Source organism: Rhodococcus sp. GQ147, from assembly GCF_059759155.1.
This window is the reverse complement of record NZ_JCAXDU010000001.1, coordinates 342,780-400,450: the sequence shown is the minus strand read 5'-3', so window position 1 is coordinate 400,450 and position 57,671 is coordinate 342,780. Positions and strand designations below refer to the sequence as shown.

Genomic DNA, 57,671 nt, shown 5'->3' with positions numbered 1-57,671 from the left:
ACCATCATCGAACACCTGCCGGCCGGAGTGCGCCTGTTCGACAGCGCCGAGGCCGTCGCACGGCAGACGCTGCGCCGGATCGATGCGCTCGGGCGACCCGCCTCGGGTTCGGGCCGTGTCGAAGTCTTCCGCAGCGGTGTGCCCGGAGAGTTGCCGCTGGCAGCGACGGTCTTCGCTGCCGGTCGCGCCCTGCTCGCGGCGCCCGGCGACATGCGGGACGAGGACGTCGAGGACGCCACCTCCCTCTGAGTGTCCGAGCCGTCGGGTGGATGGCCGGAGGAATACTTCGTCGAGCGAAGTATGTTGGTGAAGGGGTGTTCACCAATTCGCGCGGAGGCGCTCGTTCGTTTCCGCGTGGGACACGCCGTTCGTCTCTCGCGTGGAACGCGCCGATCACCTTCTGGAGGTTCGATGACTGCTCCCGTCCAGCCCCGCGGCCGTATCCGCTCGTTCGGTTTCGCCGTGGTCGGCCTGGGAGCGTTCACCCTCACCGCGTCGTCGTCGGCACCGTCACCGCTGTATCCCGTCTACCAGCAGATGTGGGGGTTCTCCGCGGCGATGCTCACGGTGGTGTTCGCGGTCTACGTGCTCGCACTGCTCGCGGCGCTCGTGACGGTGGGGTCGCTGTCCGACCACGTCGGGCGCAGACCCGTGATCGTGACGGCCCTGCTGTTGCTCGCGGCGAGCATGGTGGTCTTCATCGCCTCCCCGGGGGTGGGGTGGCTGATCGTCGCGCGGATCCTGCAGGGTCTGGCGGTGGGCGCGGCGACGAGCGCGCTGGCGGCGGCCGTGATCGAGATGCAGCCGAACAGGCACATCGGTCCGCTGATCAACACCGCGGCGCCGTCGCTCGGCCTCGCGCTCGGCGCGGCGGGAGCCGGCGTACTCGTACAGTTCGCGCCGCTCCCCACGGTCCTGAGTTATGCGGTCGTCGGCGTTCTCGCCGTCGTGCTGGCGATCGCGCTGATCTTCGTGCCGGAGACCTCGCCGTCGGTGGGTTTCCCGTCGCGACGCGACGCTCTGCGGAGCCTGGTGCCGAGCGCGTCGGTGCCCCGTGAGGTCCGGGGCCGCTATCTGCTCATCCTGCCCAGTCTGATGTCGGCGTGGGCACTCGGCGGGCTGTACATGTCGCTGGGGCCCTCGATCGTCGACTCGGTGTTCGGTATCGACAACCGCCTCGCCGCGGGTCTGGCGATCGGCACGCTGTTCACGGCGGGCACGGTCGCGGCGACCACCACGGCCCGCCGCGACCCCCATCGCATCGTGATCCTCGGGGCCGTGTTGCTCGCGACGGGACTGGCCGCGGTGATCACCGCGCTCCTCACGGGATGGGTCGCGGCGTACTACGCGGGTACCGCGGTCGCCGGCTTCGGCTGGGGTTCGACCTTCGTCGCGGCCATGGGCGTGGTCGGCTCGCTCGGCCGACCCCACGAGCGCGGCCGGATATTCGCAACGACCTTCGTCGTCTGCTACTTCGCGTTCTCGGTGCCCGCGATGGCCGCCGGGGCGGCGGCCGGATCGTTCGGCCTGATGTCCACCGCCGTCGGCTACGGCGTGGTCGTCGCCGTGCTGGCGCTCGTGGCCGGGGTCGGCGTGCTCGTGCGAAAGCCGAAGCCCGACTCCGCCGGGATGCGGGAAGTGCCCGTCCCCGCCCGTTCGTAGGGGCCGGGCACTTCCGCAGAGAGCGGGATCAGCGGGGCGTGAACCCGCCGGCTCAGAACTCGATCTTGAGGTGGTCGGTCACCGGCCGGGCCTGGCAACCGAGGATGTAGCCCGCCTCGATGTCCTCGGGGTCGAGCACGTCGCAGTTCTCCATCTCGACCTTGCCCTCGAGCACGGTGCACGCGCACGATCCGCATTCGCCCTCCTGACACGAATACGGCACGTCGATGCCCTTCGCGAGCATGATGTCGACGAGGGTCTGCGTACGCGGCCACGAGAGCTTGTGGACCTCGCCGTCGAGTTCGACCTCGACGGTCGCGGCGTCGGCGGCGTCCTCGTCGCTGACCTCGACCGGCGCCTGGTCGGCGAACGGGTCGCCCGACAGCGAGTTGAAGACCTCGGCGTGCACGCGGGCGCGGGGCATGCCCACGGTGTTCAGTGCCTGGTGGACCGTGTCCATGAACGGTCCGGGGCCGCACATGAACGCCTCGTACGACTCGTAGGGCGTTGCGATCGCCGCGAGCTGGTCGGCGGTGGGCAGACCCTGGACGGACTCGAGCCAGTGCACGACGGTCAGGCGCGTCGGGTACTTCTCCGCGAGAGCCCGCAGCTCCTCGGCGAAGATGACGGACTTCTCGTCGCGGTTGGCGTAGACCAGCACCACCGTGCCGCCGCCCTGGGTGAGCGCGGACTTGAGGATCGAGATCACCGGGGTGATGCCGCTGCCGGCGCCGAACAGCAGGAAGTCGTGGTCGAGCGACTTCGGGGTGAAGACGCCCGCGGGAGGGAGCACCTCGAGGGTCTGTCCGGCCGCGAGGTTGTCGCACAGCCAGTTGGATCCGTAGCCGTCGGAGGTGCGCTTGACGGTGACCTTGGGGGCGTCGTCGGTGAACGGCGAGCTCGCGAGCGAGTAGCAGCGGGCCACCGAGCCCGTCCGGTCGCTCGGGATGCGCAGGGTGAGGAACTGGCCGGGCCGGTAGGCGAATTTGTCGCGCAGCTCGTCCGGGACGGCGAACACGATCGACCGCGTGTCGGCGGTCTCCTCGACGACGGCGGACACGGTGAGGATCACCGAGCGTGAGCCGTGGGGCACCTCGACAGTCGTCATGGGTGGGTCTCGTCCTCTCCTGCAAAGATGGCCGCGCACGACCGAATCTAGAACGTGTTCTAATTCAGGTTACCAGCGCACATGGGATGAGGAAAACGGTACCGGCACTGCTCGGGCGGGTGCGGCGCCCACCCGGTCAGCGGGAGGTGCCCTACCCGAACGGGTGGTGCCCCCGCGGCGACCGGACGGTTTCGGCCGCTGCGTCTTTCACGCCTCGCAGCTCTGGTCGATGGTGAATCGCGGATGAGGTCCACATCACACTCCCGATCCGGTACACCCCCTCTGCGAGGAGATACACCATGGCAATCGAGCTCAATCAGATCTGGGACTTCCCGATCAAGGAATTCCACCCCTTCCCCCGCGCGCTGATGGGTGTCGGCGCCCACGACATCCTCGGCGTCGAGGCGAAGAACCTCGGCTTCAAGCGCGCCCTGCTGATGACCACCGGCCTGCGCGGATCGGGGATCATCGAGGAGCTCATCGGCAAGATCGAGTACCAGGGCGTCGAGGTCGTCCTCTACGACAAGGTCGAGTCCAACCCCAAGGACTACAACGTCATGGAGGCCGCGGCGCTCTACCAGAAGGAGAAGTGCGACTCGATCATCTCCGTCGGGGGCGGATCGAGCCACGACGCCGCGAAGGGCGCCCGCGTCGTGATCGCCCACGACGGCCGCAACATCAACGAGTTCGAGGGCTTCGCGAAGTCCACCAACAAGGAGAACCCGCCGCACATCGCCGTCTCCACGACCGCCGGTACCGGCTCCGAGACGTCTTGGGCCTACGTCATCACCGACACCTCCGACATGGACCACCCACACAAGTGGGTCGGCTTCGACGAGGCCACGATCGTCACCCTCGCGATCGACGACCCGCTGCTCTACTACAGCTGCCCCCAGCACTTCACCGCCTACTGCGGTTTCGACGTCCTCGCCCACGGCTCCGAGCCGTACGTCTCCCGGCTGGACTTCGCCCCGTCGCTCGGCAACGCCCTGTACTCGATCGAGCTCGTCGCGAAGCACCTGCGTGAAGCGGTCTTCGAGCCGCGCAACCTCAAGGCCCGCGAAGGCATGATGAACGCCCAGTACATCGCCGCGCAGGCCTTCAACTCCGGCGGCCTCGGCATCGTGCACTCCATCTCGCACGCCGTCTCGGCCTTCTTCGACAGCCACCACGGCCTCAACAACGCCATCGCCCTACCGCGCGTGTGGGAGTACAACCTGCCCTCCCGCTACGAGCATTACGCCCGCATCGCCACCGCGATGGGCGTGGACACCCGCAACATGACCACCGTCCAGGCCGCCGACGCGGCCGTCGAAGCGGCGATCCGGCTCGCGAAGGACGTCGGCATCCCCGACAACTTCGGGCAGGTGCGCACCGACTCGTACGAGAAGAACCAGATGAACACCAAGAAGTATGCGGGTCGCGGAGACGCGATCCGCGGCGACGAGAAGACCGTCCGGGCGATCTCCGAGCACATCCAGGACGACTGGTGCACCCCGGGCAACCCCCGCGAGGTCACCGTCGACTCGATGATCCCGGTCGTCGACCACTGCATCAACCGGTCCTACTGAGAACCCGCGCTCCCGGGGCGTCCCCTGCGCCCCGGGAGCGCCCTGCTCCGCTGCGACCACGCCACAGAAGGAGACCCCGGATGACCCCGTTCGCCTCGGGCGCCGAGTTGAAGGATGCGCTGCGCCGGCACGACTACATCGCCGACGACGAGTTCGCGACCGTCGTGCACCTCGCCACCGCACTCGAGCGGCCCCTACTGCTCGAAGGCCCCGCCGGGGTCGGCAAGACCGAACTGGCCAAGGCGCTCGCCGCGGTCGGCGGCCGGAAACTGGTTCGACTGCAGTGCTACGAAGGGCTCGACGACAGCCGCGCCCTCTACGAGTGGGACTACGCCAAACAGCTGCTGCACGTGCAGATGCTGCGCGACCGCATCGGCGAACTGCTCGCCGGTCGCGCCGACCTCGCGGACGCGTCGAAGTTCCTCGCGCAGCAGGACTTCGGACTGTACTCGGAGACCTTCCTGTCGGTCCGTCCGCTGCTCGAGGCCGTGCTCTCGGAGGAGCCGGTGGTCCTGCTCGTCGACGAGGTGGACCGCACCGAGGAATCCATGGAGGCACTGTTGCTCGAGGTGCTCGCCGAACGGCAGGTGACGATCCCCGAGGTCGGCACGTTCACGGCCCGGTCCACACCGTGGGTGATCCTGACCTCCAACGACACTCGCGAGTTGTCACCCGCGCTCAAGCGTCGCTGCCTGCACTACCACGTCGGATACCCGACACACGAGCGTGAACGCGAGATCGTCACCGCGCGGGTGCCGGACGTGCGCCCGGGAACGGCTCACCAGATCGTCGACCTGTCCCGGACCCTGCGCGATCTGCCGCTGCGCAAGAGTCCCTCGATCTCGGAGGTCATCGACGCCGCACGTGCGGCGACGGTGATGGGACACGACGCCGACGACCCGGATTCGCTGGGCGGCATGCGCGACGTGCTGCTGGCGACGCTGCTCAAGTACACCGGCGACGTCGACCTCGCGAAGACCCGGCTCGGCGGTGCGGCACCGGCAGCCGCGGTGTCCGAACCGATCGCACCCGAAGCGAGTGCGCCCGAAGCTGTTGTGACCGAATCTGTTTCGTCGCGTGAACGCGTGACGGTCGCATCGCGCCCGGCGAACACCACGACGGCCGTCTTCCGGGGGCGCGGTGGTGGCGGTCGCGACGCCGCGGGCAGCGGACTGCGGGGGTGACCCCGCAATGCACGCATCCCGGGTCACACAGGTGACCGCGCTCGACGAGCGTCGCCCCCGCTACGTGCTCGACGTGGTAGCGGCGGTGTTCGGCCTGCTCCTGCGACGCCACGGTGTCGCGGCGTCACCGGCCGAGAGCATCGAGGTGCGCCGGGTGCTCGACCTGGTCTCCGTCCGCGAGCGGGATTCACTGCGCTCGTGCCTGCGGGCGGTGTGCGCCAAGTACCCGCACGAGCGGGCCGGTTTCGAGCGCGCTTTCGACGAGTTGTTCGGTGCGGTCGACGCCGCCGTCGCCGCGAGCGGCGGCGGTCCCGCCCGGGCGCAGTTCGCCGAATCCCTGCCGGCAGCGCTCGAGATCGGCGACGACCCGAGCATCGCGCGCTACGCCGAGTACAACGACCGCGCAGCCGAGGTCGGCGACCACTTCGACACCCCGGAGGCCCGCAAGGGGTTCAACCCGCACAAGGACGACGACGATGTGTCGATGACGTCGTCCGATGCCGATCTGTCGGTGGACACGGGTGCGGACTCGGGCCGTCGCGGCGTCACCTACACCGTCGACGTCGAGAATGCGGCGACCACGACGGTGGGTGATCTGTCCGGTGAACCGGGTGCCGCGGTCGTCGGATCGCTGTCGTGGGACGACCCGGCGTCGATCCTCGCGTGGCTCGACGCCTACGACCCGCACCGCACCTACGGGGGAGAGGTCCTCGACGAACCCCTCTCCGCATCGCAACTCGCGCGACTCGTGGACGCGGTCGAGGCGTTCGTCGCCTCACTCGCCGCCGCGGTGCCGGGCGCCGAGGGTGTCGAGGCGCCCGAATCGCACGACGCCGCCGGCATCGATCGCGCCGAGATCGAGCTCGCGTGCCACGAGGTGCTGCGCCGCATGCGCGGACCGGTCCGGCCCCATCCGCGTGAGCGGACCCGCGGACGGCTCGACATGCGCAGGACCGCCCGGGCGGGGATGCGGACCGACGGTGTGCCGTTCCGGCTCGTCGTCCGCGCACCCCGCCCCGACCGGGTGCGGCTGCTCGTCCTCGCCGACGTCTCGCTGTCGGTCCGCCCGATCACATCGTTCACGCTCCGGCTCGCCCAGGCGATGCACGGGCGGGCGCACCGGTGCCGGGTGGTCGCCTTCGTCGATCGTCCGGTGGACGTGACGACACAGTTGCTCGCCGCCGGCGGTGACGGTGCCCTGGCCGCCGTACTCGCCCATCCTGCCGTCGATCTCGAGGCGAGCAGCGACTACGGAAGGATGTTCGACGAACTGCTCACCGAGCACTCCGGATCGATCGACGGCCGGACGTCGGTGCTTGTCGTGGGGGACGGGCGCTGCAACGGCCTGCCCCCGCGCACCGATCGGCTCGAGGAACTCCGTCGCCGCGTGCACCGCCTCGCGTGGATCACGCCCGAACCCGAGCGGTACTGGACGCAGGCGACCTGCGCGATGCCCGGCTACGCCGAACTGTGCGACGAGGTGGTCGTCGCCCGCGACGGCGCGCAACTGCTCGCGCGCGCCGCCGAACTCGGCCACGCCCTGCGGTGAACGGCGCTCACCGCGTCGCGGACCCGGCAAGCAGTTCCTCGAGTCGTTCGAAGCCCTCGGTCAGGCCGGTCTCCATACCCGCTTCCGCCATGCCGTCGCGGGCCTCCTGTCTCGGGTACACGGAATGGCCGACCAGCTTGCAGGGACGTTCCCGAGGTCGACGAAGGTGAGCGTCTCGAGGCTCACCACATCAGGGAACCCGAGATATTCGAAGGTCTGGACGATGAACTCGTTCTCGCGGACGGTGTGGAAGACACCCGCGAAGCGGTAGCTGCCGCTGTCGTCGGAGTGTTCGTAGCGGTACGAACCGCCGGTGCGGAGGTCGTACTCCTCGATCTTCATCTCCAGGCCGCGCGGGCCGAGCCACTGCGCGACGGCGTCGAGACCGCGGAACTGCTGTTCCTTCACCAACCGGTAGCGGTCGATCCAGGAGGTCAGCATCTCCAGCCGTGCGGGCTTCAGGTGGACGGGCCGGCGCTGGGCGTCGCGCGTGCGCAAACGGATCGCGGTCGAATTCCCTACGGGCACTCACGTGCCCGGCTACGGTCAGTGAATGGTCCTGCCCTCGAGAGCCCGGTCCGGTGTCCGCGCGGCCTTCGCCGCGGCCGTCTCGATCACCCTCCTCGGCGCGTGTACGTCCGCGTCGGACGATATGGAGTCGGGCGGTACGGCTGACGTGCAGGAGACCGCGGCAGCCGCGACCTGCACCGCCGAACCCAACGGCACCCCGATCGCCGAGACGCAGCCGGCGACGGAGACCGGGGATCGCGACATCTCCACGAACCCCGAGATCGCGACCGGTTACCGCGCCGGCATGACCGCGGTGACCACCTCCTCCTTCGCCGTGTCGACGGCCAATCCCGCATCCACCGAAGCGGCATGCGAGGTCCTGCGCGACGGCGGGACCGCGGCCGACGCACTCGTCGCCGCCCAGATGGTCCTCGGTCTGGTCGAACCCCAGTCGTCGGGTATCGGCGGCGGAGCGTTCCTGGTGTACTACGACGCCGAGTCCGGTGAGGTGAAGGCATACGACGGCCGCGAGACGGCACCGATGTCCGCGACCGAGAACTATCTGCGCTGGACCAGCGACACCGATCGCACCGAACCCCGCCCCGACGCGCGTGCGAGCGGCCGCTCGATCGGCGTGCCCGGCGTCGTGCGGATGCTCGAAACCGTCCACGCGAAGCACGGGAGTGCCGCGTGGGGCGAATTGTTCCGCCCCGCGATCGATCTCGCCGATCAGGGCATCGTGATCAGCGACCGTCTGGCGCAGTCGATCGCCGATTCCGCCGAACAGCTCGCCGTCGACGACGAGGCCCGCGCCTACTTCCTGCAGGCCGACGGCTCGCCCAAGCCCGAAGGTGAGATCCTCACGAATCCGGCGATGTCCAAGACGCTCTCGGCGATCGCCACCGACGGCGCCGACGCCTTCTACACCGGTGACATCGCGGCCGGCATCGTCGAGTCCACCGGCACCGATTCGGGCGGGCGTACACCCGGAACGATGACCCTCGACGATCTCGCCGTCTACGAGGCGAAGGAACGGCAACCGCTGTGCACCCGCTACCGCGAGTACGAGATCTGCGGGATGCCCAACCCGTCCTCGGGTGGCATGGCGGTCGCGGCGACGCTCGGCATCCTCGAGAACTTCGACCTCGCGTCGCTGCCGCCGGGTGATGTCGATGCCGACGGTGGCGTCCCCGACGCGGATGCGGTGCACCTGATCTCCGAAGCCGAACGACTCGCCTACGCCGATCGCGACAAGTACGTCGCCGACGCCGATTTCGTGCCCCTGCCGGGTGGCTCGCTCGAGACCCTGGTGAACCCGGACTACCTGTCCGAACGCGCAGGGCTGATCGACCCCGGCAAGAGCATGGGCGAGGCGCAGCCCGGCGACTTCGGTCCGGTCCCGCTCGGCATGCCGCCGCAGAGCCCCGAACACGGCACCAGCCACATCTCGGTCGCGGACAGCTACGGCAACGTCGCATCCATGACGACCACCATCGAGTCGGCCTTCGGCTCGTTCCACATGACCGACGGCGTCCTCCTCAACAATCAGCTCACGGACTTCTCGGCCGAACCGGTCGACGAGGAGGGGCTGCCCGTCGCCAACCGCGTCGAACCCGGCAAGCGGCCGCGCAGCTCGATGGCCCCGACGCTCGTCTTCGATCGCACCTCCGACGGCGGTCGCGGCGACATCCGGATGGTGGTCGGGTCGCCGGGCGGCTCGGTGATCATCCAGTTCGTCGTCAAGACACTCGTGAACACTCTCGACTGGGGACTCGACCCGCAGCAGGCCGTCTCGGCCGTGTCGTTCGGCGCTGCGAACACCCCCGTCACAGGGGTCGGCGGCGAGCATCCGGCGATCGACGGTGCCGACGACGGAGCGACCGATCCACTCGTGCAGCAGCTCCGCGACAGGGGCCACGAGGTGTCCGTCGCCCCGCAGTCCAGTGGACTGAGCGCGCTGCTGCGTCAGGGGGAGGGATGGATCGGTGGCGCCGACCCCCGACGCGAGGGCGCCGTGATGGGTGATACCGGCGGGCAGTGACGATCGGCGCCCTATATCCGTCGAGCGCGGATCGACGCCCGTGACCTACCCTGTCGAATAGGTGCCGACCTCACCATCGGTCCGGTGCGTCCCGTGCCCGCTGCGCCCGACAACCCGCGCACCGTAAGCTGGATCACACAGGTGCGCGGATCGTGCGGATCGTCAGGAGTGAACAGTGGCCGTCGTCATGCCGGGACACCAGAACACGACCCATCCCCGTGCTTCCGCGCCCCCTCGGGACGGCCACCCCGCTTCGGGGCCCGCCCTGGTCAAGTTCCACGCCCCCGAGATCGTCTTCGGGGAGGGCTCGCTCGTCGAAGCGGCCCACGCCGCCGTCCGGCTCGGCGGTGTCCGCCCCATGCTCGTCACCGACCCGGGACTGATCGAAGCCGGCTGGGTCGACGAACTCCTGCAGCACCTGCGTGATCAGGGGGTCGACGCCACCGTGTGGGCCGGTCTCACCCCCAATCCGAAGGACCACGAGGTCGCGACCGGCCACGAGGTGTACCGGTCGCGGGGCTGCGACGTCCTCGTCGCGCTGGGCGGTGGCTCGGTGATCGACGCCGCGAAGGGCGTCGCGATCCTCGCCGCCAACGGCGGCAACATCCTCGACTACGAGGGCGTCGACCGAGCGCCGTTGCCCATCCCGCCGATGGTCATGGTGCCGTCGACGTCCGGGACGGGAGCCGACGTCTCCCAGTTCTGCGTGGTCACCGACACCGCGCGCGGCAGCAAGATCACCATCATCGGCCGGTCGCTCGTCCCCGACCTCACGGTGATCGATCCGCGACTGCTCACCACCATGCCCGACGACCTCAACGCCGCCACCGGACTCGACGCCCTCACCCACGGCATCGAGGCGTTCGTCTCCCGCGCCCACAACCCCCTCACCGACCATCACGCACTGCGGGCGGTCGGCATGGTCACCGGCACGCTCGTGCGCACGATCGACGACCCGACCTACATGCCCGCTCGCGCCACCATGGCCCAGGCCAGTCTCGAGGCCGGACTCGCGTTCACCAACGCGATCCTCGGTGCAGCCCACGCGATGAGCCATCAGGTCGGCGGTCTGCTCGACCTGCCGCACGGGGTCATCAACGGTGTGCTGCTGCCGCACGTCATCCGGTTCAACGGTGCCGACGATCCCGAGCCGTTCGTCCAGGTCGCCGCGACCCTCGGTCTGGAGGAGGCGCGCGGTGCCGCGCCCGAGGCCGTCGATGCCGTCGCGTCGCGCATCGACGCCCTCGCCCGTCAGGTGGGTGTGCCGCGCGGACTGCGCCAACTCGGCGTGCGGGAGGAAGACCTGCCGCGACTCGCCGAGGGAGCACTGCGCGACGCGTGCATGTCGACGAATCCGCGCACCGCGACCCGCGACCAGATGATCGAGTTGTTCCGGACGGCGCTGTGAGTGCTCCCGACCTGTCGGCACTGACCGGACTCCGCTCCGGGAAGTCGACCTTCTATCCGCAGTACCGCGGCGCCGCCGAACGGCTCGAACGCGTCGTCCACGCACTCGAACTGATCTCCCGGGCATTGGTGCGCACGGTCGAGGGGCCCGAGACGCTTATCTGCGCCGTCGCCGAAGCCGCTCGCGCGCACCTGAGCGCGACGTGGGTTGCCTTCGCCCTCGCCGACGGTGTCCTTCCCGATGCCGGGCCGCGCAGGCTCGTGCTCGGCCCCGACGCCACTCCCTTCCTCGTCGACAACGTCGAGGGACCGCCCCTGCCCGACGAGGTCGTGGCCCTGCTCGACGCCGTGCGTACCGGTGCCGTCGAACGTCGCGAGCTGGTCGAGAACCACCACGCGTTCGTGCCCATCGTCCTGGACGGGGGAGTCGCCGGTGCCATCGCCGCGTGGACGCCGGACCGCCGCGTCCTCGACACCACCGACCGCGCCGTTCTGTCGATCCTCGCCAGCCAGACCGCGGTCGCGCTGCAGAACTCCGCGCTCTACCAACGCGGACAACTCCTGCTCGAACGCGCCGAGCAGGCCTACCGCGACGCGAACCGCTCCGCCGCCGATCTGCAGGCACGCAACGAGGAACTCGAAGCGACCCTGAAGAAACTCGCTCTCACGCAGCGGCAGCTGGGCGTCGCCCACCGGAACCAGGCGCTCGACGAGGAACGCCACCGCATCGCGCGCGAGCTCCACGACAGCGTCACGCAGGCCGTGCTCTCGGCGGGCATGCAGATCGAGGTGTGCCGCAGCGACATTCCCGACGCCGAACGCAGCGAACGACTCGACCTCGCCAAGGAACTCACCCGCGGTGCCGTCGAGCAGTTGCGATCCGCGATCTACGCGTTGAACCGACCGTCCGATTCCGAACGGATGTCGTTGCCGGAGATGCTCGAACAGCTCAGCGTGGCCCACATGCCGGGCGAACTCGAGGTCAAGACGAGGATGGGTGGCACACCGGTCGAGTTGAGCGGCGAGGCCGAGCACGCCCTGCTCCGGATCGCCGGCGAAGCGTTGTTCAACGCGGCGGTGCACGCCAACGCGAGTCGCGTGGTGCTGCGGCTCAGTTATGGACGCGATGCGGTCCTGCTGTCGGTCGCTGACGACGGCGACGGCGACCCGGCGCGTCTGCGGGTGATGCTGCGACTCGCCGCCAACGACCTCGACGGGAGCCATCGCGGTCTCGCGAACATGCAGGCCCGCGCCCGCGAACTCGGTGGCACCCTCGAGGTGCGTCGTTCCCGGTTCGGTGGAGTGCGAATCGCGGCCCGTATCCCGTTGCAGGACAATGCTGTAGCTCAACAGGTGGGAGAACCGTCATGACCGTCACGCCGCCTCGGATGACCCCGCGGGCGCGGCCCGGCACGGTGCGCATCGCACTCGTCGACGACCACGCGATCCTCCGCCAGGGACTCCGCTCGATCCTCGATCGCGAACCGGATCTCGAAGTGGTGGGGGAGGCCTCGACGGACGTGGAGGCGCTCGCGCTCGTCGACCGCATGCGCCCCGACATCGTGCTGCTCGATCTCAAGCTCTCGGCCGGGTCGGACTTCGAGGGACTGGGATTGTGCGGGCGGCTGTCCTCGGCACACCCGGGCATCGGTCTGCTCGTGCTCACCACCTTCCTCGACGAACAACTCGTCGTGCGGGCGGTGCACGCGGGCGCGCGTGGTTACGTCGTCAAGGACGTCGACACCACCGAACTGGTGCGCGCCATCCGGGCGGTCTCTCGCGGTGAGAGCGCCTTCGACTCGCGCAGCGCGGCGGCGGTCGTACGTTCGCTCAACGGGCAGGGCACATCCGCCGAACAGTTGACCGGCCGCGAACTCGAGGTGCTGAAGCTTCTCGCCGCCGGCATGTCGAACGTGAAGATCGGTGAGCAGCTTTTCATCTCGGCCACCACCGTGAAGTTCCACGTCAGCAACATCATGCGCAAGCTAGGGGTGAGCCGCCGGGCCGAGGCGGTCTACGCCGCCAGCAAGCAGGGGCTGATCTGACCGCCTGGCCCCTTCCGACGCTCAGCTCTGCGCGGTGAGCTTGCTGCTGTAGGCCGCACCCCAGTCGTCGAGCCACGCGGCGACGGCCAACGGTTTCGCGTTCGGTGTCCGCGACGAGCGTGGCCGCGTCCGCAAATACGGCGACGGGGGACTGGCGGGTACGGACCCGACGTCCACACCGCGTCAGCGTCCGGTCGGAGCAGGCGAGTGCAATGGCACGAGTACCGACAGTGCGCCGGTATACAGGATCAGGCGCAGTAGCGGTCCGCCTCGGAGAAGCTGCCGGGTGATCTCCCGGACCCGTCGGCCCTCGTCCTCACCCGGCGGCGCGGCGAGCACGATCGCGGGACCGGAACCGGGCCGGGTCGCGGTGACGAGCAGACACTCCTCGACGGTGGTCAGTACCGGAATGTCGTTCGCACCCTCGGTCTTTCCGATCGCCACGGCGTCGTAGTCGGAGTCGTCCGCATCGTCGTGGAAGACGAGCAGCCGCACGTCCGGTCGCTCGGGGAGCGGCCGACAGTCCGTCACCACTCCGCACGACATGTCCCGCGATGCGCCGGGGCGGGGAAGGACGACGCGACGAGTCGTCCAGCCGAAGTGGCTCTCGACGATGTGGTCCATCACGCCACCTCCTTCCGTCCACACCGGGTATTCGTCGCCGGACGGGAAACGGATGGGCGGGCAGGCGGATGGCCCGGGTGGATCACCCGATGACGAGCCACCCACCGTGGTGTTCGAACACCTCGAAGGGACGCCCCGTACTGCGGCCCAGTTCCTCGAGTGCGGGCAGGTCGAAGGTGCGCACGTGTCCGTGGCAGGCCGTCGCCTCGTCCTCGAACGGCACCGCGACCACCACCCGCTGCCGGGCGATCCGCAGCGCCTCGGCGAGGATCGTGGCACCGAGGGCGTCGTCGACGTGCTCGAGCAGGTGGATCGCGGTGACTGTGTCGGCGCTGCCGTCGGGCACCGGGACGTTCGCCGCGTCGCACACGAGCGTGTCGACGTGCAGCCCGAGCCGCGGTGCGACCGCATCGAGCAGGCGCATCGTGCCGGGCAGGATGTCGGTGGCGGTGACGGTGGTGCCGGCGGCGGCGAGCCGCAGCGGCAGGAAGCCGAAACACGACCCCAGGTCGAGCACGCTCCCACGCACGAGTTCGGCGGCCCGATTATGGATGGGCGCGAAATCGGCTGTACCGTCGAGCAGTTCGCCGAGCGAGTTGCGGTAGTAGGTGACCCACGAGTCGAGGGCGCCGGGCACCGTGGAGCGGACGAGTCCCACCATCGTCAGCTCGAACTCGTCCTGACCGAACTCGATGTCCTGGATCGAGGCGGTGACCTCGGCGACGAGTCGCTCGCTGATCTGCTCGGCCGTGAGGGAATGCGTGACGTGGAGTCGGTCGTCCTCGCGCCGGACGTTCAGCGGCCCGGCGGGTACGCGTTCGACCGTCACGTGATCGTGTGTCCACCGGCCCGGGCTGCAGGGAGCGAGCGAATCGAGCAGGGTCATTGTTTCGCAACCTTTTTCGGAGGTGTGGAAGGGGGCGGTGTGGAAGGGGAGTGCGGGTCACTGTAGTCGAGACCGGCCGTCAGTGTCCCCATCCCGGTGGCCAGTAAGTCGTGCAGATCCGATCCGGGCTCGTCGAGCCACGCCTCGTAGGCGGAGATCGCGACACCGAGCAGCAGATAGCCGACGGTGCGGGGGATGTGGTCGTCGGGATCGGCCCCGATGCGACGGGCGACGAACTCGGCGACGACACGTCTCCAGCCCTGGTACATCACCGACGAATAGCCCTGCAGCGCGGGCGTGTGCAGGATGAGACCCATCCGCGCGCGGTGTCGTTCGGCCTCACTGTCGGGGAAGGTGTTGAAGTCGTGCAGGGCGGTGGTCAGCGCTTCCGAGAGCGGAACGTCCTCGGGGATCGTTTCGAGGCTCGCGCGCATGCCGGCGAGGTGTTCGTCGAAGTTTCCCCAGGCCACCTCGTTCTTCGACGGGAAGTAGCGGAAGAAGGTGCGTCGCGCGATGTCGGCCGCCTCGGCGATGTCGTCGATGCTCGTCTCGTCGAAGCCCGCCTCCATGAACAGCTCGATGCCGATTGCGGCGAGTTCCTCCTTCGTGGTGGACGGGCGGCGACCTATCCGAGCGGACGGTTTCCCGCGACTACGCGTCATTCTTCCTCCCGAAGGCGTGACATTCTGCACTCGATGCCATTACAGTGGTGAACCGTCTCACAGCGCAAGTCCCACTGTGACGACCGGCTCCGATCCAGGAGAAGAAACCGAGGAGGAAACATGTCCGATCGTGACAACGCCGTGATCGAATCCGATCTGATCGAGGAGTCCCTCGTCGAAGAGGTCTCCATCGACGGCATGTGCGGCGTGTACTGACATGACCGCGCCCGGAGCCACCGACGTGTCCCCCCTGGCAATGGACACCGAGACCGCAACGGACACCGAGATGTTCGATCCGGGTGCCGGCTGGCGGCTCCACCCGCAGGTAGCGCTTCGCCCCGAGCCGTTCGGGGCGTTGCTCTACCACTTCGGCACCCGCAAGTTGTCGTTCCTGAAGAACACCGTCATCGTCGACGTCGTCCGATCCCTCGGCGACCACGGGTCGGTGCGAGACGCGTTGCGAGCGCACGGGATCGACGAGAACGCCGAGCGGCCCTACGTGCGTGCCCTGGGCACCCTGGCCGATTCGCACATGATCGTTCCTGTCTGACGTCTGTAAGGACCAGTCCATGACCTCGCTGCTCGAACCGCCCACAACCTCCGCCCCACCGAAGGTCGGTCGCCTCGTCGACCAGTTCGAGAAGGGCCTCGACGCCCCGATCTGCCTGACCTGGGAGCTCACCTACGCCTGCAACCTTTCATGTGTGCACTGCCTGTCCTCGTCGGGCAAGCGCGACCCGCGTGAACTGTCGACCGAACAGTGCAAGGCGATCATCGACGAACTGCAGCGCATGCAGGTCTTCTACGTCAACATCGGCGGCGGCGAACCCACCGTGCGATCCGATTTCTGGGAACTCGTCGACTACGCCACCGAACACCAGGTGGGCGTGAAGTTCTCGACCAACGGTGTGCGCATCGACAAGAAGGTCGCCGCCCGGCTGGCTGCCTCCGACTATGTCGACGTGCAGATCTCCCTCGACGGCGCCACCGCCGAGGTCAACGACGCCGTGCGCGGGCCAGGTTCGTTCGCGATGGCCGTGCGTGCCCTGGAGAACCTGTCCGAGGCGGGCTTCCGCGACGCGAAGATCTCCGTCGTCGTCACCCGCCAGAATGTCGACCAGCTCGACGAATTCAAGGCTCTCGCCGACCGTTACGGCGCGACCCTGCGCATCACGCGACTGCGCCCGTCCGGCCGCGCCGTGGACGTGTGGGACGACCTGCATCCCACCCACGAGCAGCAGCGGCAGCTCTACGACTGGCTCGTCGCCCACGGCGAGGGCGTGCTCACCGGCGACTCGTTCTTCCACCTGTCCGCCTTCGGCGGCGAGGGCGGCGGCTCGCTGCCCGGACTGAACCTGTGCGGTGCGGGACGCGTGGTGTGCCTGATCGACCCGGTCGGCGACGTCTACGCGTGCCCGTTCGCGATCCACGAGAACTTCCACGCCGGAAACATCCTCACCGAGGGTGGTTTCGCGTCGGTGTGGAAGAACTCCGAGCTGTTCCGCGAACTGCGCGAACCGCAGTCCGCCGGTGCGTGCGGCTCGTGCAACTTCTTCGACGCGTGCCGCGGCGGCTGTATGGCCGCGAAGTTCTTCACCGGCCTGCCGATGGACGGACCCGATCCCGAGTGCGTGCAGGGCTACGGGCAGTCCGCGCTCGAAGCCGAGCGCACCGTGCCGCAGTCGAGCGTCGACCACTCGCGCACCGGCAAGCGCGCCGAACGGCGCACCCCGGCCGCACCGGTACCGCTGACCCTGCTCACCAAGCCCCCCGCCAAGTTCTGCGACGAGAATCCGCTCGCAGGGCTCTAGACTTTCCGAGGAGACGACCGACGATGGCCAAGCCTTCCTGGTTGAAGAATCCGTGGGCCCAGGACCCATGGTTCGAGACCGTCGCAATCGCACAGCAGCGCGCCCGTAAACGCCTGCCCAAGTCCGTCTACGGCGCACTCGTCGCCGGATCCGAGGCCGGCATCACGGCCGACGACAACACCACCGCCTTCCGCGAACTCGGGTTCGCCCCGCACGTCGCGGGACTGTCGGACAAGCGGGAGATGTCTACGACCATCATGGGACAGGATGTGTCCCTGCCCGTGATGATCTCGCCGACCGGTGTGCAGGCCGTGCACCCGGACGGTGAGGTCGCCGTGGCCCGCGCGGCCGCCGCCCGCGGCACCGCGATGGGTCTGTCGTCGTTCGCGAGCAAGTCCATCGAGGAAGTCGCGGCGGTCAACGACAAGACCTTCTTCCAGATGTACTGGGTCGGCAGCCGCGACACGCTGATCCAACGCATGGAACGTGCCCGCGCTGCGGGCGCGAAGGGTCTGATCATGACCCTGGACTGGTCGTTCTCCAACGGTCGAGACTGGGGCAGCCCCGCCATCCCGGAGCGGATGAACCTCGAGGCGATGGTCAAGTTCGCCCCCGAGGGCATCACCCGGCCCAAGTGGCTCCTCGAATGGGCGAAGACCGGTGCCGTGCCGGATCTGACCACCCCCAACCTCACGCCGCCGGACGGCCAGGCCCCGACCTTCTTCGGCGCCTACGGCGAGTGGATGACCACGCCCCTGCCCACCTGGGAGGACGTCGCGTGGCTGCGTGAGCAGTGGGGCGATGCACCGTTCATGCTCAAGGGCGTCATGCGCGTCGACGACGCCAAGCGCGCCGTCGATGCCGGGGTCACCGCCATCTCGGTGTCCAACCACGGTGGCAACAACCTCGACGGCACCCCGGCGCCGATCCGGGCCCTGCCGGCGATCGCCGAAGCGGTGGGCAAGGACGTCGAGGTGCTGCTCGACGGCGGTATCCGCCGCGGCAGCGACGTCGTCAAGGCGATCGCGCTCGGCGCCAGGGCCGTGCTCATCGGCCGCGCGTACCTGTGGGGTCTGGCCGCGAACGGTCAGGCAGGCGTGGAGAACGTCCTCGACATCCTTTCCGGCGGAATCGGTTCCGCCCTCATGGGTCTGGGCAAGAACTCGATCCACGAGCTCACCCCCGACGACGTCTTCGTGCCGGACGGCTTCCGCCGCGATCTCGGCATCTGACCGAACCGACGACATGAGCCCCGCGCTCACCGAACCGATCACCCTCGCCGGACGCACCGCTCCGTCGAGGGTGATCTTCGGTCCGCACGTCACCAATCTCGGTGACGGCCGGTCGTTCTCGGACCGTCACGTCGCGTACTACGCGCGACGTGCGCAGGGTGGGTGCGGGATCGTCGTCACGGAGACGGCGTCGGTGCACCCGTCCGACCACCCTTACGAACGCGCACCGCTGGCCGAGTACTGCGGGGACGGCTACCGGCGGATCGTCGAGGCCTGCCGTCCGCATGGCACACTCGTGCTCGCCGGCCTCGGTCATCGCGGCCTGCAGGGTTCGAGCGCGTGGACCCGGGCACCGCTGTGGGCACCCTCGCGCGTGCCGGATCCGGTGACACGCGAACTGCCTGCCGAGGCGACCGAGCGTGAAATCGCCGAGCTCGTCGAGTCCTTCGCCCGTGCTGCCGTCGTCGCCGCGGAAGCGGGTCTCGACGGAGTGGAACTCGACGCCGGACCGACCTCGCTGCTGCGGCAGTTCCTCTCCGGGCTGACCAACCGTCGCGACGACGCATACGGCACCGAACGCCTGCGGCTGCTGCGTGAGGCGATCGCCGCCGTTCGCGCGCGAATCGGCTCGGATCACATTGTTGCACTGAGACTCTCGTGCGACGAGAACGCGCCGTGGGCGGGCATCACACCCGACATCGCCGCCGGATACGTCCGCGCGATCGCATCATCGGTCGACCTGCTCACCGTGGTGCGCGGTGGATTGTTCTCACCCGAGTCGTATCGGCCCGACGCACATGTCCCCGCCGGATTCAACGACGACCTGTGCCGCCGCATCCGGGACGAGATCTCCGGATCGGTCCCGATCGCTCTGCAGGGCAGCATCGTCGACGCCGGCCACGCGCAGCGGGCCCTCTCCGACGGTGCGTGTGACCTGGTCGAGATGACCCGCGCGCAGATCGCCGACCCCGACCTCGTCGTCGCCGTCCGTCGCGGTCGTCGGCCGCGTCCCTGCGTGCGCTGCAACCAGGCGTGCCTCGTCGACGACTTCCACAATTCGATCGTGGGGTGCATCGCGAACCCGGAGGCCGGCGACGAGACACGGAACTCTCCCGGACCGGTGGACTCCGCACGCGACGTACTCGTGGTGGGTGCTGGACCCGCCGGTCTGGAAGCAGCGCGCGTGGCAGCGACGCGCGGTCACCGTGTCGTCCTGGTCGAGGCGGACGAACGGGTCGGTGGGACGATCGCCGCCGTCTCGCGCGGTGGCCGGCCCGACTTCGCTGCGCTCGTCGACTGGCTCGAACAGCAGTGCCTGGAGTCCGGCGTCGACATCCGTACCGGCACGGAAGTGAGCGCTGCCGACATCGAGAGTGCGCTCGCTGCGGGTACGGAGGTCGTGCAGGCCACCGGCGGGCTTCCACGTCCACCCTCCTTTCCGGTGACCGAGCCCGAGCGGTACGCGACCGCCGCGGAGGTGCTGTCGGGGATTCGGCCGCCTGCGTCCCGGATGGTCGTGTGGGATCCGACGGGTGGTCCGGTGGCGAGTGCCGTCGTCGACCGTTTCGTGGAGCGCGGCGCGGAGGTCCACTATGCGACGGGTGACCCGGTCGCCGGATCACGACTTGCGCCGACGGGGGACCTCGTCGCCTTCGACGTCCGCATGCAACGGGCGGGCGTGGCGAGACATCTCGGGTGCCGGGTCGGTTCGGTCGATGCCGACGGCGTCGTGCTCGTCGACCGGGTGTCCGGGGAATCCAGGCCGGTGGCGGACGCTGTCCTGGTCGACTGCGCACCCCCGTTACCGGCAGAAGTGTCCGAGTGGCCGGGATCGCGGTCGATCGGCGACCAGGTGGCCCCGAGGACCGTGCGCGAGGCCGTCCGAGAGGGATACCGGGTGGCCACGGCGCTGTAACGTGGGGCACACTGAAACGCGTTCTAATTTGGGTCTACGGAAGGGCCGACATGGGAGATTTCGACGGCAAGGTCGTCTTCATCACCGGGATCGCGCGCGGGCAGGGCCGCAACCACGCCATCCGGTTCGCGCGCGAGGGCGCGTCCGTCATCGGCGTCGACATCGCGGCCCCGGTATCGGAGTACGTGACCTACGAGCAGGCCACCGAGGACGACTTCCACGAGACGGTCCGCCTCGTGGAGGAGGCCGGCGGGAAGATCCTCGCCCGTGTCGCGGACGTGCGCGACAGTGCCGCACTGAAGGCCGTCGTCGACGAGGGCGTCGCCCAGTTCGGGCGACTCGACGTGGTGGTCGCCAATGCCGGCATCTGCAGCTGGAACCGCTTCTGGGAAATGCCCGACGACCAGTTCGAAGAGCTGATCGACATCAACCTCACCGGTGTCTTCAAGACCCTCAAGGCCGCTGCCCCCGCGATGATCGAGGCCGGTAACGGCGGATCGATCATCGTCGTCAGCTCGGTGGCGGGCCTCAAGGCGATGCCAGGCCAGATCAACTACGCGGCAGCGAAATTCGGCCTCGTCGGTATCACGCAGGCAGCGGCGAAGGAACTCGGCCCGTACCGTATCCGGGTCAACTCCATCCACCCCTACGGCGTGAACACCCCGATGGGCACCGACGTCAGCGTCCTGAAGCTGTTCGAGAAGAACCCGTCGTGGGGACCGAACTTCGTCCCCATCCTCACCGAGAAGCCTGCGGCCGACCCCGACGACATCTCGGAGACCGTGTTGTTCCTCGCGAGCGATCGGGCCTCCACGATCACCGGCAGCCAGATGGCCATCGACCAGGGCAACTCGAAGGTCTGACGGTGACGCGCACGGCGACCGGCACCGTTCCGCACGCGTCGTTGCGGATCGGTCCGGTCAGCCTGCGCAACCGCATCGTCTTCCCGGCGCACCTGACCAACTTCTCGGTCGACGGCACCGTCACCGACCGTCACATCGCGTACTACGACGCCAGAGCACGCGGCGGCGCGTCGATGATCGTCACCGAGGAGCACACCGTGCACCCCTCGGACCGGCCCTACGAGAAACTGATCCGGGGCTGGGACCCGGACATCGTCACCGGTTACCGCCGCCTCACCGACGCCGTCCACCGACACGGCACGCGGATCCTCGCGCAGCTCAACCACAACGGCGCGCAGGGCACCTCGATGTACACGGGGCAACCGCTGTGGGCGCCGAGCCCCGAGCCCGACCCGCTCTTCCGCGAGGTCCCACGCGTGATGACGGAATCCGACATCGCCGAACTCGTCGCGGGCTACGCCGACGTCGCCCGCCGCTGTGCCGAGGGCGGCTTCGACGGTGTCGAGATCCAGTGCTCCCAGGCATCCGTCCTGCGCGCTTTTCTCGCATCCGCGACGAATCGTCGCACGGACCGCTACGGCGGGGATCTCGCCGGGCGGGCCCGTCTGCTGCTCGAGGTCGTGTCCGCGGTACGGGCGGCCGTCGGGCGCGACCGTGTCGTGGGCGTGCGACTGACGGGTCACGACGGCACCGACGGCGGTGTCGGTATCGACGACGCCGTGCAGGTCGCGCGGATGCTCGAGGCGAGCAGCGACGTCGACTACCTCAACACGTCCGTGGGCGTCGCGACCGAGACGCTGCATCTGGTCGAAGCGCCGATGTCCACCCCGCACGGTTATTCCCTGTTCGTCCCCGACGCGATCCGGGCGGCGGTGTCGCTGCCGGTCGTCGGGGTCGGGCGCTTCACCCGACCCGAACAGATCGGTGCCGCGCTCGCCGACGGAGTATGCGATCTGGTCGGCGCCGTGCGCGCGCAGATCGCCGACCCGGAGTTCGCGAACAAGACCCTCTCCGGCCGCGACGACGAGATACGGCCGTGCATCGGCTGCAATCAGGAATGCATCGGACGGGTCGGGCTCAACCGTCCCATCGCGTGCGCGGTCAATCCCCAGGCCGGGTACGAATCCGACGCTCCTGCCGCGCCCGCCGTACCGCACCGGGTCGTCATCGTCGGCGGCGGACCCGCGGGTCTGCAGGCTGCGGTAACGGCTGCCGGAGAAGGACATTCGGTCACCTTGCTCGAACGGAACCGGTGCACCGGCGGCCAGATCCGTGAGGCGGCCGCAGCCCCGCACCGTGCCGAACTGCTCGGTGCGGTGACCCACCTCGACGGCGAGTGCCGCCGCAGGGGAGTGGACATCCGCACCGGTGTGACCGCCGATGCCGCGACACTGCACGCGCTCGCGCCCGACGTCGTGGTCGTCGCGACGGGCGCGCGCCCGCACCGGCCCGCCTGGGCGGGATCGTCCGCACGGGTGAGCGATGTGCGCGATGTGCTCACCGGTCGCACTGCACCCTCCGGCCGGGTCCTCGTCGTCGACGATCTCGGTTTCCACCAGGCGACCTCGGTCGCCGAACTGCTGGCGGACCGGGGATGTGCAGTGACGGTGTGCACGCCGGGAATGCTCGTGGGCCAGGACCTCGGCCTGACGCTCGAGCTCGACGGCTGGTTGCGCCGCGCCCACGACAAGCGGATCGAGCGACTCACCGGCGTCGCCGTCGGCGGTGTCGTGGACCTGCCGGACGGCGCCGAGGTTGCCCTGGTCCACCACGCGACCGGCGAACCGGCGACGCTCACGGTGGACGCGGTCGTCGTCGCCACCCATCAGGATCCCGTCGACGAGCTGTGGCAGGAGCTTTCGGCATCCGGCACGAGAGTGATCCGTGTGGGCGACGCGGTGACGCCACGCCGCCTGCACGCCGCGATCGTCGAGGGGGAGCGGGCCGCCAGGGACCTGGCTCCTACGCCTCCAGCCCGCGGCGCATGACGATGCGCGGCCAACGGTCGAGGCCGTGCTTCCGTTCCTCCGCGCGGATCCGGGTGAGAACGGGGGAGAGGGCATCGTCCGCGACCGTGTGAAAGCCGAGACGGGCGTAGTACGGGCCGTTCCACGGCACATCGCGGTAGGTGGTCAGCGTCAGCGATCCGAACCCGGCGTCCCGCGCCCACCCCGCGACGTGGTCGATCAGCTTGCGGCCGATCCCGCGACGCGCGTGATCGGGATGCACCGACACCTGCTCGATGTGGACACCGTTGTCGACGAGGTCGGCCACGAGATACGCGACCGCTCGTCCCTGCTCGTCGAACCACGCCCAGCAGCGGCCCGCGTCCCGGTGAGCGCGCAACTCCTCGACGGACGGAGGATCGTCGTCGGCGACGAACGCCATCCCGATCTCGGCGAAGGGCTTGCCCGCCGCGCGTTCGATCTCCTGCAGCACCGGCAGGTCGTCGTCGGTCGCCGGACGGATCGGGGGCAGTTCCTTGCAGTAGTACATCGCCGTCGGTGATTCTGCGTAGAGCCCGAAGCGCTCGGTCATCGGCACGTACCCGGCCTTCGCGTACAGCGCGATCGCCTCGGGTTGCTCGCTGCCCGTCTCGAGGATCATGCGACGGCGACCGGCATCGGTCGCCGTGCGCTCCAGCGCACCCAGCACCCGTGCTGCCACACCACGTCGCCGCATGCTCGCCCGCACGTACATCCGCTTGATCTCGGCATCATCGTCGCGTACCCCTCGATGCGAATGCTCCGGTGCACGCCAGCCGCCGATCCCGGCCGGAACCCCGTCGGCCACCGCCAGGAGGAACACCCCGCGTGGCGGTTCGAATTCGTGCGGCGCCAGTTCGGTGTCGTCGGGTCCGCCGTACCTCCGCACGTATTCGAGTTGGACCTCGCCGATGAGGTCCTGCACGTCCGGATCGTCCAGCGGACGAGGTTCGATCAGCACCGGGAAAGCGTACCGACCGGATCTCGGCGTCCGGGCGGACCCACCGAGACCTCCGGGTTTCGTGCACGCCCGCGAAACCCTTAGCATCGGAGCGGTGATGCGGGAGCTCGCCGACGCCTGTTGGACGGACATCGAACCCGACCGGGTGACGGTGGCCGTCCCGATCGGTGCGTTCGAACAACACGGCCCACACCTTCCCCTCGACACCGACACCCGGATCGCGACTGCTGTCGCCGCCGAGCTGCCCGAGGTGGTCCTCGCGCCACCCCTGCCCTACGGAGCCAGCGGGGAACACGAAGGTTTCGCCGGCACCGTCTCGATCGGAGCCGAGGTGACGAAGGCGCTGATCGTCGAATACGGCAGGTCGGTGTGCCGATGGGCGAAGCGGGTCGTCTTCGTCAACGGGCACGGCGGCAACGCCTATCCGCTGATCGAGGCGGTGAGCCTCCTGCGATACGAAGGCCGCGACGCTGCCTGGCTTCCGTGCGCGGTGCCCGGATCCGATGCCCACGCCGGTGTCACCGAGACGAGTCTGCTGCTGCACCTGGCGCCCGGGGCGGTCGACATGACGCGGGCCGCGGTCGGCGCAACGGAACCGATCGGAGCACTGATGCCACGACTGCGCGAAGCCGGTATCGTCTCGGTGTCCGCGAACGGAGTGCTGGGAGACCCCACCGAGGCCACCGCAGAACTCGGCGCGCGCCTGTTCGCGAGTCTGGTCGAGCGGGCGAGTGCACAGGTCGCCCGGTGGCAGCCGGGAACGGAAGGAAGGCTTCGGTGAGTCGGGCGATCACTCCACAGGCGACGTCCCCGGAGGCGGCGCAGCCCTCAGCGACCCGGCTCCCCGACGGTTTCGGTGTGCGCATCGACGCGCGGGTGCGCAGCTTCGCCGGAGGACGCGTCCTCGTCGGAGGATCGCCCACGCGCATGCTCACACTTGCCCCCGCCGCCGTAGCGATGATCGACGAGGACTTCGTCGAGGTGGTGGACGCGCAGAGCGCCGCGGTCGCGCGACGCCTGCTCGACTCGGGCATCGGAAACCCCCGGCCGACGAAGCTGCCGCCGAGTTCCGCCGTCACCGTCGTCGTCCCGGTCAAGGACAATCCGTCCGGCCTCGCCCGTCTCCTCGCCGCTGTCGAAGGGCACGAGGTCGTGGTCGTCGACGACGGTTCCGAGAAACCGGTCGAGGCGCCGGAACGTGGTCGCGTCCGGGTGATCCGGCACGAGACCGCACGCGGGCCGGCGGCGGCCCGCAACACCGGATTGCAGCAGGTGGCAACGGAATTCGTCGCCTTCCTCGATTCCGATGTGGTGCCGCAGCTGGGCTGGCTCGAACGATCACTGGGGCACTTCACCGATCCTGCGGTCGCACTCGTCGCGCCGCGCGTCGTGGCCCTCGAACCCGACAGCAGCGCGCTCGCGAAGTACGAGCACGCACGCTCGTCGCTCGACCTCGGCAGCCGGGAATCCGCTGTGGTCGCGGGTGGTCCCGTCTCGTACGTGCCGAGCGCGGCGCTGCTCGTCCGTCGCGACGCGCTCGTCGCCTGCGGTGGTTTCGACGAGACGATGCACGTGGCCGAGGACGTCGATCTGTGCCGGCGACTGCAGACCTCGGGGTGGCGGTTGCGGTACGAGCCCATCTCGCGGGTCGCGCACGACCATCGCACCCGCTTCCGGACGTGGTTGACGCGCAAGGCATTCTACGGAACCGGTGCGGCTCCGCTCGCCGAGCGGCATCCGGGTTCCGTCCCACCGATGGTGATGTCGATCTGGACGCTCCTCGCGTGCGTCGCGATCGCGACCTTCACCCGCGTCGGGGTGATCGCAGCGGTGCTGACCCAGGTGGTCACCTTCGTGCGGTTGCGGCGGATGTTCTCCGAACTCGACCGGCCCGACCGCATCGCCGCGCTGCTCACCGCCCAGGGATTCGCCGGTGGTCTGTGGCAGGTGGCGTCGGCGGTGTGCCGGCACTACTGGCCGGTCACGGTCGTCGCAGCGGTGTTCTCCCGCAAGGTTCGGCGGGCGGTTCTGGCTTGCGCTGTGGCCGAAGGCATCTGGGACTGGAAGACGCACCGCGAGAGCGGCGGCCTCGATCCCGTCCGGTACCTGCTCTACAAGCGCCTCGACGACCTCGCCTACGGCGCGGGGCTGTGGAAGGGTGCGCTCGACGCCCGCACGGCGGCCGCGCTCGTACCCGACATCCGGAAGTGACATGATCCCGGCGCACGCCGATGTGGTGATCGTCGGCGGGGGAAGTTGTGGCTGCGTTCTCGCCGCCGGGCTCAGCGACGATCCGGACCGCACCGTGCTGCTGCTCGAGGAGGGCACGGCGTTCGGGTCGGCGTCCGCTGTTCCGCGCGAGATCCGTGACGCTGCCGTCCTTCCGGTTGGTCCGGAGAGCCCGTGGACGGCGGACTTTCCCGGACGGTTGACCTCGGACGTCCAGGCGACCGTGACGCGGGGCCGGGTGCTCGGGGGCTCCGGCGCGGTCAACGGCGCGTACTTCGTGCGTGCGCGGCCGGACGACTTCGCGTCGTGGCCCGCCTCGTGGTCGTACGAGGAGGTGCTGCCGTCCTTCCGGGCCGTCGAGACCGACACGGATGTCCCCGGCGACCTGCACGGAAGTTCCGGCCCGATACCGGTCGCCAGGGTGCCGCGCGAACGGATGCATCCGCTCTCGCGTGCCTTCGTCGACGCCTCCGAAAGTGCGGGATTCGCACCGGTCGCCGACCTCAACGCTCCCGGACCCGACGGGGTGGGTGCGGTTCCGTCGAACATGCGCGACGGCACGAGAGTGGGTCCGTTCCTCGCGTACCTGGCACCCGTCCTGGACCGGCCGAATCTGACGGTCGCCGGCGGGGTGAGCGCGACCCGAGTCGTGATGGCGGGCGGTCGCGCGGTGGGTGTCGAGATCGCCGGACCCGACGGACCACGAACTATCTCGGCCGGACACGTGATCGTCGCCGCAGGCGCAGTGAGGTCCCCGCAGTTGCTGATGCTCTCCGGGATCGGACCGGCCGACGAACTGCGCCGGCTCGGCGTCGATCCGCTGCACGACCTTCCCGGGGTGGGCCGCGATTTCTCCGACCATCCGGAGTTCGCCGTCCCGTACCGATTCCGCCCGGGCCTCCCGTCGCACACGCTGCTGCTCGAGACGGTCCTGCACACCGAGAACCTCGAACTGCGCCCGTACACCGCGGCATTCGGTGCGGCGATCCCCGGCAGCGGTGTCGCCGATCCGGTGCTCGGCGTCGTCCTGACGCGCCCCCGCAGTCGCGGACGCATCGTGCTCGACGAACGTGACCCGCGACGTCCACCTCTGCTCGACTATCGATACCTGACCGACCCGGCCGACCGGCAAGCTCTGGAGGAGGGTGTCCGGCTCGCCGCCGACCTCCTCGCCGCGACCACCGGCGTCGTCGAGGCCGGCAGCGTGGACGCGCGCGGCGGCAGGCTCGGAACGTCCCTGCACCTGTCCGGCACGTGCCGGATGGGCGACGACGAGCACGCCGTGGTCGACGAGTGGTGCCGCGTGCGCGGGATCGAGGGGTTGAGCGTCGTCGACACCTCGGTGTTTCCGCAGGTCCCCAGCCGTGGGCCGCACGCCACCGCGGTGATGCTCGCCCACCGCATCGCCGCGACCGCGAGGGATGCCCTGCCCCACACGGTGTGATCCCGACTACAGTGTCGGGGGAGGAGGCGCCGGTACATGACGGATCGTGGAATCGCGACGACCAACCCCTGGGTGGCACTCGACCCGGGAGCGGACGTGGCCGCGCACGCACGTGCGGTACTGCGCGCGCACGGCACGTTCGTCTCCGCCCGCGGCAAGGATCGGCTCGACGGGGTGCGCTCGGTGGTCCGCGACTCGTGGAGCCGGAGCCTGCAGCGCGGCATCGATCCCGACGTCGTCGAACAACCCGCACTGCTCTCCGGGCACGACCTCGAGGAGTACCGCGCCGGCCACCCCATGTCGCTGATCCGCCCGGTGGTGCGCAAGCTCCTCGTCGAGGACGCCGACGACAGTGGACTGCTCGTCGCCATCACCGACGGACAGGGACGGCTGCTGTGGGTCGAGGGCGATCACGCCGCGCGCGACCGCGCCCTGTCGATGAGCTTCGTCGAAGGGGCCGACTGGAGTGAGGACCGCGTCGGCACGAACGCTCCGGGAACGGCTCTCGCCGTGGATCATTCGGTGCAGATCTTCGGCGCCGAGCATTTCAACCGCACGGTGCACGAATGGAGTTGTTCGGCCGCTCCCGTGCACGACCCCACCAGCGGCCGGGTCCTCGGTGCCATCGACATCACCGGTGGGCACCGCGTCGCCGCGCCCGAGGTCCTGCAACTCGTCCGCGCGACGGTCGCGGCGGCGGAGGCCGAACTGCGGTTGCATGCCCTGAGCGGCCGCCCGTTGTTCCCGTCGGCGACGCCGCGCATCGAGACGATCGGCGCCGGGCGGCCCGCCCTGCACCGCGGAGGCGAACGCGTCGGCCTGTCCCGCCGGCACGCCGAGATCCTGCTGATCCTCGCCGATCACCCCGAAGGCCTGAGCTCCGACAGGCTCGCGATGCTGCTCGACGAGAACGAACTCGACTCGGTGACCATCCGCGCCGAGATGTCGCGCCTGCGCAAGGTGCTCGGGGCCGAACACCTCGGATCGCGGCCCTATCGGCTGCTCACCACGCTCGACACCGATGTCGCGGACGTGCGCCGCGCACTCGACCGCGGCGACGTGGCCTCGGCGGTCCGCCTCTGTATCGGGGAGATCCTGCCCGGATCGATGGCGCCGGGCATCGAGGAGATCCGCGACGAACTCTGCTCGGGCGTGCGGGCGGCGCTGTTGCGCTGCGGCGAGGAGCATCTGCTCGCGCAATGGACCGCGTCCGTCCACGGCCGCGAGGACATCACCGCCTGGGCGGCCTACCGGGCATCGATCGATCCCCGGTCACCCCGCTTCGCGCAGGTCGATGCCACATTGACCCGATTGGACAGGCAGCTCGCAACGTAGTTGCAACCCTCGCGTTCGTAGTGTTTCGGATCACATACCGACCGCTCGACGCTGCAGGAGATGCACATGACCGTGTACGCCCGCCCCGGTTCGCCCGACGCCCACATGTCCTTCCAGTCCCGGTACGACAACTGGATCGGTGGCCAGTGGGTGCCCCCGGTGAAGGGGGAGTACTTCGAGAACGTCACCCCCGTCACCGGCCAGGTGTTCACCGAGGTCGCTCGCGGCACCGAGGAAGACATCGAACTCGCGCTCGACGCAGCCCACGCCGCCGCGCCGGCCTGGGGGAAGACCTCGCCCGCCGAACGCGCGGTGATCCTCAACAAGATCGCCGACCGCATCGAGGAGAACCTCGAGTCGATCGCCCTCGCCGAGTCGTGGGACAACGGCAAGCCCATCCGCGAGACCCTCAACGCCGACATCCCGCTCGCGATCGACCACTTCCGCTACTTCGCGGGAGCCATCCGCGCGCAGGAGGGTTCGATCTCCGAGATCAACTCCGAGACGGTCGCCTACCACTTCCACGAGCCGCTCGGCGTCGTCGGCCAGATCATCCCGTGGAACTTCCCGATCCTCATGGCCGTGTGGAAGCTCGCGCCGGCCCTGGCCGCCGGCAACGCGGTGGTCCTCAAGCCCGCCGAGCAGACACCGGCGTCGATCCTGCACCTGATCTCGATCATCGGCGACCTGCTGCCGCCCGGCGTGGTCAACATCGTCAACGGTTTCGGTGTGGAGGCGGGCAAGCCGCTCGCGTCGAGCCCGCGCATCCGCAAGATCGCGTTCACCGGTGAGACCACCACCGGCCGGCTGATCATGCAGTACGCCTCGCAGAACCTGATCCCGGTCACCCTCGAACTCGGTGGCAAGAGCCCGAACATCTTCTTCTCCGACGTGCTGTCGGCGAACGACGACTACCAGGACAAGGCGCTCGAAGGCTTCACGATGTTCGCCCTCAACCAGGGTGAGGTGTGCACGTGCCCGTCGCGTGCGCTGATCCAGCAGGACATCTTCGACGACTTCCTCTCGCTCGCCGCGGTCCGCACCAAGGCCGTCCGCCAGGGCGATCCGCTCGACACCGACACGATGATCGGCGCTCAGGCCTCGAACGACCAGCTCGAGAAGATCCTGTCGTACATCGAGATCGGCAAGAGCGAGGGTGCCAAGGTCATCACCGGTGGTGAGCGCGCCGATCTCGGCGGCGACCTCTCGGGCGGCTACTACGTGCAGCCGACGATCTTCCAGGGCAACAACAAGATGCGCATCTTCCAGGAGGAGATCTTCGGCCCGGTCGTGTCCGTGACGTCCTTCAGCGATTTCGACGATGCGATCTCGATCGCCAACGACACCCTCTACGGTCTCGGTGCCGGTGTGTGGTCCCGCGACGGTGGCGTCGCCTACCGTGCCGGTCGCGCCATCCAGGCCGGCCGGGTGTGGACGAACACCTACCACCAGTACCCCGCGCACGCGGCCTTCGGTGGTTACAAGCAGTCCGGCATCGGCCGCGAGAACCACCACATGATGCTCGACCACTACCAGCAGACGAAGAACCTCCTGGTGTCCTACGCCCCCAAGGCACAGGGCTTCTTCTGATCCGAACTTCGGCGCCTGTCACGTCCGCACGACGTGGCAGGCGCCGTTGCCATACGCTCGGAACACCGTGCACCCCAACGGAAAGGCAGGCCTGTGACCGTCCCGCGAATCGTGGCGACCGTCGATGCCGTCGCCCTGCTGCGCCGCCTCGCGCAGCGCAACGGACCGCTCATGATGCATCAGTCCGGCGGATGCTGCGACGGCTCCGCGCCGATGTGTTATCCCGACGGCGATTTCGTCGTCGGCGACTGCGACGTGCTCCTCGGAGTCCTCGACCTGCGCCTCGGGGCAGGGCAGACCCGCTCCGATCCGCCGGTCGGCGCGGACGCCGTGCCGGTGTGGATCTCCGGTTCGCAGTTCGAGGCGTGGAAGCACACCTGTCTCGTCCTCGACGTGGTGCCCGGGCGCGGCTCCGGGTTCAGCCTCGAGAGTCCGGAGGGGGTGCGGTTCCTCAGTAGGGGGCGCGCGTTCACTTCCGACGAAATGGCTCTCCTGGAAGCCCACCGGCCACTCACCGGGCGGGACCGGGAGGCCGGCGTGGAGCCCGCCGTGTCCGATGTGCCCACCGTGGTCGCCGAGGCTGCCGACGCGTGCCCGGTACCCGGCCTGTCCCCGTGATCCCATCTGCGTGATCCCATCGGGAGGAGGGTGACTCGCCTGCCGGTTGCCGGTGTGCGTCAGAATCGGGACGGAATCCGTCCGGATTCCGGACGACGACGTGGGCGCCCGGCGGGTGCGACGAGGAGTGGGCATGGCCTTCGCAGGCAACGTGGACGAACTGGCACTGCTGCAGACGGTGCGCCTGAAGAAGCAGGTCACTGCCGAGGTGATCGCCGCGCACCTCGGTGTGTCGGTGGCGGCCGGCCAGACTGCGGTGGCCGCGCTCCTCGAACAGGGCAAGGCGTCGGAGAACGGCGGCGGCATCAGCCTCACCGACAAGGGCACCTCCGAGCTGAACGATCAGCTCGATGCCGAACGGGTCTCCATCGACGAGGATTCGATCTCGGAGCTCTACGACCAGTTCCTCCCACTCGACGAGGAGCTGAACACGCTCCTCGAGAACGCGGACGCCGACGGATTCGTCGACGGCCTCATCGACCTCGACCGCCGGGCGCAGAGTCTGTTCGACGACGTGTCGGCGTTCGTGCCGCGCCTGTCGCGCTACCAGGACCTGTTCGCCGAGGCCCTGGAGAAGATCAAGGGCGGCTCGCTGGCGTGGGCCACGGCCGCCAACATCGACTCCTACGCCTCCGTGTGGGGCGAGATGCGCCAGGAGATCGCGGGCGCCGCCGGCCGCTGACAATTTCGTTCGTTCGGCGCACTATGTGATGCCGGTCACCTCTACCCCCCTTTCGGGGGTGGTGCGGGGGTGACCGGCATCACTACGTTTCGTTCATCCGCCGAGGCGATCACGCCCGCGGTTCGAACGGACAACGGAGGACTCACGTGACCAGTGTGTCGACCCCGGGGGCTGCCGAACCCCCCGTCGCCGGACCGGTGGGACGTTCGCGTCCCGATCCATCCACACCCCGCCACGCGGGCCCCTCGAAGGAAGGGCCCGGTATCCGGCGCGTCGCCGTCGCCAGCTGCATGGGCACGACGATCGAGTTCTACGACTTCTTCATCTACGGCACCGCCGCAGCGCTCGTCTTCCCGACGGTCTTCTTCCCCGCGCTCGGATCGACCGCAGGTACCGTCGCCTCCTTCGCGACCTTCGCCGTCGCCTTCATCGCCCGCCCCGTGGGCGCAATGCTGTTCGGGCACTTCGGCGATCGCATCGGACGCAAGAAGACGCTGATCTCCACGCTGCTGCTGATGGGTATCTCCACCTTGCTCATCGGCCTTCTGCCCGGCGCCGAGACCATCGGTGTCGCCGCCCCGATCATCCTCGTGCTGCTGCGATTCGCCCAGGGCTTCGCAGTGGGCGGTGAGTGGGCCGGTGCGACCCTGCTCACCGCCGAATACGCGCCACCAGGCCAACGCGGTCTGTACGCGATGTTCCCGCAGCTCGGTCCCGCCATCGCATTCGCCCTGTCGAGCGGAACCTTCCTGTTCACCGGTCTCGCCCTCGGCGACACCAACGACGCCTTCCTGAACTACGGCTGGCGGATCCCGTTCCTGCTCAGCATCGTTCTCGTCGGCATCGGCCTCTACATGCGCCTCGCCATCGAAGAGACTCCTGTCTTTCGTGCGGAGCAAGAAGCCCGCCGTAGTGCCCCGGCCGCCGAGATCGAGGCCCCGCGCCGGCTGCCCTTCCTCGACGCGTTGCGCTACCAGGCCAAGGAGATCTTCCTTGCCGGCGGCGCGCTGGCCATCATGTTCGCCTTCTTCTACATGGGCACGGCCTACCTGACCAGCTACGCGACGTCCGAGCTGGGATTCGACCGGCCGTTCGTCCTGGTGGTGGGCATCGCCTCGTCGCTCGTCTTCGGTCTCGCGATCGTGCTGTCCGCGCTGTATTCCGACCGCTTCGGGCGCAAGAAGGTCATCATGGTCTCGTGCGCCTTCTCCGTGGTCTGGGCACTGGTGTTGTTCCCGCTCCTCGACACCGGCTCACCGATTGCGTTCGTGCTCGGAATGATGATCACCCTCGCGATCTTCGGTATCGCCTACGGGCCGTGCGGAGCACTGCTGCCCGAGATGTTCGCGACCCGCTACCGCTACACCGGTGCCGGTCTGGGCTACAACTTCGCCGGTGTCCTCGGCGGCGCCATCCCGCCGATGATCGCCGCACCGCTCGCCGCCTCCTACGGCGGTATCGCGATCGGGATCATGCTGGCCGGAATCGGCCTCGTGAGCCTGGTCTGCACCGCGGCGCTCGTGGAGACCCGCGACCGGGCCCTCTGATCCACCGCCCCACCGATCCACCCCCGGTGGCGGTCGTCCGGCAGCAGCCCGACGACCGCCACCACAGCCGTTTCCCCGCTCGTGAAGGAGAATGCGATGTCCGGCCTCGACGTCGACCGTCTGCCCAGCTACACCCAGGGTGCCTGGGACGTCCCGCTGCTCGGCGACACCATCGGCGACAACCTCGACCGCACCGCCGCCCGCTTCGGCGACCGTGAGGCGCTCGTCGATTCTGCCGCCGGAAAGCGCTGGAGTTACACCGAATTCGTCGCGGACATCGACGTGCTCGCGCTCGGTATGCTGCGGGCGGGCATCACCAAGGGTGACCGCGTCGGAATCTGGGCACCCAACTGCTGGCAGTGGGTGCTCGTGCAGTACGCGACCGCGAAGATCGGGGCGATCCTCGTCAACATCAACCCCGCCTACCGCTCGCACGAGCTGCAGTACGTCCTCGAGCAGGCCGGTGTGCGGATGCTGGTGTCCGCCCCGACGTTCAAGACCTCCGACTACGCGCAGATGATCGAGACCGTCCGGCCCAACTGCCCCGATCTCGAGGACGTCGTCCTGCTCGACTCGCCGCGGTGGGACGAACTCGTCGACTCCGGCCGCGCCGCGCTCACCGAGGACCGGGCACCGCTCGACGCGGCCCAGGCCTCGTTGTCGCCCGACGATCCGATCAACATCCAGTACACCTCGGGCACCACCGGTTTCCCCAAGGGCGCCACCCTCAGTCACCACAACGTGCTCAACAACGGTTTCTTCGTCGGCGAGCTGTGCCACTACACCGAACGCGACCGGGTCTGCATCCCCGTCCCGCTGTACCACTGCTTCGGGATGACGATGGGCAACCTCGCGTGCACGAGTCACGGCGCGACCATCGTGTTGCCGGCGCCGGGATTCGACCCCGCTGCGACGCTCGGTGCGGTCGCCGAGGAGAAGTGCACGTCGCTGTACGGCGTGCCGACGATGTTCATCGCCGAACTGGCCGACCCCGGATTCGACAACTACGACCTGTCGAGTCTGCGGACCGGAATCATGGCGGGATCACCGTGTCCGGTGGAGGTGATGAAGCAGGTGATCGACCGGATGGGCATGAGCGAGGTCTCCATCTGCTACGGCATGACCGAGACCTCCCCGGTCTCGACGCAGACCCGCAGCGACGACAGCATCGAGCGGCGCGTGAGCACCGTCGGTCGTGTCGGCCCGCATCTCGAGGTGAAGGTCGTCGACCCCGTCACCGGACTGACGGTGCCGCGCGGCGAACCCGGCGAACTATGCACCCGCGGTTACTCGGTGATGCTCGGCTACTGGGATCAGCCCGACAAGACCGCCGAGGCGATCGACGCGGCCCGATGGATGCACACCGGCGACATCGGCGTCATGGACGAGGACGGGTACGTCTCGGTGACCGGCCGGATCAAGGACATGGTCATCCGGGGTGGGGAGAACATCTACCCCCGCGAGATCGAGGAATTCCTCTACACCCACCCGGACATCCTCGACGCCCAGGTCGTCGGCGTGCCCGACACGAAGTACGGCGAGGAACTCATGGCGTGGATCCGGATGCGCGAGGGCGCCGAACCGCTCGACGCCGATTCGCTCCGGACGTTCTGCACCGGCAAGCTCGCCCACTACAAGATCCCGCGCTATGTGCACGTGGTCGAGGAGTTCCCGATGACGGTGACCGGGAAGGTCCGCAAGGTGGAGATGCGCGAGCAGGCGATCGCCTTGCTCGAGGCGACACGAGCGGACGGGGGCCGGTGAGACCACGGCCCTGCCGGAGAAGGATGTTCACTCGACAGGCACGTCGAATCCGCCTCGTGTGAGGGGTTCATGATCGACACTGATGGGGTACATGGTCGTCGAGGTTGCGCCGCCCCGGGTGCGGCGCCGAACAGAGAGGCTCACCATGGGACAGATCATCGGCACGATCATCTTCGGCGCAGTCATCGGTATCCTCGCCAGGTTGGTCATCCCCGGTAAGCAGGCGATGGGGATGCTCATCACCATCGTCATCGGCATCATCGGTGCGCTGATCGGTTACTGGATCTGGGGTCTGATCTCGTCCGAGGGGAACGAGAACACCTCCGGCATCGACTGGATCCGCTGGATCATCTCCATCGCCGTCGCTGTGGTGCTCACCCTCATCTACACGTCTGCGACGCGCGAGCGGCGGTAGCCGAGAGTCCTCGCGCGAGGCTCCGTTTCGGACGTCTCGGACGTCGTGCACGGGCAGTCCGTCCGTGCACGACGGTTCCCGGCCGGTCCGGGCGGGCCTTCGTCCGTGTTCAGGTACGGTCCCGGACCGGGAGGTGAACTGTGGTGGAACCGCAATGGACTCCGACGGACGTCGACATCGAGCAGGCGAACGTCACCGGATTCACCCGGTTCGTCGAGGAGAGACACGGACTCGACCTGCCCGGCTACCGGGCGTTGTGGCAGTGGTCCGTCGACGAGCCCGGCGCATTCTGGCAGGCAGTGTGGGACGCCTTCGACGTCGTCTCCCACACCGACCCCGGCCCGGCTCTGGCCGACGCCTCCATGCCCGGTGCCGTGTGGTTCCCGGGCGCGCGACTGAACTTCGCCGAGTACGTCTTCCGGGAGCGTCCCCCGGACGAGGCCGCCATCGTCCACCTCGACGAGGAGGGACGCCGGCGCGAGGTCTGCTGGTCCGAACTCGAACGCCGGACGGCCGCGCTCGCCGCGACGCTCCGCGCGCACGGGGTGGGGGAGGGTGATCGTGTCGTCGGCTACCTGCCCAACATCCCCGAAGCGATCGTCGCCCTGCTCGCCACGGCGAGCATCGGGGCCGTCTGGGCCGGATGTGGACAGGACTACGCCGCACCTGCGGCGATCGACCGTCTGGGCAGACTCGAACCACGAGCACTCGTCACGGCAACCGGATACCGCTACGCAGGACGGCGGCACGACCGCGTCGACGAGGTGGACGTACTCCGCGCCGCGATGCCTGGCCTCGCCCTGACGGTCGTCGTGTCGGAGGAGGAGACATCGTTCGACACGTCCGGGTTCGACACGTCCGGGCAGACCGGGACCGTTCTGGACTGGCGGGACGCTGTCTCCGGCGACGCCGCTCTCGAACCCCTACCCGTTCCCTTCGACCATCCGTTGTGGGTGGTCTTCTCCTCCGGCACCACCGGCCCACCGAAAGGCTTGGTGCACGGCCACGGTGGTGTGCTGCTCGAACACCTCAAGGCGTTGTCGCTGCACCTCGACCTCCGTCCCGGCGACCGCTTCCTCTGGTACACCAGCCCGAGCTGGATGATGTGGAACTTCCTGCTCTCGGGGCTGCTCGTGGGATGCACCGTCGTCACCTACGACGGCGCCCCGTCCCATCCCGAGGTCGATCGCCTGTGGCGGATCGCGGCCGAGGAGAACGTCACGGTGCTCGGGACGAGCCCCGGCTATGTGCTGGCCTGCATCAAGGCCGGTGTCGTCCCGCAGGACGACCACGATCTGTCGGCCCTCCGCGGCGTCGGGGTCACCGGGTCGACGCTGCCCGCCTCGTCGTCGGCGTGGCTGTCGGACAACGCCGGCGAGCACGTGCAGGTGATGTCGATCTCCGGCGGGACCGACGTCGTGACCGCCTTCGTCGGCGCCGTCCCCACGGTGCCCGTGTGGCCGGGGGAGATCTCGGTGCCCTGCCTCGGCGTGGCGGTCGACGCCTTCGACGAAGGGGGCCGGCCGGTGCGCGGAGAGGTCGGCGAACTCGTGGTGACCGTCCCCATGCCGTCCATGCCCGTGCGGTTCTGGAACGACCCGGACGGCAGTCGCTACCGCGATGCGTACTTCTCCGTCTATCCGGGTGTGTGGCGCCACGGCGACTGGATCACGATCACCGAGCGCGGAACCTTCGAGATGCACGGCAGGTCCGACTCCACCCTCAATCGCCACGGTGTGCGGATGGGCAGTGCCGATATCTACCAGGCCGTGGAGAACCTGCCCGAGGTCGTCGAGTCGCTCGTCCTCGGCATCGAACAACCCGACGGCACGTACCGCATGCCGCTGTTCGTCGTCCTCGCCGAGGGCGTCACGCTCACCGACGACCTGAAGGAACGGATCCGTGCGGCCGTGCGCGAGCATGCCTCGCCCCGGCACGTGCCCGACGAGATCGTCGCCGCGCCCGGGGTGCCGCACACTCGCACCGGTAAGAAGCTCGAGGTTCCCGTCAAACGGATCCTGCAGGGAGCCGATCCCGGCCGCGTCGTCGACCGCACCGCGATCGACGAGCCCGACCTGCTCGACTGGTACCGCGACCAGGCGTGATCCGGGGCACACCATGAGCGTGACCTAACTGGACAGTCCCCGTCCCGAATGGTCGGATTGCGCCCATGGACATCGCCATCAAGATCTTCCTCATCCTGCACTTCATCGGCCTCGCGGGCATCATCGGTTCGTGGCTCGCGGTCATCAAGGAACCGCGCGTCGTCGCCGGCATGCTGCACGGCGCCATCCTGCAGGTCGTGACGGGTCTGGCCCTGGTCGGTCTGCGGGAGGCGCAGGACGTCGTCGAGGTGAACCACATGAAGATCGGCATCAAGCTGCTGGTCGCCCTCGCCGTGCTCGTCGTGGCGTTCATCGGCCTGAGGAAGGAGAAGCAGAATCCCGGCTCGACCGCGACGCTCGCCCACGTCGCCGGTGGTCTGGGCATTCTCAACGTGATCATCGCCGTGGCGTGGACGTGATCGTCCGCACTCGGGTGACAGCTGGTCGGCGCCGGGTGGGCACCCTGTAGATTGGGACCGATGCGTATGTCATGGGCTCCGGTGATGACCGGCGGGTAACCTGCTTCGGGCGCCTCGGCCGAAAGGCCGGGGATTCGTTGCTGCGTCCGGTCCTGCGGAGAGTCCTACCGCCCGGCCGCGCCGTAACGATTCCCACCTGGTCAGCAGATAAACCGAGAAGGTTGTGCGCTGCGCAAGCTGCCGCCGATGGGGGTTGCGCGACGGTGAGAGAGAGGTTGGGGATTGGACTCGCTGGGTAGCGGCGGATCGGAAGCGGCGAACGCGCAGGGCATCGTGCCGCCCGGGGCCTTTCCGCTCTCGCCGGCACAGCTGGGCATGTGGTTCGCTCAGCACGTCGATCCGACGGTGCCCGCCAACATCGCTCAGTACGTCGAACTCGAGGGCGACCTCGACCGCGACCTGCTGCGTGCCGCGAGTGTCCGCGCCGCCCACGAGATGGGATCGGGTTTCCTCCGGTTCATCGAGGTCGACGCCCAGCCCTACCAGCTCGTCGACCCCACTCTCGAAGAGTCCGTCGGGTACGAGGATCTTCGGGGCGAGCCCGATCCTCGCCAGGCCGCGCTCGATTGGATGCGCGACGACCGCAGCCGTCCCGTCGACGTCCTCCGCGACCGGCTGATCTCCGCGACGGTCCTGCGCATCGGTGACCGTCGTTACTTCTGGTACAACCGCGTCCACCATCTCGCGCTCGACGGTTTCGCCGCCGCGACCTTCATGACCCGCATCGCCGAGCTCTACACGGCGTCGGTCGACGGCGTCGAACCGTCCCCGAGCCTCGCGTCCGATCTGCGCAAGGTCCACGACGTCGAGATGGAGTACCGCGGATCGAAGCGGTTCGCCGACGACCGCGAGTACTGGGCGCAGCAGATCGAGGGCATCGAGGAACCCACGAGCCTCGCCGGCCGCACCGCGGCGCCCGCGCCGGTCAGCCGCATCGACAGCGCGGCGTTGTCGGACGAGACCGAACGTCGCGTCGAGCAACTGTCAGAGCGGGAGAACACGAGTCTGGCGACCGCCGTCATCGCGGCGTTCGCGGCCTACGTCGCCCAGATGACCGGGCAGACCGACGTCGTCCTGAGCCTGCCCGTCGCGGCTCGCACGACCGCCCTGTTGCGCCGCTCCGGCAGCATGGTCTCGAACGTCGTCCCGCTCCGGCTGAGCGTGACCGACGAGACCACTGTGCACGACCTGATCGCGGCGTCCGGTGCTGCCGTCTCGGGCGCGCTGCGTCACCAGCGCTACCGGCACGAGGACATCGTCCGCGACCGCGCCGCGACCTCGGCGGGTGGAGCGCAGTCCACCTTCTTCGGACCGTGGGTCAACATCATGCTGTTCGACAACGAGGTCCGACTCGGCGACATGGTGGGACGGATCAACATCCTGTCCACCGGTCTGATCGAGGATCTCGGCGTCAACGTCTACACCAGCGGCGACAACACCCACATCGACTTCGAGTCGAACCCGAATCTCTACGGACCCGACCGGGCCGCCTCCGACCACGCGCGGTTCGTCGAGTTCTTCGACCGCTTCGTCGGTTCGGCCTCCGACCGGCCCGTCTGGGACATCCCGCTCGCCGGCGGCACCGAACTCGACCGGGTCGTCCGCGACTGGAACCGCACCGACCATCCCGTGCAGCGCCGCGACCTGCTCGCGGAGTTCCACGACCGGGTCGCGACCTCTCCCGAGGCGACCGCGCTGGTCTTCGAAGGCGAATCGCTGACCTACGCCGAATTCGCCGCGCGGGTGAACAGCCTTGCCCGGGCACTGGTCGATCTCGGTGTCGGCCCCGAGTCCCTCGTCGGACTGGCCATCCGACGCTCGCTCGAGCTCGTCGTCGGCATGTACGCGATCGTCGAGGCGGGTGGTGCCTGGGTGCCGATCGAACCCGACCACCCCGCCGATCGCACCGCCTACATCCTCGAGACCGCCCACCCCGCGGCGGTGCTCACCACGGCACGCGACGACGTGACGCTGCCCGAGGGCATCCCCACGATAGACGTCGACACCTTCGACCACGCGCGGTTCGGCACGACACCGCTCACCGACGCCGAACGACGCGGACCGATCCTGCCGGACACGACCGCCTACGTCATCTTCACCTCCGGTTCGACGGGCCGGCCGAAGGGCGTGGCCGTGAGCCACGTGGCGATCGACAACCAGATCCAGTGGATGAACGACCAGTACGGTCTGACCTCCACCGACGTGTACCTGCAGAAGACCGCGACGACCTTCGATGTGTCGCTGTGGGGCTTCTTCATGCCCCTGCGCGTCGGCGCGACCCTCGTGATCGCGACGCCCGACGGGCACCGCGACCCGGTCTACGTCGCGAACAAGATCGCCGAGCACGGCATCACGATCACCGACTTCGTGCCGTCGATGCTCACCGTCTTCGTCGCGAATGCGCCTGCCGGGACGTGTGATTCGCTGCGGCACGTCTTCGTCATCGGTGAGGCCCTGCCGTCCGAGACCGCCGCGGACTTCGCGCGCATGTGCCCGGCCGGGCTCCACAACCTGTACGGACCCACCGAAGCCGCGGTCTCCATCACCTACCACCGGGCCGCTCCCGGCGACGTGCACAGCGTCCCGATCGGCGTCCCACAGTGGAACAGCCGCGCATACGTCCTCGACCGGCGGCTGCGGCCGGTGCCGGTGGGCCGACCCGGCGAGCTCTACCTCGCCGGCGTCCAGCTCGCGCGCGGATATCTCGACCGTCCCGACCTGACCTCCGACCGTTTCCTCGCCGACCCCTTCGGGGCGCCCGGCGAGCGGATGTACCGCACCGGCGACCTGGTGCGGTGGGAGACCGCCGCCGACGGCACGGGTCTGCTCGAATACATCGGCCGCACCGACTTCCAGGTCAAGTTCCGCGGCCAGCGCATCGAACTCGGCGAGATCGAAGCGGTGCTCCTCGCGCACTCCGCCGTCTCGCAGGCCGTCGTGCTCGTGGTGGAGACCCCCACCGGGGACCAGCTCGTGGGGTATGTCGTCGCGGCTCCCGGCCGCACCATCGACCCTTCCGATCTCGCCGATCATGCCGGCCGGTCGCTGCCGTCGTACATGGTTCCGGCGTCGCTCATGGTGCTCGACGCGCTGCCGCTCAACACGAGCGGCAAGCTCGACCGGAAGGCGCTGCCGGAGCCGGTCTTCAGCAGCACCCGCATCTTCCGTGAGCCGCGCACCCCCGCCGAGCGTGCCGTCGCCGAAGCGTTCGGCGAGGTCCTCGGTGTCGAACGTGTCGGTCTCGACGACGACTTCTTCGAACTCGGCGGCAACTCCCTCGTCGCCACCCAGGTGGTCTCCCGCATCGGAGCCGCGCTCGACACCCAGGTGCCCGTGCGTGTGCTGTTCGAGGCGTCCACGGTCGTGGGTCTCGCGACCCGGCTCGCCAAGCAGATCGGTACCGGCGCGCGGTCCCCGCTCGTCGCCCGGCCGCGACCCGACGTGCTGCCGTTGTCGACTGCGCAGCAACGGATCTGGTTCCTCAACCGCTTCGACGTCAGCACCGCCGCCTACAACCTTCCGTTCACGGTGCGGCTCACCGGCGCCGTCGATCCCACAGCGGTGTCCGACGCCTTCGCCGACGTGGTGGCGCGGCACGAGAGCCTGCGGACCGTCTACCCCGAGGTGGACGGCGAGCCGCAGCAGACGATCCTTCCGGTCGAGCAGGTCGTCGTCCCGCTCGAGCCGATCGACGTCGACGAGCAGGACCTGCACGCGGCCGTCGTCGACCTCGCGAGCCGCGGTTTCGACGTCGTCCGCGACGTCTCCTTCCGGGTCGCGCTGTACCGGCTCGCCCCCGACGACTACGTCCTGGCCATGGTGCTGCACCACATCGCCGCCGACGGCTCCTCGTTCGGCCCGTTCGCCCGCGACGTGGTCACGGCCTACAGCGCCCGCGCCGAGGGGAACAAGCCGAGCTGGACGCCGCTTCCCGTCCAGTACGCCGACTACGCCGTTTGGCAGCGAGAGGCCCTCGGCGACGAGGCCGACCCGAATTCCGTTGCGGCGCAGCAGCTCGACTACTGGGTGAACGAGCTCGACGGTCTGCCCGACCAGCTCGACCTGCCCACCGACCGGACTCGGCCCGCCGTCTCCTCCTACAACGGCGACAAGCACCGCTTCGCGATCGACGCCGAGACCCACCGCGGTCTCGTCGACCTCGCCCGCAGGCAGCACGCGTCGCTGTTCATGGTCGTCCACGCTGCCTACGCGGCGCTGCTGTCCCGCCTCAGCGGTTCCGACGACATCGCCATCGGTACCGCCGTGGCAGGTCGTGGGGAGAAGGATCTCGACGACCTGATCGGCATGTTCGTCAACACCCTCGTCCTGCGCACCAGGGTCGATCCCGGCGTGTCGTTCGAGGACTACCTCGCCGGCGTCCGGGAGACCGACCTGACGGCGTTCTCGAACGCCGACGTCCCCTTCGAGCGTCTCGTCGAGGTGCTCAACCCGCCGCGCTCGACCGCGCGGCACCCGCTGTTCCAGGCCGCGCTGTCCCTCGAACCGGGCACCGCGCGCGACGTCTCGTTCGCGGGAGTCCACGCCGTCGGCGCCGAACTGGACGTGCCGATCTCGAAGTTCGACATCCAGCTGTGGGTGACCGAGAAGACCGGTGACGACGGCGAACCCGCCGGCCTCGACGCCCTGTTCGAGTACGCCACCGACCTGTTCGACGCCGCGACGGTCGCCGTCTTCGCCGAACGCTTCGCGCGGATTCTCGCCGGGATCGTCGCCGATGCGTCGACCTGCGTGGGCGACCTGGCGATCCTCTCGCCCGGGGAGGCCGAACGCCTGCTCACGGCGACGGGGCCCGAGCCTGCCGAGGCCCGCACCCTGGTGGAACTGCTGACCACCGGCGCCGTCGACCATCCCGACCGCGTCGCCCTCCGCGACCGCGACACCGTCCTGACCTACCGCGAACTCGACACGTGGTCGAACCGCATCGCCCGGCGGCTCGTCGAGCGCGGTGCCCGGCCCGACGGCATCGTCGCGCTGGCCTTCCCACGGTCGTGGGAGATGGTGCTCGCCGTGTGGTCGGTCGCCAAGACCGGCGCCGCCTACACGCCCGTCGACCCGGAGTACCCGGCCGAACGCGTCACCCACATGCTCGACGACTCGTCGGCCGTCTTCGGTCTGACGACGGGGGAGTACGCCACCGGTCTGTCCTCGGCCACCGAGTGGATCCGACTCGACGACCCCGAGTTCGTCGACGCGTGCGCGTCCTACCCGGACGGCCCGCTCACCGACGCCGACCGCGCTGCGCCGCTGCGCCTCGACCACACCGCTTACGTCATCTACACCTCCGGTTCGACGGGCAAGCCCAAGGGCGTCGCCGTCACCCACCGCGGCCTCGCCGGTCTCGTCCGCGAGACCGTCGAACTGTACGGCGTGACAGAGGAATCGAAGCTCCTGCACATCTGCTCGCCGAGCTTCGACCCGACGGTCCTCGACTGGACGCTGGCCGGGTCCACCGGCGCCGAACTCGTCGTGACACCGCCGTCCGTCTACGGCGGCGCCGAACTGCGCGCGCTCATCGAACGCACCGGCGTCACCCACACCGTCATCACCCCGGCGGTGCTCGGTTCCGTCGACCCGAGCGGACTCGACGCCCTGCGCGTCGTGAACGTCGGTGGCGACGTGTCCACGGCCGACCTCGTCTCCCGCTGGGCGCCCGGCCGCAACTTCTACAACGCCTACGGGCCGACCGAGACCACGATCGTCTCGACGCGCGCTCTGCTCGAACCGTCCGGGCCGATCACCATCGGACGGCCCGTGGCGGGCGTGCACGCCCTGGTCCTCGACAGCCGGCTCCGCCCGGTCCCCGCCGGTGTCGCGGGTGAGCTCTATCTCGCGGGCGACGTGCTCGCCCGCGGTTACCATCGGCGTCCGGCGCTCACCGCCGACCGGTTCGTGGCGAACCCGTTCGGCGCGAACGGAACCCGGATGTACCGCACCGGCGACATCGTGCGCTGGGACGAGCAGGGCCGCATCGAGTTCGCCGGACGCGCCGACTTCCAGGTCAAGGTCCGCGGCTACCGCATCGAACTCGGGGAGATCGACGCCGCACTGCTGACCCACCCCTCGGTCGCCTTCGCGACCACCGTCGGACACGAGATGCCGTCGGGCCAGACCGCGCTCGTCGCGTACGTGCACGGGGACGAGCAGATCGATCCTGCCGAACTCGCCGATCACGTCGGCCGCTCGCTACCGTCGTACATGGTGCCGTCGCAGATCGTCGTGCTCGACGAGGTGCCGCTCAACCCGGTCGGCAAACTCGACCGCCGTGCCCTGCCCGAGCCCGATCTCGGCATCAGCTACCGCGAGTTCCGTGCCCCGACCACTCCCATCGAGGAGACGGTCGCGAACGTCTTCGCCGAGGTACTCGGCGTCCAGGGCGTGGGTCTCGACGACGACTTCTTCGAACTCGGCGGCAACTCGCTGCTCGCCACGCAGGTCGTCTCCCGGCTCGGTGTCGCCCTCGACGCGCAGGTGCCGGTTCGGGCGCTGTTCGAATCCAGTTCGGTGGCGGCCCTGGCGGTACGCGTCGAGCAGGAGGCAGGTCGCGGAGCGCGCATCGCCCTGACGAAGATGCCGCGGCCCGAACGTGTTCCGCTGTCGCTCGCGCAGCAGCGCATGTGGTTCCTCAACCGCTTCGATCCGCGGTCGTCCACCTACAACCTCCCGATGGCGCTGCGCCTGACCGGCGAACTGGACGTCGCCGCACTGCAGGTGTCGATCATGGACGTCATCGATCGGCACGAGTCGTTGCGCACCGTCTTCCCCGATTCGACGAACGGACCGCACCAGGTCGTCCGTGCCGCGGCGGAGGTCGTGCCGGATCTGACCCCGACCCGGATCACCCCCGACGAGCTGCCGGCCTCCGTGCGGCGCCTGGTCTTCACCGGACTGGACGTGACGTCGGACGTGCCGATCCGCGCCGAACTGTTCGAACTCGGCGACCAGGAACACGTGCTCGCGCTCGTCGTGCACCACATCTCGGCCGACGGCTGGTCCACCGGTCCGATGGCGCGCGACATCATGGTCGCCTACACTGCCCGCACCGAATGGGAGGAGCCCTCGTGGGCACCCCTGCCGGTGCAGTACGCCGACTACACGCTGTGGCAGCGGCAGGTGCTCGGATCCGAGGACGATCCGCAGTCGCTGATCTCCCGCCAGCTCGACTACTGGCGTCGCACCCTCGCCGGTGCGCCCGACCAGCTCGATCTGCCCGCCGACCGTCCGCGGCCGGCCGTGCAGTCGTACTCCGGTGCGACCGTGGACTTCTCGATCGACCCGGAGTTGCACCGCGAGCTCGTGGCGCTGGCGCGCACCCGCAACGCGTCGCTGTTCATGGTGGTGCACGCGGCCCTGAGCGTGCTGCTCGCGCGGATGTCCGGCCAGGACGACATCGCGGTCGGCACACCCGTCGCCGGTCGCGGTGAGCAGGCGCTCGACGACCTCATCGGCATGTTCGTCAACACCCTCGTGCTGCGCACGGAGGTCGATTCGGGCAGGCCGTTCACCTCGCATCTGGCGCGGGCACGCGACGCGGCGCTCGGCGCCTTCGGCCACGCCGACGTGCCGTTCGAGCGGCTCGTCGAGGTGCTCAACCCGACCCGCTCCACCGCCCGGCACCCGCTGTTCCAGGTGATGCTCTCGTTCGAGAACCTGCGCGCCGCGCACGTCGAACTGCGTGGCCTGACCCTCGACGTGCTCGACATCGACACGGCGGTCGCCAGGTTCGACCTGCAGCTCACCCTCACCGAGGACTTCGCGGAGGACGGCACGCCGAACGGTCTCGGAGCGGCGTTCACCTATGCGACCGACCTGTTCGATCACGCGACGGTGCGCGGATTCGCCGATCGCTTCGTCCGCATCCTCGAGGCCGTGGTGCGCGAACCCGAGGTCGTCGTCGGCGACATCGACCTGCTCGACGCCGACGAGCGACTCGCGGTCCTCGAATCGTGGAACGACACCGCGCACGAGCTGGAACCGGCCACTCTCGTCGACCTGTTCGACGCCCGGGTGGCGACGGATCCCGACGCCGCGGCCGTGGCCTTCGAGGGCGAGCAGCTGACCTACGCGGACTTCGACGCGCGAGTGAACCGCCTTGCCCGCCATCTGATCTCGCAGGGTGTCGGACCGGAGTCGACCGTCGGACTCGCGGTGCGGCGATCCCTCGACCTCCTCGTCGGCATGTACGCGATCGTCAAGGCCGGCGGCGCCTACCTGCCGCTCGACCCCGATCAGCCCGCCGACCGCAACGCGTACATCCTCGACACGGCGGCGCCGGTCGCGGTGCTGACCACCACCCGCGACGCCTTCGGGTCGACCGCGGCCGCGCACACGATCGAGATCGACACGCTCGATGTGTCCGACCTGCCGTCCGGCCCGATCACCGATGCCGATCGCATCGCCACGCTCACGCCGGCGAACACCGCCTACGTCATCTTCACGTCCGGTTCGACGGGACGGCCCAAGGGTGTCGCGGTGCCGCACGGCGCGATCGTCAACCGCCTGCTGTGGATGCAGGACGAGTACGGCCTCGGTCGCGACGACGTGGTCCTGCAGAAGACGCCGTTCACCTTCGACGTGTCGGTGTGGGAGTTCTTCTGGCCCCTGCAGATCGGTGCGCGACTCGAGATCGCACTTCCCGACGGTCATCGGGACCCGGCCTATCTCGCCCGGGTCATGGCCGACCGCGGCGTCACGGTCGCGCACTTCGTGCCGTCCATGCTCGCGGTCTTCGTCGCCGAGAACGCCGCGGCCTCGGCCTCATCGTTGCGGATGGTCTTCGCCTCGGGCGAGGCACTGCCCGCCTCGGTCGCCGCACGCCTGCGGTCGATCCTGCCGGGCGCTCGCCTGCACAACCTGTACGGCCCCACCGAGGCGGCCGTCGACGTGACCTACCACGAGGTCACCGCGGCCGACGCGGTGTCGGTGCCGATCGGCGTCCCGGTCTGGAACACCGGCGTCCACGTCCTCGACGGCCGACTGCATCCGGTGCCGGTCGGTGTCGCGGGTGAGCTCTACCTGTCGGGTGTCCAGCTGGCGCGCGGTTACGTGGCGCGGCCGGATCTGACGGCGGAACGCTTCGTCGCCTCGCCGTACGGGGCGGGGGAGAGGCTCTACCGCACGGGCGATCTCGTGCGGTGGGTCGCCCGGGAGACCTCCGACGCACGCACGGCGCGTGCCGAACTCGAATACATCGGCCGCACCGACTTCCAGGTCAAGTTGCGCGGTCTGCGCATCGAACTCGGCGAGATCGAGACGGCTCTGCTCGCGCTCGACGACGTCGATCAGGCCGTCGTGCTCGTGCGCTCGGACGCCCACTCCGGTGAGCACCTCGTCGCCTATCTCGTCGCCGCCGACGGCCGGTCGCTCGACACCACCTCGGTCTCGCGTCGTCTCGCCGGCTCGCTGCCGGCCTACATGGTGCCGTCGGTCTACGTCGTGCTCGACGAGTTCCCGCTCGGATCGTCGGGCAAGCTCGACCGCAAGGCCCTGCCGGCCCCGATCTTCGAGGTCAAGGAGTTCCGCGCCCCGACGACCCCGGTCGAACAGATCGTCGCGTCGGTCTTCGCCGACGTCCTCGGACTCGAACGCGTCGGTCTCGACGACGACTTCTTCGCGCTCGGCGGCAACTCGCTGATCGCGACGCAGGCCGTCTCCCGCATCGGCGAAGCCCTCGGCGGCCGGACGGCGCTGCGTGCGATCTTCGAGTCGTCCACCGTCGAAGGTCTCGCCGCGGCTGTGGAGGCTGCGTCGTCCGGCATCGACCGGATCCCGCTCGTCGCCGGTCCGCGACCCGCACGGGTGCCGCTGTCGCTCGCCCAGCAGCGCATGTGGTTCCTCAACCGCTTCGACCCCGAGTCGGCGGTGAACAACATCCCCGTCGCCGTGCATCTGTCGGGCAAGCTGGACGTCGAGGCCCTCGAAGCCGCGCTCCACGACGTGATCTCGCGTCACGAGTCGCTACGCACCGTCTACCCCGACATCGACGGCTACGGATACCAGAAGGTGCTCGCCCCGGCCGATGTCACGATCCGACTCGAACCGCTGTCGATCGACCCGGCGAATCTTCCTGCCGAACTCCGACAGCTCGCCGCGACCCCGTTCGACCTTGCTCGCGACGTCCCTCTGATCGTCCGGCTCTTCGAGTCGGCTCCGGACGAGCACGTGCTCGTAGCCGTGCTGCACCACATCGCGGCGGACGGGTTCTCGATGGGACCGCTCACGCGCGACATCATGATCGCCTACGCCGCTCGGTCCACCGGGGAGGCGCCCGGCTGGGAACCGCTCGACATCCAGTACGCCGACTACACCCTCTGGCAGCGCGATGTCCTCGGCTCCGAGGAAGACCCGGATTCCCTGGTAGCGCAGCAGATCGACTACTGGATGGAAGCGCTGAAGGATCTGCCGGACAGCCTGGACCTCCCGGTCGACCGTCCTCGGCCCGCCGTCGCCTCCTACCGTGGAGCGACGTCGCGATTCACCGTCGGCGCAGAGCTGCGGGCCGCGATCGGACGCCTCGCGAAGGAACATCGGACGACGGACTTCATGGTCGTGCACGCGGTGCTCGCAGCGCTCCTCGCACGCATGAGCGCGTCGGACGACATCGCGATCGGCACCCCGATCGCCGGCCGCGGTGAGCGTGTCCTCGACGAGCTCGTCGGCATGTTCGTCAACACGCTCGTGCTGCGTACACAGGTCGACGTCTCGGCTCCGTTCGAGGAACTTCTCGGCCACGTACGCGACGTGGACCTGGGGGCGTTCGCACACGCGGATGTTCCGTTCGAGAGGCTCGTCGACGTCCTGGCCCCCGTGCGCACCCAGGCGCACAATCCGCTGTTCCAGGTGATGCTCGCCTTCCAGAACATCGGCCCGGTCTCGTTCGAGCTGCCGGAACTGTCGGTTTCGAATCTGGCGTTCGACAGCGACCTGTCGAAGTTCGATCTCGCCGTCACCGTCCTCGACGAGGACGGCGCCGGGACGGACGGTGGTTACGTCGTCGAATTGTCCTATGCCACCGACCTGTTCGATGCGGACACCGTTTCCGATTTCGGTGCGCGATTCGTCCGGATGCTCGAAGAGGTCGTCGCCGATGCGTCGACTGCAGTCGGTGATCTCGAAATCCTCTCGGACGGAGAGGCGCAGCACTTGCTCTCCGTCCGTGGACGGGCGGTCGCGCGGACGGCGACGCTCGTGGAACTGCTCACCTCCGCGGTATCCGACCATCCCGATCGCATTGCCGTCCGGGCGGGCGACACCGTCCTGACCTACCGGGACCTCGACGAACGGTCAAACCGGATCGCACGGTATCTGATCGGACGCGGTGCCGGTCCCGACGAGCTCGTTGCACTCGCCTTCCCTCGTTCGTGGGAAATGGTGCTGGGGGTGTGGTCGGTCGCGAAGACGGGTGCGGCCTATGTGCCGATCGACCCGGAATACCCGATCGAACGCGTCGCCCACATGCTCGACGACTCGGGAGCCCTGCTCGGGCTGACCGCGACGGCGCACGCGGCGAAGCTGCCCTCCCGGACCGAATGGGTTCGGCTCGACGACGATGCGTTCGTCGCCGACTACTCCGCCCGGTCGGCGGCCCCGATCACGGATGCCGACCGCACGGCGTCGCTGCGAGTCGACCATCTCGCGTACGTCATCTACACCTCGGGTTCGACGGGTCGCCCGAAGGGCGTCGGGGTCACCCACCGCGGCCTGGCCGGTCTGGTCCGGGAAACCGTCGAACTGTACGGGGTGACCGCCCGGTCCCGGATCCTGCACATCTGTTCGCCGAGTTTCGATCCCTCCGTGCTGGACTGGACGATGGCGGGTTCGACGGGCGCCGAACTCGTCATCACGCCGCCGTCGATCTACGGTGGTGCCGAACTGCGGGCACTCATCGCGCAGACGAAGGTCACGCACGCCGTGATCACCCCGGCGGTACTCGGTTCGGTGGATCCCGGCGACCTGGACTCGCTGCACACCCTCAACGTCGGTGGCGACGCGTCCACTCCGGACCTCGTAGCGCGCTGGGCTCCCGGCCGGCGATTCTTCAACGCCTACGGGCCGACCGAGACCACGATCGTTTCGACTCGCGAACAGCTCGAGGCCGACGGGCCGATCACGATCGGCGCACCCACCGCGGGTGTGCACGCTCTCGTTCTCGACGGCCGGATGCGACCGGTTCCCACAGGGGTACCAGGCGAGCTCTATCTGGCGGGTGACGTACTCGCCCGGGGATACCATCATCGTCCCGGTCTCACCGCAGGGCGGTTCGTCGCGGCCCTGTTCGGCGTGCCGGGCGCTCGGATGTACCGCACCGGCGACATCGTGCGCTGGGACGCCGAGCGTCGTCTGGTGTTCGTGGGCCGCTCGGACTTCCAGGTCAAGATCCGCGGATACCGGATCGAACTCGGTGAGATCGACGCCGTCCTCCTGACACACCCGCTCGTCGTGTTCGCCAGCACCGTCGGCCACGAGATGCCCTCGGGGCAAACGGCTCTCGTCGCATACGTGCAGGGCGGTGCGGGGCTCGTCCCTGCCGAACTCTCCGAGCACGTCGCACGCTCGCTGCCCTCGTACATGGTCCCCTCGCAGATCATCGTGCTCGACGAGGTGCCGTTGACGCCCGTGGGCAAACTCGACCGCAGCGCGCTACCCGAACCGGAGTTCGGCCTCCGTTACCGCGAATTCCGTGCACCCACCACCCCGGTCGAAGAATCCGTCGCGCGAGTGTTCGCCGATGTGCTGGGCGTACAGGATGTCGGGCTCGACGACGACTTCTTCGAGCTCGGAGGGAACTCGCTCCTCGCGACCCAGGTCGTCTCCCGCCTCGGTGCGATCCTGGACACGCAAGTGCCGGTACGTGCACTCTTCGATGCCGGCACCGTTGCCGCACTCGCGGTGCGCGTCGAACGGGAGGCCGGCCGAGGTGAACGCGTCCCGCTCGCCAGGACGACGCGCCCCGAACGTATTCCGTTGTCGCCGGCGCAGCAGCGCATGTGGTTCCTCAACCGGTTCGATCCCGAATCCGGCGCGAACAACATCCCGGTAGGGGTGCGTCTGACCGGGGACCTCGACGTGAAGGCACTGCGCACCGCGCTGCGCGACGTCGTCGAACGACACGAGTCGCTGCGCACCGTCTATCCCGACGTCGACGGCGCAGGACACCAGTCGATCCTGCCGCCCTACACAGTGGAGTTGCCGGTCGAGCGTGTCGACGAGAGCGCCCTGTTCGATCGGGCCGAACAGCTCACCTCGGAGGGTTTCGACGTCACGCGCGAGGTGCCGCTGCGGGTCGTGCTGTTCACTCTCGGTGCCCGCGAACATGTGCTGTTCCTCGTGGTGCACCACATCGCAGCCGACGGTTTCTCCCTGCGACCGCTCGCGCGCGACATCATGCTCGCGTACGCCAACCGCTCGCGTGGGGAAGCTCCCGCGTGGGCGCCGCTGGAAGTGCAGTACGCCGACTATGCCCTCTGGCAGCGCGAGGTCCTCGGTTCGGAAAGTGACCCGGACTCGGTTTTCTCCCGGCAGACGAAGTACTGGACCGATCGGCTGGCGGACCTGCCCGACCAGCTCGATCTGCCGTCCGATCGTGCTCGCCCGGAGGTGGCGTCCAACGCCGGCCGCACGAGCCGGTTCCGGATCGAGCCACAGCTGCACGCTTCGTTGGAAGAGCTGGCCAGGCAACGGAACACGACGCTGTTCATGGTCGTGCACGCGGCACTCGCAGTGTTGCTGGCCCGGGTGTCCGGCTCGGAGGACATCGCCATCGGCACCCCGATCGCCGGTCGCGGCGAGCGTGCACTGGACGACCTCGTGGGCATGTTCGTCAACACGCTCGTGCTCCGCGTCGACGTGCGGAACGATCGTCCCTTCCACGACCTGCTCGGGCAGGTGCGGGAGACCGATCTCGACGCCTTCGCGCACGCCGACGTCCCCTTCGAACGGCTCGTCGAGATCCTCGATCCTCAGCGGTCACAGGCCCGTCACCCGCTGTTCCAGGTGGCGCTCACGTTCCAGAACACCGGTGATGTCGAGTTCGCTCTCGACGGCGTCACCGCCCGGGCCCTCCACTACGACGCGGATACCGCCAAGTTCGACCTGCAGTTCACGTTTGCGGAGAGGAAGGGCGAGGACGATGCGGACGCGGGTATGGATTTCGCCGTCACCTACGCGACGGACCTGTTCGACGACCTGAGGGTCGCGGCGTTCGCGGAGCAGTTGCTCCGGATTCTGCGTGCGGTCGTGGAGGACCCTTCGGCCGTGGTCGGGGACATCGAGATCCTCGACGATTTCGAGCGGGAACTGGTCGTCTCGCGCTGGAACTCGCTGGGCGACGACGTCGCACCGGCCGGGGCGACGCTCGTGGACATGTTCGAGGCGCGCGTCGCCGAGTGCGGCGACGCGGTCGCGGTGCGGTTCGGCGACGAGCAGTTGTCCTACCGTGAGCTCGGTGCGCGGGTGCACCGCCTGGCACGTCATCTCATCGATGTCGGTGCCGGACCGGAGGATCTGGTCGCGGTCGCGATGCCGCGCTCGCTCGATCTGATCGTGGCGTTGCTCGCGGTGCTCGAGGCCGGTGCCGGATACCTGCCGATCGATCCGAACTCGCCGGCCGACCGGATCGAGTTCCTGGTCTCGGACGCGACGCCGGTGGCGGTGGTGACCACCTCGGATGCCGAGGTGCCGTTCCCGGACTCGGTGCCGGTCGTCGAGATCGATCGTCTGGATCTGTCGGAGGTCGACGACGCACCGATCCTCGACGCGGAGCGCCGTGCCCCGCTGACATCGACGAACCTGGCGTACGTGATCTACACGTCGGGATCGACCGGACGCCCGAAGGGTGTGCTGATCCCGCACCGCAATGTCGTGCGGCTGATGGTCAACACCGAATCGGTGTACGGCTTCGACTCGTCGGACGTATGGACGATGTTCCACAGCTACGCCTTCGACTTCTCGGTATGGGAGCTGTGGGGGCCGCTGCTCTACGGCGGAACCCTCGTGGTCGTCGACTACTTCACGTCGCGTTCGCCGGAAGCCTTCCGCGAGTTGCTGATCCGCGAACGCGTCACCGTGCTCAACCAGACGCCGTCGGCCTTCTACCAGCTGGTCGAGGCCGACCGGGTCGCGGTCGACGAGGCGCAGTTGTCGTTGCGGTACGTGATCTTCGGTGGCGAGGCGCTCGAGCCGCGTCGTCTGGCCGGGTGGTTCGAGCGTCACGGGGATGCGGGGCGAGCGCAGCGACTGGGGATCGGCACAGCTCCGCGGTTGGTGAACATGTACGGCATCACCGAGACGACCGTGCACGTGTCGTACCGGGAGATCGGTGCCGACCTGGCGCAGAGTGCGTCCGCGAGCGTGGTCGGTGTCCCGATCGCGGGTCTGCGGGTGTACGTGCTCGACCGGCGGCTCAAGCCGGTGCCGGTGGGTGTGGCCGGCGAAATGTATGTCGGCGGCGGCCAGTTGGCGCGTGGATACCTGCGCCGTCCGGAGCTGTCGGCGGCACGTTTCGTCGCCGATCCGTTCTCGTCCGACGGTGCGCTGCTGTACCGGACGGGCGATGTCGCACGCTGGGTCGTCTCGGGCGATCTCGAATATCTCGGACGCGCCGACGACCAGGTGAAGATCCGCGGTTTCCGCATCGAGCTCGGTGAGGTGGAGGCTGCGGTGCTTGCGCAGGACGAGGTCGCCCACGCGGCGGTCATCGTGCGCGAGGACACCCCGGGAGCAGCCCGGATCGTCGCCTATGTGGTTCCGCACGACGGCATGTCGATCGATACCGAAGCGCTGCGCAGCGGTGTCGCCGTGGTCCTGCCGGAGTACATGGTGCCCTCGGCGTTCGTGGTGATCGACGCGATCCCGCTGACGGTCAACGGCAAGCTCGACCGCCGGGCGCTGCCCGAGCCGGTGTTCGAAACGCGTGGTTTCCGCGCGCCGAGCACCCCGATCGAGGAGATCGTGGCGGGCGTGTTCGCCGACGTCCTCGATGTCGACCGCATCGGCGCCGACGACGATTTCTTCGCACTCGGTGGCAACTCGCTGATCGCGACGCAGGTCGTCGCCCGACTCGGTGCCGCGCTCGATGCGCAGGTGCCGGTGCGGACGTTGTTCGAGGCGTCCACCGTCGCGGAACTCGCGACACGGGTCGAGCAGGAGTCCGGTCGCGGCGCTCGGGTGCCGCTCGCGGCGCGGACACGGCCGGAGTCGATCCCGCTGTCTCCCGCACAGCAGCGGATGTGGTTCCTCAACCGGTTCGATCCCGACTCGACGGCCTACAACATCCCGTTCGCGTTGCGGATGACGGGCGCACTGGACGTCGACGCGTTGCGTGCCGCCGTCACCGACCTCGTCGCACGGCACGAGTCCCTGCGCACCGTTTACCCCGAGACCGAATCCGGTCCGGTGCAGCGCATCCTGCCGGCCTCGCAGGTCCGGCCGCAACTCGAACCGGTGGACGTCACCGCCGCCGATCTCGAGCTGCGGATGCGGGAGATCGCCGCGGCCGGCTTCGACGTGACCGTCGATGTGCCGGTGCGGATGCATCTGCTCCGCGTGGCCGACGACGATCACGTCCTCGTCACCGTGGTCCACCACATCAGCGCCGACGGTTCGTCGATGGTGCCGCTGGTCCGCGATGTGATGACGGCCTACGCCGCCCGGTCCGCGAACAGTGATCCGGCGTGGGCGCCGCTCGCGGTGCAGTACGCCGACTTCGCGTTGTGGCAGCGGGAGATCCTCGGCTCCGAGGACGATCCGGAGTCCACCGCCGCCGAGCAGCTCGGCTACTGGCGCATCGCGCTCGCCGACCTGCCCGACCAGCTCGACCTGCCGCTCGACCGTCCGCGGCCGGCGCAGCAGAGCTTCCGCGGCGACCGCGTGGAGTTCACCATCGGTGCCGATCTCCACCGTGAGCTGCGGGATCTGGCACGCAACCGGAACGCGACCGTGTTCATGGCCGTGCACGCGGCCTTCGCGGCGCTGCTCGCGCGCCTGTCCGGTTCGACGGACATCGCGGTGGGCACCCCCATCGCGGGCCGCACCGAGCAGGCCACCGAGGACATCATCGGCATGTTCGTCAACACGCTGGTGCTCCGGCTGGAGGTGGACGGTGGTGCGTCCTTCGACGAATTGCTGTCCGCAGCACGGGAAACCGATCTGCAGGCCTTCGCGCACGCGGACGTGCCGTTCGAGCGTCTCGTGGAGGTCCTGAACCCGGCCCGCTCGACGGCCCGGCATCCGCTGTTCCAGGTCGGCTTCTCGTTCCAGAACCAGAGCCGCTCCGAACTCGCCCTGCCCGGCCTCGACATCGAACCGGTCGACCTCGAAGGTGGCACCGCCCAGTTCGACATGCACCTGATCGTCGCCGACAGCTACGGAGACGACGGCGCGCCGCAGGGCATCGACGCGATCCTCACCTACGCGACGGATCTGTTCGACCGCGAGACCGCGGAGGCCGTCGCGGCCCGTTTCGAGCAGCTGCTCGAAGCGCTCGTCGAGTCGCCGGCACTGCCCGTCGGTGATCACGCGTTGCTCCTGCCGCAGGAGCGCGACACGGTGCTCGGCGCGTGGAACGACACCGCGCACGGAACCGACCCCGGCGCGACCCTCGTCGGTCTGTTCGACGAGCAGGTCGCCGCACACCGCGACGACGTCGCGATCGTGTACGAGGGCCGGCGGTGGACCTACGGCGAGTTCGACTCGTCCGTCAACCGTCTCGCCCGGCACCTGCTCGGTCTCGGTGTGGGGCCGGAGGATCGGGTCGCGCTCGCGATCCGTCGTTCACCCGAGCTGCTCGTGGGCATGTACGCGATCGCGAAGACCGGCGCTGCCTACGTGCCGGTCGACCCGGACCAGCCCGCCGAGCGCAACACCTACATCCTCGACACGGCCGCTCCCGTCGCGATCGTGACGACGAGCGGCGACCGGGTCGAGCACGCCACGGCGCCGGTCGTCGAACTCGACGGCCTCGACCTCGCCGGGCTCTCCGACGATCCGATCACCGACGACGACCGGTCGGCTCCGCTGCGGCCGGGCAACACGGCGTACGTGATCTTCACGTCGGGTTCGACCGGCCGCCCCAAGGGCGTCGCGGTCTCCCACGCCGCGATCGTCAACCAGTTGTTGTGGAAGCGTGAGTATTTCGGTATCGGGGCCGACGACGCGGTGCTGCTCAAGACCGTCGCGACGTTCGACCTGTCGGTGTGGGAGTTCTGGTCGGCGCTCACCTCCGGCGCCCGCCTGGTGATCGCCACCGCCGACGGACACCGCGATCCCGACTATCTGCTCGCGTTGTTGCGCGACGAGCAGGTGACCACGCTGCACACCGTTCCGTCCATGCTGTCGATGCTGATGACGGTCGCGGCCGGTCCGGTGGCGCCGTCGCTGCGGCGGATCCTCGCGATCGGTGAGGCGCTGCCCGCGGCGGTGGCCCAGCAGTTCCGCGCGGACAACACCGCGACGCTGTACAACCTCTACGGACCGACCGAGGCCGCGGTCTCGGTGACCGTCCACGAGGTCGACGATGCCGACCGGACCGTCGTCCCGATCGGTGTGCCAGAGTGGAACACCGCCGTCTACGTCCTCGACGACCGGCTGCGGCCGGTGGCGCCGGGTGTCGCCGGCGAGCTGTACCTCGCGGGTGCCCAGCTCGCGCGGGGCTACCACGACCGTCCCGACCTCACCGCGGACCGGTTCGTCGCCGACCCGTACAGGCGCGGACGCATGTACCGCACGGGCGACATCGTCCGGTGGAACCGTGCCGGTCGCCTCGAATACCTCGACCGCGCCGACTTCCAGGTCAAGGTGCGCGGTTACCGCATCGAACTCGGCGAGGTCGAGACCGTCCTGCGCGAGCTGCCGGGCGTGAAGGACGTCGCCGTCCTGGTGCGCAGCACCGCCCACCTCGGCGACCGGCTCGTCGCGTACATCGTGCCGGCCGCCGACTCGTTCGACGCCGGTGCGACACGGGCGTTCGACGCCGGTGCGACACGGGCGTTCGACGCCGGTACGACACGGGCGTTCGACGCCGGTGCGACACGGACGGCGCTCGCGGAGCGACTGCCGTCGTACATGGTGCCGTCGGCGTTCGTCGAACTCGACGCGCTGCCGCTGAACACCAACGGCAAGCTCGACCGGCGGGCCCTGCCCGACCCCGAACTCGACATGGGGCAGTTCCGCGCCCCGACCGATCCCGTCGAGGAGATCGTGGCCGCGACCGTCGCCGAACTGCTCGGCGTCGAGCGGGCCGGCCTCGACGACGATTTCTTCGAACTCGGCGGCAACTCGCTGCTCGCGACGCAGCTCGCCGCCCGGCTCGGTGCCGCACTCGACACCCGCGTGCCGGTCCGGACCGTCTTCGAGTCGTCCACGGTGGTCGCGCTCGCCGCCCGCCTCCGGCCGTCGGTGGGCGAGGGTGCCCGTCCGGCGCTCACGACCGTCC

General features: G+C 69.0%; 35 protein-coding genes and 1 pseudogene (2 of these 36 cut by a window edge). 29 read left to right on the top strand and 7 right to left on the bottom strand.

Annotation, left to right across the window (positions count from 1 at the left end; genetic code table 11):
- Nucleotides 1-249 carry the final stretch of a glutamate racemase gene (locus tag AC6CID_RS01630; protein WP_006552244.1) on the top strand. It extends 555 nt beyond the left edge of the window, so only the last 249 of its 804 coding nucleotides appear in the window; the start codon falls outside the window, past its left edge; the stop codon is at nucleotides 247-249.
- Nucleotides 250-411: 162 nt separating this feature from the next.
- Nucleotides 412-1,662 (top strand): MFS transporter, encoded by a 1,251-nt coding sequence (locus tag AC6CID_RS01625; RefSeq protein ID WP_024101657.1) that lies wholly within the window; start codon nucleotides 412-414, stop codon nucleotides 1,660-1,662.
- 52 nt (nucleotides 1,663-1,714) lie between these two features.
- Here the strand turns inward: AC6CID_RS01625 and AC6CID_RS01620 are convergent, their stop codons facing one another.
- The gene (locus AC6CID_RS01620; RefSeq protein WP_498353495.1) at nucleotides 1,715-2,770 is read right to left on the bottom strand and encodes a 2Fe-2S iron-sulfur cluster-binding protein; all 1,056 of its coding nucleotides are present in this window, start codon (nucleotides 2,768-2,770) and stop codon (nucleotides 1,715-1,717) included.
- A 299-nt stretch (nucleotides 2,771-3,069) separates the two neighbouring features.
- Between AC6CID_RS01620 and mdo the strand changes: the two genes are divergently transcribed.
- From mdo to madC, 3 genes are all read left to right on the top strand, one after another.
- Nucleotides 3,070-4,341: an NDMA-dependent methanol dehydrogenase gene (mdo, locus tag AC6CID_RS01615; protein WP_024101655.1), complete on the top strand. Its 1,272-nt coding sequence runs from the start codon at nucleotides 3,070-3,072 to the stop codon at nucleotides 4,339-4,341.
- 80 nt (nucleotides 4,342-4,421) lie between these two features.
- Nucleotides 4,422-5,525 carry a MadB family AAA-type ATPase gene (locus AC6CID_RS01610; RefSeq protein ID WP_498353494.1) on the top strand — a complete coding sequence of 368 codons (1,104 nt, stop codon included), beginning with the start codon at nucleotides 4,422-4,424 and terminating at the stop codon, nucleotides 5,523-5,525.
- 7 nt (nucleotides 5,526-5,532) lie between these two features.
- Entirely contained in the window at nucleotides 5,533-7,074 is a 1,542-nt protein-coding gene (madC, locus tag AC6CID_RS01605; RefSeq protein ID WP_064060477.1) for a MadC family VWA domain-containing protein, read from the top strand.
- A gap of 60 nt (nucleotides 7,075-7,134) precedes the next feature.
- On the opposite strand, the gene AC6CID_RS01600 is transcribed toward madC, so the two are convergent.
- Both AC6CID_RS01600 and AC6CID_RS01595 read right to left on the bottom strand, forming a co-directional pair.
- Complete coding sequence (locus AC6CID_RS01600) at nucleotides 7,135-7,416, bottom strand: SRPBCC domain-containing protein (RefSeq protein WP_248690851.1); 282 nt, start codon at nucleotides 7,414-7,416, stop codon at nucleotides 7,135-7,137.
- Nucleotides 7,417-7,449: 33 nt separating this feature from the next.
- Nucleotides 7,450-7,569 (bottom strand): annotated as a pseudogene (locus AC6CID_RS01595) (ArsR/SmtB family transcription factor); the annotation flags it as partial.
- A 58-nt stretch (nucleotides 7,570-7,627) separates the two neighbouring features.
- Here AC6CID_RS01595 and ggt point away from each other — a divergent pair.
- From ggt to AC6CID_RS01575, 4 genes are all read left to right on the top strand, one after another.
- On the top strand, nucleotides 7,628-9,625 hold the full coding sequence (gene ggt, locus AC6CID_RS01590; protein ID WP_498353493.1) for a gamma-glutamyltransferase: 1,998 nt from the start codon (nucleotides 7,628-7,630) through the stop codon (nucleotides 9,623-9,625).
- Between the two features lie 175 nt (nucleotides 9,626-9,800).
- The gene (locus AC6CID_RS01585; protein ID WP_217579574.1) at nucleotides 9,801-11,033 is read left to right on the top strand and encodes an iron-containing alcohol dehydrogenase; all 1,233 of its coding nucleotides are present in this window, start codon (nucleotides 9,801-9,803) and stop codon (nucleotides 11,031-11,033) included.
- Entirely contained in the window at nucleotides 11,030-12,403 is a 1,374-nt protein-coding gene (locus AC6CID_RS01580; RefSeq protein ID WP_217579575.1) for a MadS family sensor histidine kinase, read from the top strand. Before AC6CID_RS01585 ends, AC6CID_RS01580 begins: the two co-directional genes overlap by 4 nt.
- Nucleotides 12,400-13,077 (top strand): MadR family response regulator transcription factor, encoded by a 678-nt coding sequence (locus AC6CID_RS01575; protein ID WP_006553550.1) that lies wholly within the window; start codon nucleotides 12,400-12,402, stop codon nucleotides 13,075-13,077. The genes AC6CID_RS01580 and AC6CID_RS01575 overlap by 4 nt, the downstream gene beginning before the upstream one ends.
- Before the next feature lie 183 nt (nucleotides 13,078-13,260).
- Here AC6CID_RS01575 and AC6CID_RS01570 read toward each other — a convergent pair whose 3' ends face one another.
- From AC6CID_RS01570 to mftR, 3 genes are all read right to left on the bottom strand, one after another.
- A complete protein-coding gene (locus AC6CID_RS01570) occupies nucleotides 13,261-13,701 on the bottom strand; it encodes a hypothetical protein (protein ID WP_024101649.1) in 441 nt (146 codons plus the stop codon).
- An 82-nt stretch (nucleotides 13,702-13,783) separates the two neighbouring features.
- A complete protein-coding gene (gene mftM, locus AC6CID_RS01565; protein WP_006553548.1) occupies nucleotides 13,784-14,587 on the bottom strand; it encodes a mycofactocin oligosaccharide methyltransferase MftM in 804 nt (267 codons plus the stop codon).
- A complete protein-coding gene (gene mftR, locus AC6CID_RS01560) occupies nucleotides 14,584-15,249 on the bottom strand; it encodes a mycofactocin system transcriptional regulator MftR (RefSeq protein WP_019291266.1) in 666 nt (221 codons plus the stop codon). The genes mftM and mftR overlap by 4 nt, the downstream gene beginning before the upstream one ends.
- Nucleotides 15,250-15,369: 120 nt before the next feature.
- On the opposite strand from mftR, the gene mftA reads away from it, so the two are divergent.
- The 7 genes from mftA to AC6CID_RS01525 are packed head-to-tail and all read left to right on the top strand — an operon-like array spanning nucleotide 15,370 to nucleotide 23,058.
- The gene (gene mftA / locus AC6CID_RS01555; RefSeq protein ID WP_006553546.1) at nucleotides 15,370-15,465 is read left to right on the top strand and encodes a mycofactocin precursor MftA; all 96 of its coding nucleotides are present in this window, start codon (nucleotides 15,370-15,372) and stop codon (nucleotides 15,463-15,465) included.
- Nucleotides 15,466-15,505: 40 nt separating this feature from the next.
- A complete protein-coding gene (gene mftB / locus AC6CID_RS01550) occupies nucleotides 15,506-15,799 on the top strand; it encodes a mycofactocin biosynthesis chaperone MftB (protein WP_006553545.1) in 294 nt (97 codons plus the stop codon).
- A gap of 19 nt (nucleotides 15,800-15,818) precedes the next feature.
- The gene (gene mftC / locus AC6CID_RS01545) at nucleotides 15,819-17,060 is read left to right on the top strand and encodes a mycofactocin radical SAM maturase (RefSeq protein ID WP_498353492.1); all 1,242 of its coding nucleotides are present in this window, start codon (nucleotides 15,819-15,821) and stop codon (nucleotides 17,058-17,060) included.
- A 23-nt stretch (nucleotides 17,061-17,083) separates the two neighbouring features.
- Nucleotides 17,084-18,292, top strand: a complete 1,209-nt coding sequence (gene mftD, locus AC6CID_RS01540; protein ID WP_006553543.1) for a pre-mycofactocin synthase MftD — start codon at nucleotides 17,084-17,086, stop codon at nucleotides 18,290-18,292.
- A 13-nt stretch (nucleotides 18,293-18,305) separates the two neighbouring features.
- The gene (locus AC6CID_RS01535) at nucleotides 18,306-20,207 is read left to right on the top strand and encodes a mycofactocin system FadH/OYE family oxidoreductase 1 (protein WP_498353491.1); all 1,902 of its coding nucleotides are present in this window, start codon (nucleotides 18,306-18,308) and stop codon (nucleotides 20,205-20,207) included.
- 50 nt (nucleotides 20,208-20,257) lie between these two features.
- The gene (locus AC6CID_RS01530; RefSeq protein ID WP_024101647.1) at nucleotides 20,258-21,070 is read left to right on the top strand and encodes a mycofactocin-coupled SDR family oxidoreductase; all 813 of its coding nucleotides are present in this window, start codon (nucleotides 20,258-20,260) and stop codon (nucleotides 21,068-21,070) included.
- Between the two features lie 2 nt (nucleotides 21,071-21,072).
- Complete coding sequence (locus AC6CID_RS01525; RefSeq protein ID WP_264721572.1) at nucleotides 21,073-23,058, top strand: mycofactocin system FadH/OYE family oxidoreductase 2; 1,986 nt, start codon at nucleotides 21,073-21,075, stop codon at nucleotides 23,056-23,058.
- On the opposite strand, the gene AC6CID_RS01520 is transcribed toward AC6CID_RS01525, so the two are convergent.
- Entirely contained in the window at nucleotides 23,033-24,016 is a 984-nt protein-coding gene (locus AC6CID_RS01520) for a GNAT family N-acetyltransferase (RefSeq protein ID WP_071935490.1), read from the bottom strand. The genes AC6CID_RS01525 and AC6CID_RS01520 overlap by 26 nt on opposite strands.
- A gap of 97 nt (nucleotides 24,017-24,113) precedes the next feature.
- Here AC6CID_RS01520 and mftE point away from each other — a divergent pair, with 97 nt between their 5' ends.
- The 13 genes from mftE to AC6CID_RS01455 form a co-directional block, all read left to right on the top strand.
- Nucleotides 24,114-24,797 (top strand): mycofactocin biosynthesis peptidyl-dipeptidase MftE, encoded by a 684-nt coding sequence (mftE, locus tag AC6CID_RS01515; RefSeq protein WP_019291273.1) that lies wholly within the window; start codon nucleotides 24,114-24,116, stop codon nucleotides 24,795-24,797.
- Nucleotides 24,794-26,227, top strand: coding sequence for a mycofactocin biosynthesis glycosyltransferase MftF (gene mftF / locus AC6CID_RS01510; protein ID WP_064060471.1), 1,434 nt, complete (start codon nucleotides 24,794-24,796; stop codon nucleotides 26,225-26,227). Before mftE ends, mftF begins: the two co-directional genes overlap by 4 nt.
- A 1-nt stretch (nucleotide 26,228) precedes the next feature.
- Entirely contained in the window at nucleotides 26,229-27,689 is a 1,461-nt protein-coding gene (gene mftG / locus AC6CID_RS01505; protein WP_200358433.1) for a mycofactocin dehydrogenase MftG, read from the top strand.
- A 36-nt stretch (nucleotides 27,690-27,725) separates the two neighbouring features.
- Complete coding sequence (locus AC6CID_RS01500; protein WP_498353490.1) at nucleotides 27,726-29,024, top strand: GAF domain-containing protein; 1,299 nt, start codon at nucleotides 27,726-27,728, stop codon at nucleotides 29,022-29,024.
- Between the two features lie 66 nt (nucleotides 29,025-29,090).
- Nucleotides 29,091-30,614 carry an aldehyde dehydrogenase gene (gene adh / locus AC6CID_RS01495; protein WP_006553532.1) on the top strand — a complete coding sequence of 508 codons (1,524 nt, stop codon included), beginning with the start codon at nucleotides 29,091-29,093 and terminating at the stop codon, nucleotides 30,612-30,614.
- Nucleotides 30,615-30,707: 93 nt separating this feature from the next.
- The gene (locus AC6CID_RS01490) at nucleotides 30,708-31,232 is read left to right on the top strand and encodes a DUF779 domain-containing protein (RefSeq protein WP_450150764.1); all 525 of its coding nucleotides are present in this window, start codon (nucleotides 30,708-30,710) and stop codon (nucleotides 31,230-31,232) included.
- Nucleotides 31,233-31,365: 133 nt separating this feature from the next.
- Nucleotides 31,366-31,914: a hypothetical protein gene (locus AC6CID_RS01485; RefSeq protein ID WP_121208916.1), complete on the top strand. Its 549-nt coding sequence runs from the start codon at nucleotides 31,366-31,368 to the stop codon at nucleotides 31,912-31,914.
- A gap of 146 nt (nucleotides 31,915-32,060) precedes the next feature.
- Nucleotides 32,061-33,461 carry an MFS transporter gene (locus tag AC6CID_RS01480; RefSeq protein ID WP_006553529.1) on the top strand — a complete coding sequence of 467 codons (1,401 nt, stop codon included), beginning with the start codon at nucleotides 32,061-32,063 and terminating at the stop codon, nucleotides 33,459-33,461.
- 96 nt (nucleotides 33,462-33,557) lie between these two features.
- Nucleotides 33,558-35,225: an AMP-binding protein gene (locus AC6CID_RS01475; RefSeq protein WP_006553528.1), complete on the top strand. Its 1,668-nt coding sequence runs from the start codon at nucleotides 33,558-33,560 to the stop codon at nucleotides 35,223-35,225.
- A 145-nt stretch (nucleotides 35,226-35,370) separates the two neighbouring features.
- The gene (locus AC6CID_RS01470; protein WP_016932945.1) at nucleotides 35,371-35,640 is read left to right on the top strand and encodes a GlsB/YeaQ/YmgE family stress response membrane protein; all 270 of its coding nucleotides are present in this window, start codon (nucleotides 35,371-35,373) and stop codon (nucleotides 35,638-35,640) included.
- A gap of 143 nt (nucleotides 35,641-35,783) precedes the next feature.
- Entirely contained in the window at nucleotides 35,784-37,745 is a 1,962-nt protein-coding gene (locus tag AC6CID_RS01465) for an acetoacetate--CoA ligase (protein WP_498353489.1), read from the top strand.
- A 65-nt stretch (nucleotides 37,746-37,810) separates the two neighbouring features.
- Nucleotides 37,811-38,164: a hypothetical protein gene (locus AC6CID_RS01460; RefSeq protein ID WP_006553525.1), complete on the top strand. Its 354-nt coding sequence runs from the start codon at nucleotides 37,811-37,813 to the stop codon at nucleotides 38,162-38,164.
- 282 nt (nucleotides 38,165-38,446) lie between these two features.
- Nucleotides 38,447-57,671, top strand: the 5' portion of a protein-coding gene (locus AC6CID_RS01455; protein ID WP_498353488.1) for a non-ribosomal peptide synthase/polyketide synthase. It continues 1,685 nt past the right edge of the window; 19,225 of the gene's 20,910 nt are visible here — the first part of the coding sequence; its start codon is at nucleotides 38,447-38,449; its stop codon lies beyond the right edge, outside the window.

Coding starts and splice junctions, on each gene's coding strand:
- AC6CID_RS01575 (WP_006553550.1), top strand. CDS start 12,400: ATGACCGTCACGCCGCCTCGGATGACCCCGCGGGCGCGGCCCGGCACG.
- mftR (WP_019291266.1), bottom strand. CDS start 15,249: ATGACGCGTAGTCGCGGGAAACCGTCCGCTCGGATAGGTCGCCGCCCG.
- AC6CID_RS01460 (WP_006553525.1), top strand. CDS start 37,811: ATGGACATCGCCATCAAGATCTTCCTCATCCTGCACTTCATCGGCCTC.
- ggt (WP_498353493.1), top strand. CDS start 7,628: ATGGTCCTGCCCTCGAGAGCCCGGTCCGGTGTCCGCGCGGCCTTCGCC.
- AC6CID_RS01470 (WP_016932945.1), top strand. CDS start 35,371: ATGGGACAGATCATCGGCACGATCATCTTCGGCGCAGTCATCGGTATC.
- AC6CID_RS01500 (WP_498353490.1), top strand. CDS start 27,726: ATGACGGATCGTGGAATCGCGACGACCAACCCCTGGGTGGCACTCGAC.
- AC6CID_RS01570 (WP_024101649.1), bottom strand. CDS start 13,701: ATGGACCACATCGTCGAGAGCCACTTCGGCTGGACGACTCGTCGCGTC.
- mftB (WP_006553545.1), top strand. CDS start 15,506: ATGGACACCGAGACCGCAACGGACACCGAGATGTTCGATCCGGGTGCC.
- adh (WP_006553532.1), top strand. CDS start 29,091: ATGACCGTGTACGCCCGCCCCGGTTCGCCCGACGCCCACATGTCCTTC.
- mftM (WP_006553548.1), bottom strand. CDS start 14,587: ATGACCCTGCTCGATTCGCTCGCTCCCTGCAGCCCGGGCCGGTGGACA.
- AC6CID_RS01620 (WP_498353495.1), bottom strand. CDS start 2,770: ATGACGACTGTCGAGGTGCCCCACGGCTCACGCTCGGTGATCCTCACC.
- AC6CID_RS01485 (WP_121208916.1), top strand. CDS start 31,366: ATGGCCTTCGCAGGCAACGTGGACGAACTGGCACTGCTGCAGACGGTG.
- AC6CID_RS01535 (WP_498353491.1), top strand. CDS start 18,306: ATGAGCCCCGCGCTCACCGAACCGATCACCCTCGCCGGACGCACCGCT.
- mftG (WP_200358433.1), top strand. CDS start 26,229: ATGATCCCGGCGCACGCCGATGTGGTGATCGTCGGCGGGGGAAGTTGT.
- mftE (WP_019291273.1), top strand. CDS start 24,114: ATGCGGGAGCTCGCCGACGCCTGTTGGACGGACATCGAACCCGACCGG.
- AC6CID_RS01600 (WP_248690851.1), bottom strand. CDS start 7,416: ATGAAGATCGAGGAGTACGACCTCCGCACCGGCGGTTCGTACCGCTAC.
- AC6CID_RS01530 (WP_024101647.1), top strand. CDS start 20,258: ATGGGAGATTTCGACGGCAAGGTCGTCTTCATCACCGGGATCGCGCGC.
- mftA (WP_006553546.1), top strand. CDS start 15,370: ATGTCCGATCGTGACAACGCCGTGATCGAATCCGATCTGATCGAGGAG.
- mdo (WP_024101655.1), top strand. CDS start 3,070: ATGGCAATCGAGCTCAATCAGATCTGGGACTTCCCGATCAAGGAATTC.
- madC (WP_064060477.1), top strand. CDS start 5,533: ATGCACGCATCCCGGGTCACACAGGTGACCGCGCTCGACGAGCGTCGC.
- AC6CID_RS01475 (WP_006553528.1), top strand. CDS start 33,558: ATGTCCGGCCTCGACGTCGACCGTCTGCCCAGCTACACCCAGGGTGCC.
- mftC (WP_498353492.1), top strand. CDS start 15,819: ATGACCTCGCTGCTCGAACCGCCCACAACCTCCGCCCCACCGAAGGTC.
- AC6CID_RS01625 (WP_024101657.1), top strand. CDS start 412: ATGACTGCTCCCGTCCAGCCCCGCGGCCGTATCCGCTCGTTCGGTTTC.
- AC6CID_RS01610 (WP_498353494.1), top strand. CDS start 4,422: ATGACCCCGTTCGCCTCGGGCGCCGAGTTGAAGGATGCGCTGCGCCGG.
- mftD (WP_006553543.1), top strand. CDS start 17,084: ATGGCCAAGCCTTCCTGGTTGAAGAATCCGTGGGCCCAGGACCCATGG.